The organism is Cupriavidus sp. GW823-FHT06D04, from assembly GCF_058795055.1.
In genome coordinates this window covers 55143-111043 of record NZ_JBXAHL010000025.1, presented here as the reverse complement: position 1 = coordinate 111043, position 55901 = coordinate 55143, and the positions used below count along the sequence as shown (strand labels likewise).

General features: G+C 66.9%; 54 protein-coding genes (1 of these 54 only partly in view). 26 read left to right on the top strand and 28 right to left on the bottom strand.

The features are described 5' to 3' along the window. The 4 genes in view from AC1Q7H_RS26230 to AC1Q7H_RS26215 are tightly spaced (at most 13 nt apart) and all read right to left on the bottom strand, a layout consistent with a single transcriptional unit that may run on beyond the window. On the bottom strand, positions 1–326 hold the 5' portion of the coding sequence (locus AC1Q7H_RS26230) for an N-carbamoylsarcosine amidohydrolase (protein WP_013955912.1). It extends 310 nt beyond the left edge of the window; only the first 326 of its 636 coding nucleotides appear in the window; the start codon lies at positions 324–326; the stop codon falls past the left edge of the window. Further along, positions 319–1398 carry a 2,5-dihydroxypyridine 5,6-dioxygenase NicX family protein gene (locus AC1Q7H_RS26225; protein ID WP_013955911.1) on the bottom strand — a complete coding sequence of 360 codons (1080 nt, stop codon included), beginning with the start codon at positions 1396–1398 and terminating at the stop codon, positions 319–321. The genes AC1Q7H_RS26230 and AC1Q7H_RS26225 overlap by 8 nt, the downstream gene beginning before the upstream one ends. Before the next feature lie 13 nt (positions 1399–1411). Then, positions 1412–2242: an alpha/beta fold hydrolase gene (locus AC1Q7H_RS26220; protein WP_153955044.1), complete on the bottom strand. Its 831-nt coding sequence runs from the start codon at positions 2240–2242 to the stop codon at positions 1412–1414. An 11-nt stretch (positions 2243–2253) separates the two neighbouring features. Further along, on the bottom strand, positions 2254–3006 hold the full coding sequence (locus AC1Q7H_RS26215) for a maleate cis-trans isomerase family protein (RefSeq protein ID WP_010812897.1): 753 nt from the start codon (positions 3004–3006) through the stop codon (positions 2254–2256). A gap of 347 nt (positions 3007–3353) precedes the next feature. Here AC1Q7H_RS26215 and AC1Q7H_RS26210 point away from each other — a divergent pair, with 347 nt between their 5' ends. The 6 genes from AC1Q7H_RS26210 to AC1Q7H_RS26185 all read left to right on the top strand — a co-directional run bounded on the left by AC1Q7H_RS26210 (position 3354) and on the right by AC1Q7H_RS26185 (position 11193). Further along, on the top strand, positions 3354–4514 hold the full coding sequence (locus tag AC1Q7H_RS26210; RefSeq protein WP_249678679.1) for an FAD-dependent monooxygenase: 1161 nt from the start codon (positions 3354–3356) through the stop codon (positions 4512–4514). An 86-nt stretch (positions 4515–4600) separates the two neighbouring features. Beyond that, the gene (locus AC1Q7H_RS26205; protein ID WP_013955907.1) at positions 4601–5098 is read left to right on the top strand and encodes a (2Fe-2S)-binding protein; all 498 of its coding nucleotides are present in this window, start codon (positions 4601–4603) and stop codon (positions 5096–5098) included. A 50-nt stretch (positions 5099–5148) separates the two neighbouring features. Further along, positions 5149–8022, top strand: a complete 2874-nt coding sequence (locus tag AC1Q7H_RS26200) for a c-type cytochrome (protein WP_492381903.1) — start codon at positions 5149–5151, stop codon at positions 8020–8022. 620 nt (positions 8023–8642) lie between these two features. Further along, positions 8643–10043, top strand: a complete 1401-nt coding sequence (locus tag AC1Q7H_RS26195; protein WP_013955905.1) for an MFS transporter — start codon at positions 8643–8645, stop codon at positions 10041–10043. A 200-nt stretch (positions 10044–10243) separates the two neighbouring features. Then, entirely contained in the window at positions 10244–10894 is a 651-nt protein-coding gene (gene upp / locus AC1Q7H_RS26190) for a uracil phosphoribosyltransferase (RefSeq protein ID WP_013955904.1), read from the top strand. A 134-nt stretch (positions 10895–11028) separates the two neighbouring features. Then, complete coding sequence (locus tag AC1Q7H_RS26185; RefSeq protein ID WP_013955903.1) at positions 11029–11193, top strand: DUF3149 domain-containing protein; 165 nt, start codon at positions 11029–11031, stop codon at positions 11191–11193. Positions 11194–11243: 50 nt separating this feature from the next. Here the strand turns inward: AC1Q7H_RS26185 and AC1Q7H_RS26180 are convergent, their stop codons facing one another. Continuing rightward, the gene (locus AC1Q7H_RS26180) at positions 11244–12770 is read right to left on the bottom strand and encodes a helicase HerA-like C-terminal domain-containing protein (protein ID WP_013955901.1); all 1527 of its coding nucleotides are present in this window, start codon (positions 12768–12770) and stop codon (positions 11244–11246) included. Between the two features lie 229 nt (positions 12771–12999). On the opposite strand from AC1Q7H_RS26180, the gene AC1Q7H_RS26175 reads away from it, so the two are divergent. The 8 genes from AC1Q7H_RS26175 to rng all read left to right on the top strand — a co-directional run bounded on the left by AC1Q7H_RS26175 (position 13000) and on the right by rng (position 20445). Next, positions 13000–13725 (top strand): YebC/PmpR family DNA-binding transcriptional regulator, encoded by a 726-nt coding sequence (locus AC1Q7H_RS26175; protein WP_013955900.1) that lies wholly within the window; start codon positions 13000–13002, stop codon positions 13723–13725. Positions 13726–13809: 84 nt separating this feature from the next. After that, positions 13810–15078 carry a phosphoribosylamine--glycine ligase gene (gene purD / locus AC1Q7H_RS26170; protein ID WP_010812906.1) on the top strand — a complete coding sequence of 423 codons (1269 nt, stop codon included), beginning with the start codon at positions 13810–13812 and terminating at the stop codon, positions 15076–15078. Between the two features lie 176 nt (positions 15079–15254). After that, positions 15255–16166, top strand: a complete 912-nt coding sequence (gene hemF / locus AC1Q7H_RS26165; protein ID WP_013955898.1) for an oxygen-dependent coproporphyrinogen oxidase — start codon at positions 15255–15257, stop codon at positions 16164–16166. Positions 16167–16176: 10 nt separating this feature from the next. Further along, on the top strand, positions 16177–16911 hold the full coding sequence (locus AC1Q7H_RS26160) for a nicotinate-nucleotide adenylyltransferase (protein ID WP_013955897.1): 735 nt from the start codon (positions 16177–16179) through the stop codon (positions 16909–16911). 61 nt (positions 16912–16972) lie between these two features. Next, positions 16973–17710, top strand: a complete 738-nt coding sequence (gene rsfS, locus AC1Q7H_RS26155) for a ribosome silencing factor (protein WP_013955896.1) — start codon at positions 16973–16975, stop codon at positions 17708–17710. 53 nt (positions 17711–17763) lie between these two features. Beyond that, entirely contained in the window at positions 17764–18243 is a 480-nt protein-coding gene (gene rlmH / locus AC1Q7H_RS26150) for a 23S rRNA (pseudouridine(1915)-N(3))-methyltransferase RlmH (protein ID WP_011614787.1), read from the top strand. 33 nt (positions 18244–18276) lie between these two features. Beyond that, on the top strand, positions 18277–18891 hold the full coding sequence (locus AC1Q7H_RS26145) for a Maf family protein (RefSeq protein WP_153955042.1): 615 nt from the start codon (positions 18277–18279) through the stop codon (positions 18889–18891). An 87-nt stretch (positions 18892–18978) separates the two neighbouring features. Continuing rightward, positions 18979–20445, top strand: a complete 1467-nt coding sequence (gene rng / locus AC1Q7H_RS26140; protein ID WP_013955894.1) for a ribonuclease G — start codon at positions 18979–18981, stop codon at positions 20443–20445. Between the two features lie 58 nt (positions 20446–20503). Here rng and AC1Q7H_RS26135 read toward each other — a convergent pair whose 3' ends face one another. Then, positions 20504–20812, bottom strand: a complete 309-nt coding sequence (locus AC1Q7H_RS26135) for a hypothetical protein (RefSeq protein WP_013955893.1) — start codon at positions 20810–20812, stop codon at positions 20504–20506. A 270-nt stretch (positions 20813–21082) separates the two neighbouring features. On the opposite strand from AC1Q7H_RS26135, the gene AC1Q7H_RS26130 reads away from it, so the two are divergent. Further along, positions 21083–21595: a hypothetical protein gene (locus tag AC1Q7H_RS26130; RefSeq protein WP_013955892.1), complete on the top strand. Its 513-nt coding sequence runs from the start codon at positions 21083–21085 to the stop codon at positions 21593–21595. Positions 21596–21607: 12 nt separating this feature from the next. Here AC1Q7H_RS26130 and AC1Q7H_RS26125 read toward each other — a convergent pair whose 3' ends face one another. Beyond that, on the bottom strand, positions 21608–22198 hold the full coding sequence (locus AC1Q7H_RS26125) for a peroxidase-related enzyme (RefSeq protein WP_013955891.1): 591 nt from the start codon (positions 22196–22198) through the stop codon (positions 21608–21610). A gap of 181 nt (positions 22199–22379) precedes the next feature. Between AC1Q7H_RS26125 and waaC the strand changes: the two genes are divergently transcribed. Then, a complete protein-coding gene (gene waaC / locus AC1Q7H_RS26120; protein WP_010812916.1) occupies positions 22380–23366 on the top strand; it encodes a lipopolysaccharide heptosyltransferase I in 987 nt (328 codons plus the stop codon). Positions 23367–23424: 58 nt separating this feature from the next. Here the strand turns inward: waaC and msbA are convergent, their stop codons facing one another. Next, positions 23425–25155, bottom strand: a complete 1731-nt coding sequence (gene msbA / locus AC1Q7H_RS26115; RefSeq protein WP_153955049.1) for a lipid A export permease/ATP-binding protein MsbA — start codon at positions 25153–25155, stop codon at positions 23425–23427. A 91-nt stretch (positions 25156–25246) separates the two neighbouring features. Beyond that, positions 25247–26020: a glycosyltransferase family 25 protein gene (locus tag AC1Q7H_RS26110; protein ID WP_492379422.1), complete on the bottom strand. Its 774-nt coding sequence runs from the start codon at positions 26018–26020 to the stop codon at positions 25247–25249. 299 nt (positions 26021–26319) lie between these two features. On the opposite strand from AC1Q7H_RS26110, the gene AC1Q7H_RS26105 reads away from it, so the two are divergent. Continuing rightward, positions 26320–27099, top strand: coding sequence for a glycosyltransferase family 2 protein (locus tag AC1Q7H_RS26105; RefSeq protein ID WP_211980828.1), 780 nt, complete (start codon positions 26320–26322; stop codon positions 27097–27099). A 37-nt stretch (positions 27100–27136) separates the two neighbouring features. Then, on the top strand, positions 27137–28210 hold the full coding sequence (locus AC1Q7H_RS26100) for a glycosyltransferase family 4 protein (protein ID WP_153955037.1): 1074 nt from the start codon (positions 27137–27139) through the stop codon (positions 28208–28210). 19 nt (positions 28211–28229) lie between these two features. Here the strand turns inward: AC1Q7H_RS26100 and dnaE are convergent, their stop codons facing one another. Beyond that, positions 28230–31742 (bottom strand): DNA polymerase III subunit alpha, encoded by a 3513-nt coding sequence (dnaE, locus tag AC1Q7H_RS26095; RefSeq protein ID WP_153955036.1) that lies wholly within the window; start codon positions 31740–31742, stop codon positions 28230–28232. Positions 31743–31950: 208 nt separating this feature from the next. On the opposite strand from dnaE, the gene AC1Q7H_RS26090 reads away from it, so the two are divergent. Beyond that, the gene (locus tag AC1Q7H_RS26090; protein WP_013955884.1) at positions 31951–32799 is read left to right on the top strand and encodes a sulfurtransferase; all 849 of its coding nucleotides are present in this window, start codon (positions 31951–31953) and stop codon (positions 32797–32799) included. A gap of 12 nt (positions 32800–32811) precedes the next feature. Here the strand turns inward: AC1Q7H_RS26090 and AC1Q7H_RS26085 are convergent, their stop codons facing one another. The 5 genes from AC1Q7H_RS26085 to rpsP form a co-directional block, all read right to left on the bottom strand. Then, complete coding sequence (locus AC1Q7H_RS26085; RefSeq protein WP_153955034.1) at positions 32812–33492, bottom strand: CoA pyrophosphatase; 681 nt, start codon at positions 33490–33492, stop codon at positions 32812–32814. 153 nt (positions 33493–33645) lie between these two features. After that, positions 33646–34038 (bottom strand): 50S ribosomal protein L19, encoded by a 393-nt coding sequence (gene rplS, locus AC1Q7H_RS26080; RefSeq protein ID WP_013955882.1) that lies wholly within the window; start codon positions 34036–34038, stop codon positions 33646–33648. Positions 34039–34113: 75 nt separating this feature from the next. Next, positions 34114–34896, bottom strand: coding sequence for a tRNA (guanosine(37)-N1)-methyltransferase TrmD (gene trmD / locus AC1Q7H_RS26075; protein WP_013955881.1), 783 nt, complete (start codon positions 34894–34896; stop codon positions 34114–34116). Positions 34897–34951: 55 nt separating this feature from the next. Next, the gene (rimM, locus tag AC1Q7H_RS26070) at positions 34952–35575 is read right to left on the bottom strand and encodes a ribosome maturation factor RimM (protein ID WP_051591612.1); all 624 of its coding nucleotides are present in this window, start codon (positions 35573–35575) and stop codon (positions 34952–34954) included. Positions 35576–35686: 111 nt separating this feature from the next. Then, on the bottom strand, positions 35687–35941 hold the full coding sequence (gene rpsP, locus AC1Q7H_RS26065) for a 30S ribosomal protein S16 (RefSeq protein WP_010812927.1): 255 nt from the start codon (positions 35939–35941) through the stop codon (positions 35687–35689). 176 nt (positions 35942–36117) lie between these two features. Between rpsP and AC1Q7H_RS26060 the strand changes: the two genes are divergently transcribed. The 5 genes from AC1Q7H_RS26060 to AC1Q7H_RS26040 all read left to right on the top strand — a co-directional run bounded on the left by AC1Q7H_RS26060 (position 36118) and on the right by AC1Q7H_RS26040 (position 39813). After that, positions 36118–37245 (top strand): PQQ-dependent sugar dehydrogenase, encoded by a 1128-nt coding sequence (locus AC1Q7H_RS26060; protein WP_013955879.1) that lies wholly within the window; start codon positions 36118–36120, stop codon positions 37243–37245. Between the two features lie 153 nt (positions 37246–37398). After that, the gene (locus tag AC1Q7H_RS26055) at positions 37399–37800 is read left to right on the top strand and encodes a hypothetical protein (RefSeq protein WP_013955877.1); all 402 of its coding nucleotides are present in this window, start codon (positions 37399–37401) and stop codon (positions 37798–37800) included. A 298-nt stretch (positions 37801–38098) separates the two neighbouring features. After that, complete coding sequence (locus AC1Q7H_RS26050) at positions 38099–38254, top strand: hypothetical protein (protein ID WP_013955876.1); 156 nt, start codon at positions 38099–38101, stop codon at positions 38252–38254. Positions 38255–38390: 136 nt separating this feature from the next. Continuing rightward, complete coding sequence (locus tag AC1Q7H_RS26045) at positions 38391–38882, top strand: NINE protein (protein ID WP_013955875.1); 492 nt, start codon at positions 38391–38393, stop codon at positions 38880–38882. A gap of 22 nt (positions 38883–38904) precedes the next feature. Then, a complete protein-coding gene (locus AC1Q7H_RS26040) occupies positions 38905–39813 on the top strand; it encodes a LysR family transcriptional regulator (protein WP_211980825.1) in 909 nt (302 codons plus the stop codon). A 296-nt stretch (positions 39814–40109) separates the two neighbouring features. Here AC1Q7H_RS26040 and AC1Q7H_RS26035 read toward each other — a convergent pair whose 3' ends face one another. Continuing rightward, positions 40110–41330, bottom strand: coding sequence for a PA0069 family radical SAM protein (locus AC1Q7H_RS26035; protein WP_492379430.1), 1221 nt, complete (start codon positions 41328–41330; stop codon positions 40110–40112). Positions 41331–41341: 11 nt separating this feature from the next. Beyond that, positions 41342–41845, bottom strand: coding sequence for an Lrp/AsnC ligand binding domain-containing protein (locus tag AC1Q7H_RS26030; protein ID WP_013955869.1), 504 nt, complete (start codon positions 41843–41845; stop codon positions 41342–41344). A gap of 108 nt (positions 41846–41953) precedes the next feature. Between AC1Q7H_RS26030 and AC1Q7H_RS26025 the strand changes: the two genes are divergently transcribed. Further along, positions 41954–43258: a D-amino acid dehydrogenase gene (locus AC1Q7H_RS26025; protein ID WP_153955032.1), complete on the top strand. Its 1305-nt coding sequence runs from the start codon at positions 41954–41956 to the stop codon at positions 43256–43258. Between the two features lie 78 nt (positions 43259–43336). Here AC1Q7H_RS26025 and AC1Q7H_RS26020 read toward each other — a convergent pair whose 3' ends face one another. The 8 genes from AC1Q7H_RS26020 to AC1Q7H_RS25985 form a co-directional block, all read right to left on the bottom strand. Then, positions 43337–45121 (bottom strand): acyl-CoA dehydrogenase, encoded by a 1785-nt coding sequence (locus AC1Q7H_RS26020; RefSeq protein ID WP_153955031.1) that lies wholly within the window; start codon positions 45119–45121, stop codon positions 43337–43339. 109 nt (positions 45122–45230) lie between these two features. Continuing rightward, positions 45231–46166, bottom strand: coding sequence for an electron transfer flavoprotein subunit alpha/FixB family protein (locus tag AC1Q7H_RS26015; RefSeq protein WP_013955866.1), 936 nt, complete (start codon positions 46164–46166; stop codon positions 45231–45233). An 18-nt stretch (positions 46167–46184) separates the two neighbouring features. Next, complete coding sequence (locus tag AC1Q7H_RS26010; RefSeq protein WP_013955865.1) at positions 46185–46934, bottom strand: electron transfer flavoprotein subunit beta/FixA family protein; 750 nt, start codon at positions 46932–46934, stop codon at positions 46185–46187. A 219-nt stretch (positions 46935–47153) separates the two neighbouring features. Next, positions 47154–47951, bottom strand: a complete 798-nt coding sequence (locus AC1Q7H_RS26005) for a MetQ/NlpA family ABC transporter substrate-binding protein (RefSeq protein ID WP_013955864.1) — start codon at positions 47949–47951, stop codon at positions 47154–47156. Positions 47952–47997: 46 nt separating this feature from the next. Continuing rightward, positions 47998–48651: a methionine ABC transporter permease gene (locus tag AC1Q7H_RS26000; RefSeq protein WP_010812940.1), complete on the bottom strand. Its 654-nt coding sequence runs from the start codon at positions 48649–48651 to the stop codon at positions 47998–48000. Continuing rightward, positions 48641–49675, bottom strand: a complete 1035-nt coding sequence (locus AC1Q7H_RS25995) for a methionine ABC transporter ATP-binding protein (RefSeq protein ID WP_114132306.1) — start codon at positions 49673–49675, stop codon at positions 48641–48643. The genes AC1Q7H_RS26000 and AC1Q7H_RS25995 overlap by 11 nt, the downstream gene beginning before the upstream one ends. Before the next feature lie 164 nt (positions 49676–49839). Beyond that, positions 49840–50643 (bottom strand): enoyl-CoA hydratase, encoded by an 804-nt coding sequence (locus AC1Q7H_RS25990; RefSeq protein WP_492379716.1) that lies wholly within the window; start codon positions 50641–50643, stop codon positions 49840–49842. Positions 50644–50655: 12 nt separating this feature from the next. After that, complete coding sequence (locus tag AC1Q7H_RS25985; protein ID WP_013955860.1) at positions 50656–51579, bottom strand: histone deacetylase family protein; 924 nt, start codon at positions 51577–51579, stop codon at positions 50656–50658. Positions 51580–51728: 149 nt separating this feature from the next. Between AC1Q7H_RS25985 and mltB the strand changes: the two genes are divergently transcribed. Beyond that, positions 51729–52835 carry a lytic murein transglycosylase B gene (gene mltB / locus AC1Q7H_RS25980; protein ID WP_013955859.1) on the top strand — a complete coding sequence of 369 codons (1107 nt, stop codon included), beginning with the start codon at positions 51729–51731 and terminating at the stop codon, positions 52833–52835. A gap of 69 nt (positions 52836–52904) precedes the next feature. Here the strand turns inward: mltB and cysM are convergent, their stop codons facing one another. The 3 genes from cysM to AC1Q7H_RS25965 form a co-directional block, all read right to left on the bottom strand. Continuing rightward, the gene (cysM, locus tag AC1Q7H_RS25975; protein WP_013955858.1) at positions 52905–53807 is read right to left on the bottom strand and encodes a cysteine synthase CysM; all 903 of its coding nucleotides are present in this window, start codon (positions 53805–53807) and stop codon (positions 52905–52907) included. Between the two features lie 135 nt (positions 53808–53942). Then, positions 53943–55244, bottom strand: coding sequence for a solute carrier family 23 protein (locus AC1Q7H_RS25970; RefSeq protein WP_211980822.1), 1302 nt, complete (start codon positions 55242–55244; stop codon positions 53943–53945). Between the two features lie 238 nt (positions 55245–55482). After that, positions 55483–55869: a ComEA family DNA-binding protein gene (locus tag AC1Q7H_RS25965; protein WP_080569532.1), complete on the bottom strand. Its 387-nt coding sequence runs from the start codon at positions 55867–55869 to the stop codon at positions 55483–55485. Positions 55870–55901: the final 32 nt, after the last annotated feature.

Genomic DNA, 55901 nt, shown 5'->3' with positions numbered 1-55901 from the left:
GCTGGCGCCAGCTCCGGCACGATCTTGCTGTTGTGGCCATCCTCCTTCAGCGTCAGCATGCCCGGCACCTTCAGCGTGAAGATATTGTGATCGCTGTCGTCGTCGGCAAACACGATGCGGCTGTGCGCCACCGGCCAGCCCTGCTCGCGCGCGGTGCGCAGCAGCGGCTGCGTGTTGCGGATCGCCTCGGGGATATTGCCGCCGCCAAACACCGCCGGATCGGCGAAGCCGTTGACGAAGTCGATGATCAGCAGGCCGTACGGCGCTCTCAGTTCCATGGCTGCGCCAAAGCCCTGGCGTTGGTAAGTCTGCACGGCGTCATCCATGGCGCGCGTCCTTGTAGAGAGAAGCGGCCGGCGCGTGGTGGCCGTCCATCACCTTGCCGCGCACCACCACGGGCTCGCCATCCAGACTGACGGTGCAGTGGCGCACCGGGATGTCGATATGGCAGGCGGTGGTGCGGCTGCCGCCGGCTTCGTTGTTGGGGCCGAACGAGCACAGGAAGTTGCCCTCGTAGGCGCGCGCGTCCATGCCGATGGTGGCCTCACGGTCATACATCGCCAGCGCCGACCAGCTGGCGCGCGGCTGCAGCCCCCAGCCGATATGGGACATGGCATAGGCTTCGGGGTCGTTGAACGAGGCCATGTAGTCGGCCAGCAACTCCGCGTCCACGCCGCCTTCGATGCGGCGCACGTAGCCGGCTTCGACCGTAATGCGGATCGGCGCCTGGAGATAGGACTTCATCGGCAGCAGGATGTCGCCGCGGTCCAGCACGATGGTGCCGTTGGTGCCGCCCTCGTCCGGCCAGGTCAGCACGAAGCCGCTCGGCCAGTGGTCCCAGCGGCCGGGCTCGTCGACAAAGCCGTACTCGCTGATCGCCGGGAACTCGCCCAGGCGGCAGCGCAGGTCCATGCCGGCGTCGGACACGATATGCATCTCGCGCGCCTTGCCCAGCCGCGCGGCCGCGGCCTTGACGCGGGCGCGGTCGGCTTCGGTCGGCACCAGCCGCGCCAGCACTTCGGGCGGCTCCACAGCCAGCAGGATCCTGGTGCCTTGCGCCAGGATCTCGTGCTGCTCGGGCGAGAACAGCAGCGTCATCAGGTCCAGCACCAGGTCGCTGGCCTTGAGTGCGGCAATGGCGGCCGGGTTGCCGGTCAGCGGCGTGGTCCCCAGATAGGCCAGCGCGTCGCGGCTGAGCGCCTTTTCGCCATTGACCGGCGGCAAGTCGAGCCGGTTGACGATGGCGCCCATCGATGCCGCCGCCACCATCGCGGTGCGCAGCGTCTGCGGATGCGTGGCGGCGCCGGTCAGCACGGTGACGGTCTGCCCCGGCTCAAGCTTCGACAGCGTCAGCACCTGCTTCCACGCCGCGGTCAGGTCGTAATCGCTTACGGGCATGTTCGCTCCTCGTTTAGTTCAGCGCCGCACCCAGGAAGTCGCCAAAGGCGCGGTAGAAGCCGGCCTCGTCGTCCCACGGGATCATGTGGCCGGCGTTGGCGACATGCGCAAGCAGCAGTGCGGGCAGCAGCTTGCGCATCTCTTGCACGTCTTCCTCGCGGATCACGTCGCCACGGCCCGCGGTCATCAGCAGGACCGGCACGGCGACGTGCGGCAGGTCGGCGTGGATATCGTCCTCATGAAAGCCATTGAAGCTGGCCAGGATCGCGCGCTCGTCGCAGGTATGCAGCCATTGCGCGCGCAGGCGCAACTGGTCCTCGGTCCAAGTCGGGCAGAAGCGGCGCATGCCTTCCACGTCGATGCCCTGCTGCGCCAGCCGGATCGAATCGATGTACCACGGCAGTTGCGACGGGTACGGGCGGCGGCCCGGCCCCGACACCGGCGGATCGACCAGCACCAGGTGCGTCAGGCCCGCCGGCTTGCTGCCCGCGGCGCGGATGCCGATGCGCGCGCCCATCGAATGGCCGACGATGGCGTAGCGCTGCAAGCCAAGCGCTTGCGCAAACGCGATCACATCGGCAGCCTGCGCATCGAGGCTGTAGTCCAACTCAGCGCCGGCCTGCGACAGGCCCCGGCCGCGCACGTCGAGCACATAGGTATCGAACTGCTGCCCGAATTGCTCGCCGACAAAGCCCCAGGTCACCGCCGGGCTGGTGATGCCCGGCACGATGATGACGGCATCGCGCTGCGCACGCGCACCGCCCTGCCCGCCATAGCGCAGGTAGTGCTGGCGGATGCCGTTGGCGTTCACGTTGGCGCCGTAGAGAAAGGTGCTGTCTGCCATGGCCGCCCCCTTCAGTACGCGCCCGACAGCAGCGCGCCGGCGCCCGGCACCACCGGCTCCAGCCCGAGCCGCTTCAGCAGCGCATAGGTGGTGGCGACGGCGGCGGTGACCACCGGCTTGCCGGTCATCGCCTCGACCTTGGCCACGGCTGGCAGCGACGGCATCTGCACGCACGCCGACAGCACGATGACATCGGCGTCGGCCGTATTCATCTGCGCGACGATCTCCGGCAGCCGTGCCGGGTCGTGGCGCCCCACCTCAAGGTTGTCGGGGATTTCCAGCGCGCGGTAGTCGACCACCTCATAGCCTTCATTGCGGATGTAGTCGACCACCAGCTCGGTCAGCGGCTTCATATAGGGCGCCACCACGGCGATGCGCTTCGCGCCCATCACCTTGAGCGCATCGACCAGCGCGCCGGCGCTGGTGATCACCGGCGCGTCGCCGCCGTTCTCGGCGGTATGCGCCTGCAGGCGCTGCTCGGACACCCGGTGGTAGCCGTGGCCCATGGCCATGATGGCCACCAGGCAGGCATAGCCGAGCACGTCGACGCGGGCGTCGCTCAGTTCCACCGCGCAGCGGTCGGATTCGGCATCCATGGCCGCCAGTTCCTCCTTGACCACCTTCTTCATCCGCATCCGGCTTGAGTGGAAGGTGAAGCGTTCCGGGCGCACCAGCTGGCGCGCTGCCAGCATCGCCGGGATCTCGGTTTCCATGGTGGTGTTGGAGCTCGGCACGATCTGGCCGATTCGGAAAACTTTCTGCACTGTCGACTCCGTCATCTGTTTGTCTGTCTACCCGCCTGCCTCGGCCTGGCGGCCCTGCATGCTGTGATTGATTGTAGTGTACACACTTTATCTAAGCAAACAGAATCTGCGCGCCCGCGAATTCACTCGTTCAGTGCATACTTAACTAATCAATCCCTGTATTTGCGCATCAATTCACCGATATAACGCGATGCGTGAGCGTCATCACATTTCAGTAAGGGTTTTCCATAGGTTCATAATTTTCTTCTTTTACTTTGATGTTTTGAGTGTGTACACTTGTTTTCAACGGTCGGCCGAGTGGCCGCCCCAGCCCCCATCGACCTTGTGTCATTGCCAGGAGAAAGAACGTGCAAGGCAAACCGCGAATCGCAGTTGTCGGCGCCGGACTCGGAGGAACGGCCGCGGCCGCCCTGCTGCAGCGAGCCGGCTTCCAAGTCAGGCTGTATGAACAGGCACCGGCGTTCTCGCGCCTGGGCGCGGGCATCCATGTGGGGCCCAACGTGATGAAGATCATGCGGCGCATCGGCATCGAGGACGCGCTCAACGACATGGGCTGCCACCCCGACTACTGGTACAGCCGCGACGGCCTGACCGGCGAGGTGATCGCGCAGATCCCGCTGGGCGACTACGCAGAGCGCCACTACGGTGCCAGCTACCTGACCGTGCACCGCGGCGACTTCCACAAGCTGCTGACCGACGCCGTGGCGCCCGACACGCTGTTCTTCAACAAGAAGCTGGAAAGCGTCACCGACCAGGGCGACGTGGTGCAGTTGCGCTTCACCGACGGCACGGTCGAAGAGGCCGACATCGTGATCGGCGCGGACGGTGTCAACTCGCGCATCCGCGAGACGCTGCTGGGCGCCGAGCCGCCCAAGTACACGGGCTACGTGGCACACCGCGCGGTGTTCCCGATCGCGCGCGTCAAGGGCTTCACGCATGAGCGCTGCACCAAGTGGTGGACCGACGACCGCCACATGATGGTCTACTTCGATACCAGCAAGCTCGACGAGATCTACTACGTCACCGGCGTGCCCGAGCCCGAGTGGGACATGAGCAAGAGCTGGGTGCCGAGCAGCATCGAGGAAATGCGCGCCGCGTTCGACGGCTGGCATGAGGGCGTGCAGTCGCTGATCGAAGGCACCGTTGAAGTGACCAAGTGGCCGCTGCTGGAGCGCGACCCGCTGCCGCTGTGGAGCCGGGGCCGCCTGGTGCTGCTCGGCGACGCCTGCCACCCGATGAAGCCGCACATGGCACAAGGCGCCGCGATGGCGATCGAGGATGCGGCCATGCTCACGCGCTGCTTCACCGAGACCGGCGTGGACGACTTCGCCTCGGCATTCGCGCTGTATGAAGCGAACCGCAACGAGCGCGCAAGCAAGGTCCAGCTGGTCTCGCACAACAACACCTGGCTGCGCGGCAACGAGAACCCCGACTGGTGTTTCGGCTACGATGTCTTCAACGTGCCGCTGGTGTCGGCCGGGACCGGGACGCTGTCCGCAGCGGCCTGACGCCTGACCAACCCTGCCCGCCGCAGCCCCTCATCGAAGGGGCGCGGCGCAGCGATGCGTGATGTTCAAACCGCCCCCAGCCCCCGATGAACACGCCCCGCCCCCTGACATTGCAAGTCAACCACGCCGAGCACACGCTGAGCGTGGCCCCTGACACGCCGCTGCTCTACATCCTGCGCAACGACCTGTGCTGCAACGGGCCCAAGTATGGCTGCGGTCTGGGCCAGTGCGGCGCCTGCACGGTGCTGGTGGACGGCATGCCCGCACGCGCCTGCGTGCTGCCGGTCAGGGCCGTGGTCGGGCACGCCGTCACCACGCTGGAGGGACTGGGCACCGACGCGCAGCCCGACCCTGTGCAGCAAGCATTTATCGATGAGCAGGCCGCGCAATGCGGCTATTGCCTGAATGGCATGATCATGACCGCCAAGGCGCTGCTCGCGCAGAACCCCGATCCCGACGAGGCCCAGATCCGCGAGGCGCTGCGCTTCAACCTGTGCCGCTGCGGCACCCACGTGGAAATCGTGCGCGCGGTGCAACGGGCCGCGGTGCTGCAACGGCAGGCGGCCGAGGGGTCGGCATCGTGAACGAAGGGCTCGTGCCACAGGCCACCCCTGCGACCGCGGTCGCGGGCAGCATGCCGCCGCCCGCCGCCGACTGCCTGGTTGCCCGGGTGCTGACACCGCCTGGCCTGCGCTGGATCGACGGCAAGCCGCTGACGGCGCGCCTGCTGGGCGCGGAGCGCGAGGCAGCGCTGGCGCTGCCGGGCGTGCGCGCGGTCGTCATCCGCAACAATTTCGCCGGCATGGCAACGGCTTCCGGCGCACAGGCCATCAACGCAACCCATGCGCTGCAGGCACGATGGTCCGCCCCGCCCCGCGCGGACGACGCGCCGGTAGCGCGCCTCACGCTGGCCCAGCGCGGCAATGCCGATGCGGTGCTGGCCGGCGCCGATGCGCGCCACACGCAGCACTACCAGTGGCCCCTGGCCGGCACCCACGCTGAGGCGTATTGCACGGCCGTCGCCGACTGGCGCGACAGCAAGCTGACCGTGTGGCTGCCAAGCACGCGCCCTGGCGCGCTGCGCGCCGAGCTTGCCGCGTTGCTGGGCATCGCGCCGCAACAGGTGGTGCTGGCCTGCTGGCAATCGCCCGACGACCGCGCGGACCCCGCGCTGCTCGCGCCGCACGCCGCCGCCGACGCGGCGCTGCTGGCCCACGCCGCCGGACTGCCCGTGATGCGTCGGCTGTGTGCGGCCGATGTAGGCCTTGCCGATGCCGTGCTCGATGTGCGCGTCGACACCGCGCTGGCCGGCACCGCCGTCGAAGCCTACGCCGCAACACTGGCGGGCACCACAGCCCCGGCCGTGCCGCTGGCGCTGTGGCTGACGCATACGGCATCGCCCGTGGCGGACAGCATCGCTGCCGGCCACGCAGGCGACACCGCCATGCCGCCCTATCGCATCCCGCATGTCGACCTGGTCTCGACAGGCAGCGCCGCCGCGTCCGATGCGGCGCCACTGGCGGCAGCCCGGGCCCAGGTGTTCGCCCGGGAATCCCATCTCGACGAGCTTGCCGCCGACTCCGGCACCGACCCGGTCGCGCTGCGGCTGGCGCATCTCGACGATGCGCGCGGCACAGCCCTGGTACGCCAAGTGTCCGAGCGTGCCGGCTGGACGTCGGCCGCGCCCCGCGCCAACACAGCGGCCGGCAACGTGCAGCGCGGCCGCGGCTTTGCCTATGCCAACACCGTCGATCACGAAGCCGGGCAGACCTGGTCGGCATGGGTGGCCGAGGTCGAGGTCGACGGCACCACCGGCGAGCTGGCGGTCACGCGCGTGACGGTGGGGCATGACAGTGAATCGCTGCCGCGCGCACAAGCCGCGCCGTCCGCGCGCTCGCTGGAGCAGGCCGTGGCCGATGCCGCCCTGCAGCTGACGTCGGCCACGCCCGCCTTCGACACCTGGCCGGCCGAAGCGCCACCTGCCAGCCAGACGCTGCCAGCCGTGCCGGGCAGCACCCTGCCGGAAATCCGCCTGGCCGGCACGCTCGCCACGCATGACGCGCTGGCTGCCAGCCCGACCGACTCCATGCCCGCCGCCGCGGCCGTGGCCAATGCCATCTACGACGCCACTGGCGTGCGCCTGCGCGCGCCGCCCTTCAGCGCCGATCGCATCCGCCTGGCGCTGGCCGAGGCCAGGCCCGGCAACCAGCGCAGCAAGCGCGGCTGGATCGCCGCTGCCGCCGCAGCCGCTGCCGGCGTGTGCGCCACGCTGCTGCCCTGGCGCGCGCCGATCGCACCGGTGGCGCCGCCCGAGGCCGGCTTCTATTCCGCCGCCACGCTCGAACGCGGCCGGCTGGTGGCCGCCGCGGGAGACTGTGCGGTCTGCCATACCGCGCCGGGCGGCGTGAAGAACGCTGGCGGCCTGCCGCTGGAGACGCCCTTCGGTACGGTCTACAGCACCAATATCACCCCGGACGTGCAGACCGGCATCGGCAACTGGTCCTTCGCCGCGTTCGAGCGCGCCATGCGCGAGGGCATCCACCGCGACGGACGGCGCCTGTATCCCGCGTTCCCATACACCGCATTCGCGAAGATCAGCGATGGCGACATGCAGGCGCTATACGGGTACCTGATGTCGGCAGGGCCGGTGAAATCCGAAGTCCCGCAGACGCAGCTTGCGTTCCCCTTCAACGTGCGCCCGCTGCTGGCCGGCTGGAACCTGCTGTTCCATCGCAACGAGCGCTTCACGCCGGACCCGTCGCGCTCCGCGCAATGGAATCGCGGCGCGTACCTGGCCGAAGGACTGGGCCACTGCAGCGCCTGCCATTCGCCGCGCAACGCGCTCGGTGCCGAGCAAGGCGGCCGCCAGTACCTGACCGGCGGCAGCGCCGAAGGCTGGGAAGCGCCACCGCTGAGCGCACTGTCGCACGCACCGCTGCCCTGGACCGAAGCAGCGCTGTTCACCTACCTGCGCGGCGGCTATGCGCCGCACCATGGCGCCGCGGCCGGACCGATGGCACCGGTGGTCGAAGAACTGGCGCAACTGCCTGAGTCCGACGTGCGCGCGATCGCGCACTACGTGGCCTCGTTCGGCACGTCACCGCCCTCGCCTACCGTACTGGCCGCACAGGCCGCGCAGATCGAGCAGCGCAGCGCGCAGGCCGCGCGCACCCTGGGCGGTCCCGGCGAACGCCTGTACCAAAGCGCATGTGCGGTCTGCCACCAGTCGGACCAGGGCATCGCCCAGTTCGGCGTCAAGCCTTCGCTGGCGCTCAATACGAACCTGCACAGCAAGCTGCCGGACAACGTGATCCAGGTGCTGCTGCAAGGCATGCCGGCACCGCCCAACAGCGAACTGGGTGCGATGCCGGCCTATGCCGACACCCTCGACGACCAGCAGATCGCGCAGCTGGCGCAGTACCTGCGCGCGCGCTTTGCGCCCGACAAACCCGCATGGCAGGACCTGGAGAACACCGTCGCGCGCCTGCGCGCGATGCCTGCCCACTAGGACCAACGCAGACGCCGCGGGGCCGGCTCGCCGCGCCTTCCGCATCCACGCTGACCGCACCTACGCCGTGCCTGGCAAGGCGCTTCGCCACCGGGCAGGGAGACGTGCATTCCCGCGCCGGCGCCACGCGCGGGAAAACCCCGAGGAGGGAAAACGCAATTCGGCCTTGCCCGCCAGTTTCATGTAGCTTACGCTGAACGATCATGTAGTGCGCACTACATGAGTGCCGCTAGGCCCGCAGCGGTGCCTCCCCGCACAAGGACGGCGCGCCGCAAGCGGCAGACGAGACAACAAAACTAAAAGATTGGCCCTTTACATCACCGGAAGCGCTGGCCCGGGGCTTGCATAGTTCCCCGCAGCGCCGACCGGGAGGCCGGGCCTGGACCAACCAAGGGTAGACAACAAGGAGTGACTATGTCGTATCAGGACCAAGCAGGTGTTGCGAGCGTGCTACCGGGTTAGTTCCAGCCTCGCCAATTGGAGTACTCACCACGTTTCGTTGCAATTTGGTGCGGTTGTCCCGGTGTGATCATCACGCATTAGTCAGTACCGTCTGGCCCTGCTTCGATAAACGTGTGCGTCCGAGTTCAAGAACCAGCCTATAAAGACAGGTAGACAACATGTCGTCATCAATTTCATCCATGGCAACCACGACCATCCCGGAAGTCACGCTAGGCTCGGCCCCACAGCCCAGCGCGCGGGGAGCATCGCCTCAAACCATCACGATCGAGCAAGGCATCCGCGCGGCCGGCGTCGGCCGGTTCCAGTATCGGCTCTTTGTCATCTTCGGCCTGGTCTGGCTGGCTGACGCGATGCAGGTGCTGTCGATCGGCTTCACCGCGCCGTCGATTGCGGCGACCTTCGGCATTCCCGTACCGACCGCTCTGCAGACCGGGACGATGTTCTTTGTCGGCATGCTGATCGGCGCATTCGTGTTCGGCCGATTGGCTGACAGGATCGGCCGCCGGCCCGTGCTGATGATGGCGGTGGTCATCGACGCCATCTGCGGTGTCGCTTCCGCTTTCGCACCGGACTTCCAGTGGCTGCTGCTGCTGCGCTTCCTGACCGGCATCGGCGTGGGCGGTACGCTGCCCGTGGACTACACCATGATGGCCGAGTTCCTGCCCTCGGACCGGCGCGGTCGCTGGCTGGTGCTGCTGGAGTCGTTCTGGGCCGTCGGCACGATCCTGCTCGCCATTCTTGCGCTGATCGCCGTGTCGCGAGGCGATGATGCCTGGCGGCTGATCTTCCTCGTCACGGGCATCCCCGCCCTGGTCGGCGTGGTCTTCCGGTTCTTTGTTCCCGAGTCTCCGCTCTACCTGAATAAATCGGGACGCTCGGCCGAGGCACGCGCGGTGCTGCAGCGTGTCGCCACCGCCAATCGCGTGTCCGTGGAAATCGGCAACCTGGAGCCGCAGCCGATGGAGCGCAAGTCGGTCTTTGCGCTGTTCGCGCGCGGATGCCGGCGCCGCACCATCTGCCTGCTTGCCGCCTGGGCGCTGATCTCGATCGCCTACTACGGCGTCTTCGTCTATCTGCCGGTCAAGCTGGCGGGCCAGGGCTTTGGCTTCATGCGTGGCCAGGTCTTCCTGATTGTGCTCGCGCTGGTGCAGCTTCCCGGGTTCGCGCTGGCCGCGCACGGCGTCGAGCGCTGGGGCCGCAAGCCGACGCTGATCGGCTTCCTGCTGCTCAGCGCGGCAGGTTGCATGCTCTATAGCCTGGGCCAGTCCACCGCGCTTATCGTCGGCTCGACCCTGCTGATGAGCTTCTCGCTCCTCGGTACCTGGGGCGCGCTCTACGCCTTCACGCCCGAGGTGTACCCGACCGACCTGCGCGCCAGCGGGATGGGCACTGCCGGCGCGATGGCGCGCTTTGGCGGCCTGTTTGCGCCTTCGATCATTGCACCGATCATGGCCAGCCAGTTCACCCTTGCCCTGGCGCTGCTTTCGTCATTTCTTGCCGTGGCGGCAATCGCCATCTACATGGTGGATATCGAGTCGAAGAATCGCGCGCTTGACTAGCGCAAGGCACCGCCGGCCGCTCCCGGCAGTTCAGGGAGCCCGCCGGCGGCTGGCGTGGGCGGGTCTCGAAAGCGAAGCCACGGGCAGGGCGGCCCGCTTCCATTACAATCCGGCTGCAACGGCGCGGCGCGCTGGTCCATCCGATCTCGCCGCCCGCTTCACCTGCTTGTCCCTACCCCGCCGAGCCCTCGCCGCCAGCCATGAAACAAGATCCGCGCTTTCCCAACCTGTTCATCCTCGACCACCCGCTGATCCAGCACAAGCTTTCGCACATGCGCGACAAGGAAACGTCGACGCGCACCTTCCGCGAACTGCTGCGCGAGATCACGCTGCTGATGGGCTACGAGATCACCCGCAACCTGCCCTTGACCACACGCCGCATCGAAACGCCGCTGGTAGAGCTGGAGGCGCCGGTGATCGCCGGCAAGAAGCTGACCATCGTGCCGGTGCTGCGCGCGGGCGTGGGCATGAGCGACGGCCTGGTCGAGCTGATCCCGTCGGCGCGCATCGGCCACATCGGCGTGTACCGCGACGAGCAGCACCGCCCGGTGGAATACCTGGTGCGTCTGCCTGACCTGGAAGACCGCAGCTTCATCCTGTGCGACCCGATGGTGGCCACGGGCTACTCCGCCGCGCACGCGGTGGAGGTGCTCAAGCGCCGCGGGGTCAAGGACGAGGCCATCACCTTCGTTGCGCTGGTGGCGGCCCCGGAGGGCGTGGAAGTGTTCCAGAAGGCGCATCCGGGGGTGAAGCTGTTCGTCGCCTCGCTGGACAGCCACCTGGACGGCGATGCCTATATCGTGCCGGGCCTGGGCGATGCGGGCGACCGCCTGTTCGGCACCAAGAACTGAGTGGTGCGGCGGCGGGCTGGCTTGCGCTTGACCGGCCTCAATAGTCCGCGCCACAGGGCTCCCTACACTGGCGGCAAGCGCCGGCGAGACCTCGCCGGCCGCCATCGCCAACGCCAACGCAAAGGGAGCCAAGCATGGAAGCCTTCAAGATCCTGTTCAGTACCAGCACCGGCCTGATGAGCCTGGGCGTGATCGTCTTCATCATCGGCATGGGGTGGTTCTTTGCGCGGATGTTCGCGCGCAAGATGCGCGAGGACGCGGCAGCGGCCAAGGCGCAGCAACAGGCGCAGCGCCACTAAGGAAAAGGGCCGCATCGCGCGGCCCTTTCCGTCATTCCGTCAGTCCGTCTTTACTTCTTCTTACCCAGCAGGCTGCCCAGCACACCGCGGATCAGTTCGCGGCCGACCTGCGACCCCACCGTGCGCGCTGCCGACTTGGCCATCGACTCCAGGATCGAATCGCCGCGGCCGGTCTTGCCGGTGCCCTTGGTCAGCGTGCCGAAGATCTCGCCGGCCGTACCGAGCCAGCCGCTGTCCTGCTCACCAGCGGGCTGCCCCGCCGGCGCGCCGCCAGCGCCCTTGCCGTTGCCATTGCCGGCCGTCGCCACGCTGCCGCGCAGCTTTTCATAGGCGGATTCGCGGTCCACGGTCTTCTCGTAGGTGCCCGCCACCAGCGAACTGGCGATCAGCTGCTTGCGCTCTTCCTCCGTCGCCGGGCCGATGCGGCTGCCCGGTGCCAGCACCCAGGCACGCTCGGTCACGCAGGGCGTGCCCTTGGCGTCCAGGAACGACACCAGCGCTTCGCCCACGCCCAGTTCGCTGATCGCGGTTTCCAGGTCCAGCCTGGGATTGGCGCGCATGGTGGTGGCAGCCACCTTGACCGCCTTCTGGTCGCGCGGGGTAAAGGCGCGCAGCGCATGCTGCACGCGGTTGCCCAGCTGGCCCAGCACGGTGTCGGGGATATCGATCGGGTTCTGCGTGACGAAGTACACGCCCACGCCCTTGGAGCGCACCAGCCGCACCACCTGCTCGATCTTGTCGAGCAGCGCCTTGGGCGCATCGTTGAACAGCAGGTGGGCCTCGTCGAAGAAGAACACCAGCTTGGGCTTGTCCAGGTCGCCGGCCTCGGGCAGCTTCTCGAACAGCTCGGACAGCATCCACAGCAGGAAAGTGGCGTACAGGCGCGGCGCGTTCATCAGCTTGTCGGCGGCCAGGATATTGACCACGCCCTGGCCCTTCTCGGTCTGGATGAAGTCTTCCAGGTTCAGCATCGGCTCGCCGAAGAAGACATCCCCGCCCTGCGATTCCAGCGCGATCAGCCCGCGCTGGATGGCGCCGATCGAGGCGGCCGAGATATTGCCGTACTCGGTGGTGAACTGGCCGGCGTTGTCGCCGACGTACTGCAGCATGGCGCGCAGGTCCTTGGCGTCGAGCAGCAACAGGCCGTTGGCGTCGGCAATGCGGAACACCAGGTTCAGCACGCCCTGCTGGGTGTCGTTCAGCTCCAGCATGCGCGACAGCAGCAGCGGGCCCATATGCGAGACCGTGGCGCGCACCGGATGGCCCTTCTCACCGAACACGTCCCACAGCGTGGTCGGGCACGCGCCCCATGCCGGCTCCGGCAGGTTCAGGTCGGCCAGGCGCTGCTTGAGCTTGTCGGACGGCTGGCCGGCCTGCGAGATGCCGGTCAGGTCACCTTTGACGTCCGCCATGAAGACCGGCACGCCCAGGCGCGAGAAGCCCTGAGCCAGCGTCTGCAGCGTGACGGTCTTGCCGGTGCCGGTGGCGCCGGTGATCAACCCGTGCCGGTTGCCCATCTGCGGCAGCAGCACCAGTTCATGTTCGGCGTTCTTGGCGATGAGGATGGGGTCGGCCATGATGTTCCTGGGTTCCGTAAGCGTCTGATAGCGTCTGATGGGATCTGGTGGATCCGGGGCGGCGCGGGCAGGCCCGCGTGATAAAATCCTGGGCTGATTATAGCCAGCCGCCAGGCATATCCGTCACCTGGCGCGCGCTGTCCGAGGGCTTTGCCACCCCGGTCACGGCGTGCATGGCGACCCCGCACAACATCACCGCAGATCACCGCATTCCGCTTCGGAGAGAATCATGGCCGGTCACTCGAAATGGGCCAATATCAAACACAAGAAGGCCGCCGCTGACGCCAAGCGCGGCAAGATCTGGACCCGCCTGATCAAGGAAATCACCGTTGCCGCCAAGCTCGGCGGCGGCGATGTCGACTCCAACCCGCGCCTGCGCCTGTCGATTGACAAGGCCATGGACGCGAACATGCCCAAGGACAACATCCAGCGCGCCATCCAGCGCGGCGTGGGCGGCATGGAAGGCGCCAACTACGAAGAAATCCGCTACGAGGGCTACGGCCTGGCCGGCGCGGCCATCATCGTCGACTGCCTGACCGACAACCGCACCCGCACCGTGGCCGAAGTGCGCCATGCGTTCTCCAAGCACGGCGGCAACATGGGCACCGAAGGTTCGGTGGCGTTCATGTTCACCCACTGCGGCCAGTTCCTGTATGCCCCCGGCACGCCGGAAGACAAGCTGATGGAAGCCGCGCTCGAAGCCGGCGCCGACGACGTCGTCACCAACGACGACGGCTCGATCGAAGTCACCTGCCCGCCCAACGACTTCTCGGCGGTCAAGGCCGCGCTGGAAGCCGCCGGCTTCAAGGCGGAAGTGGCCGACGTGGTGATGAAGCCGCAGAACGAAGTCAGCTTCAGCGGCGACGACGCGCTCAAGATGCAGAAACTGCTCGACGCCCTGGAAAACCTGGACGACGTGCAGGAAGTCTTCACCAACGCGGTAATCGAAGACTAAGCTGCAACAAGCCCCCATCGGCGGCGACCCGGACACAGCCCAGGCCGCCGCCTCTTAGTATGTGTTTCTTTTCTGGCAGTGATCATGAAAGTATTGGTTGTCGGCTCGGGTGGACGTGAACACGCGCTGGCCTGGAAATTGGCCCAGTCCCCCAAGGTGCAGGTGGTGTATGTCGCGCCGGGCAACGGCGGGACCGCGCTCGACAAGCGCCTGCAGAATGTTCCGCTGACCGACCCCGAGGTCATCGCCGCCTTTGCCGAGCGCGAGGGCGTGGCCTTCACCGTGGTCGGCCCCGAGGCCCCGCTGGCCGCCGGCATCGTCGATATCTTCCGCGCCAAGGGCCTGCGCATCTTCGGGCCCACCCAGGCTGCCGCGCAGCTGGAATCGTCCAAGGACTTCGCCAAGGCGTTCATGGAGCGCCACGGCATCCCGACCGCCGCCTACCAGACCTTCTCCGACGCCACCCAGGCGCACGCCTACATCGACGCCCAAGGCGCTCCGATCGTGATCAAGGCCGACGGCCTGGCCGCGGGCAAGGGCGTGGTGGTGGCGATGTCGCTGGAAGAAGCGCACACCGCGGTCGACATGATGCTGGCCGACAACAAGCTCGGCGACGCCGGCGCGCGCGTGGTGATCGAAGAGTTCCTGGACGGCGAGGAAGCCAGCTTTATCGTGCTGGTCGACGGCAAGAACGTGCTGGCGCTGGCCACCAGCCAAGACCACAAGCGCCTGCTGGACGCCGACGCCGGCCCCAACACCGGCGGCATGGGCGCGTATTCCCCCGCCCCGGTGGTCACGCCCGCGCTGCATGCGCGCGCGCTGCGCGAGATCATCCTGCCGACCGTGCGCGGCATGGAAAAGGACGGCATTCCGTACACGGGCTTCCTGTACGCCGGCCTGATGATCGACAAGGACGGCAACCTGAAGACGCTGGAATTCAACTGCCGCATGGGCGACCCCGAAACCCAGCCGATCCTGGCGCGCCTGAAGACCGACCTGGTCGATGTGATGGAGCACGCCGTCAACGGCAAGCTCGACAGCATCGAGCTGGACTGGGACCGCCGCACCGCGCTGGGCGTGGTGATGGCCGCCTACGGCTATCCCGACAGCCCGCGCAAGGGCGATGCCATCACCGGCATCCCGGCCGAGACCGACGACAGCGTGACCTTCCACGCTGGCACCACCCTCAAGGACGGCACCCTGCTGACCTCGGGCGGGCGCGTGCTGTGCGTGGTGGGCCTGGCCGACACCGTCAAGGCAGCGCAGCGCGCCGCCTATGCCGCGGTCGAGCAGATCCGCTTCGACGGCATGCAGTACCGGACCGACATCGGCTACCGCGCCATCAAGCGCTGATCCTTCCCGGCAAACGCCGTTCCGGCCGGCATGGCTGATCCGCCTTGCCGGCCAGCTTTGGACCCGCGCGCCCGGCCAGCGGCCCCAGCCGGTACAATCGTGACAACGTTGTGACGCACCCGGCAGCCGCCAGCGCTGCCGGACGCCGAGCCCGGTCCATCCGCTTTCCGCCAATCATGATCGATTCCCAGGCAGTCCGTGCCTATCTGCTCGGTCTGCAAGACCGCATCACCGATGCCATCGGTGCCATCGACGGCCAGCCGTTCCTGACCGACGCCTGGGAGAAACCGCCCACCGAACGCCTGCGCGGCAGCGGCCGCACCCGCATCCTGGAAGGCGGCGCGGTGATGGAGCGCGCCGGCGTGGGCTTCTCGCACGTGAGCGGCGACACCCTGCCGCCGTCGGCCACCGCCAACCGGCCGGAACTGGCCGGTCGCAGCTTCGAGGCCATGGGCGTGTCGCTGGTGTTCCACCCGCGCAATCCCTATGTGCCCACAGTCCATATGAACGTGCGCTGCTTCCTGGCGGTCAAGCCGGGGGCCGAGCCGGTATGGTGGTTCGGCGGCGGCATGGACCTGACGCCCTACTACGGCGACGCCGGCGACTGCGCGCACTTCCACCGCACCTGCCAGCAGGCGCTGGCCCCCTATGGCGATGACCTGTACCCGCGCTTCAAACAGTGGTGCGACGAGTATTTCTTCCTGCGCCACCGCAACGAGGCGCGCGGCGTGGGCGGGATCTTCTTCGACGACTTCTCCGCGCTGGGCTTCGAGCGCAGCTTCGCCATGATGCAATCGGTCGGCGACGCCTTCCTGGACGCCTACCTGCCGATCCTGCAGGCGCGCAAGGACACGCCCTACGGCGAGCGCGAGCGCGGCTTCCAGGCCTTCCGGCGCGGGCGCTACGTCGAATTCAACCTCGTGTTCGACCGCGGCACGCTGTTCGGCCTGCAGTCGGGCGGACGCGCCGAATCCATCCTGATGTCGATGCCGCCGCTGGTGACCTGGCGCTATGACTGGCAACCGGAACCGGGCAGCCCCGAAGCGGCGCTGTACACCGATTTCCTGCCAGCGCGCGACTGGGCCTGACGCCTGACCTATGGCCAATCCAGCGCAACACCGCAAGCCCGCCGCCGACGCGGGAGAACCGCCGCAACCGTCCGCCCGCCCCTATCGCCTGGGTATCCTTGGCGGCACTTTTGATCCCCCCCATGTCGGCCACCTTGCACTGGCGCGGCTGTGCATCGAACACCTTGGGCTGGATGAGCTGGTGTGGATTCCCACCGGCCAGTCGTGGCAAAAAGGCGACGACGTGACCCCTGCCGCCGACCGCCTGGCGATGACCGAACTGGCCGCCGCGGCGCTTGGCGACAGCGGCGCCAAAGTCCGCGTGAGCCGCATGGAAGTGGACCGCGCCGGCCCCAGCTACACCATCGACACGGTACGCCAGCTGCGCGCCGAATACGGCCCCGAAGCCTCGCTGTGCTGGTTGATGGGCGCCGACCAGCTGCTGCGCCTGCACACCTGGCACGGCTGGCAGGCCCTGTTCGAACATGTGCACCTGTGCACCGCCACGCGGCCGCGTTTTGAGCTGGCGGCACTGGAGGGTCCGGTGCTGGCGGCACTGGCCGAACGCCAGGCTGACACGCACCTGATACAATGCACGCCCTCCGGCCGGATGTGGATCGACCAGACGCTCGCCGTCGACCTGTCTTCCACCCACCTGCGCCAGCGGCTGGCAGCCGGCCAGCCGGCAGATGACCAACTGCCGCCCGGCGTGGCACACTACATTGCCAACCACGGGCTGTACCGCAACGCCCCGGCCAGGGCATGACCGGGGTTGCACCAATCCCGGCGCCCACCCCCAACCGATCTCAGCTGAACAAGAAGACACCATGGATATTCGTAAACTGCAACGCGCCATCGTCGACGGCCTCGAGGATGTCAAAGCGCAGGACATCAAGGTGTACGACACCAGCCACCTGACCGAACTGTTCGACCGGGTGGTGATTGCCAGCGGGACATCCAACCGCCAGACCAAGGCGCTGGCAGCGTCGGTGCGGGATACGGTGAAGGGAGCCGGCGGCCATATCGTGGCGGTCGAGGGCCTGGAAACCGGCGAATGGGTGCTGGTCGACTGCGGCGACGCCGTGGTCCACATCCTGCAGCCGCAGTTGCGCCTGTACTACAACCTGGAAGAGATCTGGGGCGACAAGCCGGTGCGCATGAAGCTGGCCACCGGCGGCCGCGGCCTGGCCAAGGCCAGCGAGCCGATGGACGAGGACGAGGACGAAGCCCCGGTGCGCACCGTGCGCCGCGCCAGCAACCTGCGCCCCGCGCTGGCCCGCCTGCCCGAAGGCATGAAGGAGCCGTCGCCGCCGATGGGCCATGAGGACACCGACGCGGACGCCATCGCCACCATCCGCAAGCCGGCCCGCAAGACCGCCACCAAGTCGGCAGCGACCAAGACCGCCGGCACCCGCGCCGCCGCGCCGCGCAAGACCGCTGCCGGCACCACCGCGCGCAAGACCGCGACCAAGACCGCGGTCAAGAAGGCCCCGAGCAAGACCGCTGCCAGCAAGACCGCAGCAGCCAAGCCGGCCGCGCGCAAGCGCACCACCCGCTCGGCCTGAGCCCCGGCGCGCGGCCGCCAGGCGGCCGCGCAGCATGACCCGTCCTCTGCCCCATGCAACTGGTGATCGTGGCCGTCGGCCACAAGATGCCCGGCTGGATCGAAACCGGCTTCAGCGAGTACGCTAAGCGCATGCCGCCCGAGCTGCGCATCGAACTGCGCGAGGTCAAGCCTGAAACCCGCTCATCCAGCAACAACGCCGCCACCGTGATGCAGCGCGAAGCCGCGCGCATCGAGGCGGTGCTGGGCTCGCTGTCGAAGCAGTGCCGCATCGTCGCGCTGGATGAGCGCGGGCGCGACTTCACCACCGTGCAACTGGCCGCGCAGCTGACCGACTGGCAGCGCGAGGGCGGCGACGTGGCCTTCCTGATCGGCGGCGCCGACGGGCTCGACCCGGCCCTGAAAGCCCGCGCCAGCACCCTGATCCGGCTGTCCAGCCTGACCCTGCCGCACGGCATGGTGCGCGTGCTGCTGGCCGAGCAGCTGTACCGCGCCTGGTCCGTCACGCAGAACCACCCCTATCATCGGGCCTGATCCCGGCTGTCGCCGGAAGGCCCCTCCGCCGCGATGCCCGACACCCTGCACGACTATCTTTACCTCGCCTCGCAGAGCCCGCGCCGCCGCGAGCTGCTGACCCAGCTCGGCGTGCGCTACGAACTGCTGCTGGCCGATGACGACGAGGATGCCGAAGCGCTCGAGGCGGTCCAGCCCGGCGAAACCCCCGACGACTACGTCCAGCGCGTCTGCGCGCTGAAGGCAGAAGCCGCGCTGCGCCGCCGCGAACGCCGCGCGCTGCCCGATGCGCCGGTGCTGACCTCGGACACCACGGTCTGCCTGGGCGGCCGCATCCTGGGCAAACCCGCCGACGGCGCCGATGCCGCGGCCATGCTGGGCGCGCTCTCGGGCAGCACCCACCGCGTCCTGACCGCCGTGACGATCGTGTCGACCACGGGCATGCGGCATGCGCTGTCGATCTCCGAAGTCACCTTCCGCCAGATGCAGCCCGCCGAGATCGAGCGCTACGTCGCCAGCGGCGAGCCGCTCGGCAAGGCCGGTGCCTACGGCATCCAGGGCCGGGCGGCGGAGTTCGTGGAGCGGATCGCGGGCAGCTATTCAGGTATCATGGGCTTACCTTTGTTTGAGACGGCGGCGTTACTTCGCCAGGCTCATCTGCAGTTCTGAGCCGCGCCCTCCGTGCCCAGACAAGACCCGGCCCCCGCGCCGGGCCACCCTATACAGCCGGACCACCGGCGACGCGTTTCACCCGCTATGACTGAAGACATCCTCGTCAACATCACGCCCCAAGAGACCCGCGTCGCCATCGTGCAGCAGGCCGCCGTGCAGGAACTGCATGTCGAACGCACGCTGACGCGCGGGCTGGTCGGCAATATCTACCTGGGCAAGGTGGTGCGCGTGCTGCCCGGCATGCAATCGGCCTTTATCGACATCGGCCTGGAGCGCGCCGCCTTCCTGCACGTGGCCGATATCTGGCATCCACGCGACGCCGACCGCAACAATTCCACCCCGCAGCTGGCCATCGAGAAGACCCTGTTCGAAGGCCAGGCGCTGATGGTGCAGGTGATCAAGGACCCGATCGGCACCAAGGGCGCGCGGCTGTCCACGCAAGTGAGCATCGCCGGGCGCACCCTGGTGTACCTGCCGCAGGACCCGCATATCGGCATCTCGCAGCGCATCGAGGGCGAAGTGGACCGCGAGGCGCTGCGCAGCCGCGTGCAGGGCCTGGTGCCCGCCGACGAGCGCGGCGGCTTTATCGTGCGCACCATCGCCGAGGAAGCGACCGACGAGGAACTCGGCAACGATATTGCCTACCTGCGCAAGATCTGGGGCACGATCCGCCAGAACGCCACCACCCTGCCCGCGCCCAGCCTGCTCTACCAGGACCTGAACCTGGCCCAGCGCGTGCTGCGCGACTTCATCAACGACGCCACCGGCGTGATCCAGATCGACTCGCGCGAGAACTACCAGATGCTGCTGGAGTTCGCCAAGGAATACACCCCGGCGGTACTGCCGCGGCTGTCGCACTACACCGGCGAGCGCCCGATCTTCGACCTGTTCAATATCGACGCGGAGATCGAGAAGGCGCTGTCGCGCCGGGTGGACCTGAAGTCGGGCGGCTACCTGATGATCGACCAGACCGAGGCGATGACGACCATCGACGTCAACACCGGCGGCTACGTGGGCGCGCGCAACTTCGACGACACCATCTTCAAGACCAACCTGGAGGCGGCCCACACCATCGCGCGGCAGCTGCGCCTGCGCAACCTCGGCGGCATCATCATCATCGACTTCATCGATATGGAGAACGCCGAGCACCGCGACGCGGTGCTGTCCGAGCTGAAGCGAGCGCTCGCACGCGACCGCACCCGCATCACGGTCAACAGCTTCTCGCAACTGGGCCTGGTCGAGATGACGCGCAAGCGCACGCGCGAGTCGCTGGCGCATGTGCTGTGCGAGCAATGCCCGGTCTGCCAGGGCAAGGGCCAGGTCAAGACGCCGCGCACGGCCTGCTATGACATCCTGCGCGAGATCATGCGCGAATCGCGCCAGTTCAACCCGCGCGAATTCCGCATCCTGGCCTCGCAGGAAGTGATCGACCTGTTCCTGGAAGAAGAAAGCCAGCATCTGGCGATGCTGGGCGACTTCATCGGCAAGCCGATCTCGCTGCAGGTGGAATCGACGTTCCACCAGGAGCAATACGACATCATCCTGATGTGAAGATGCCGGCGCAGGCATGGAAAGGCCCGCTCACTGGCGGGCCTTTCTGCATTCTGGCCTAGGGCCGGATCACGACTTGCGGACTCACCACGAAGGCGGGTTCGGGCTGGTAGTACACAGCCGGCGGCGGCTGGTACACGACCGGCCGGTCCTTGCACTTGCGCTCTTCCTTGTACTCGCCGTTGTCTTTCCACTTGCGCTTGATCTTGCAGTTGCCGACCCAGAACTCTTCCTTGTAGTCGCCGCCCTTGTAGCGGCGCGCGTAGTGGTGATCGTCGTCCCAGTCGTCGTCGGCATGCGCGGCGGCGGAGATGGTGCCAAGGAGCACGGGCAATACAACGAGGGCAACAAGGGCGCGGGGCTTCATTCTGGGGGCGGCGAGCGATGGTTGAGGAAGGCTAGCACGCCGCATCCCGCATCTATGTATCAAGCTGTTTACGAACGTAACCGCGTTGCAGCGCATTCGTCTGTCCGCTTGCGTCCGCCTCCTCACGGGCTCGGGGATGGTCCTACTCCAATTCCGTTTGCCATCCGCTATAACTAAGCTAGGGTAGTCAGCGGCATCCGCACGGATGCCGCGCCCGGCCTGCCGCCCCGATGCAAGGCGCGGCCCGGCCAAGCAAGCGAGGAGTCCGGCATGAACGCCACGAACCATGGGGCCTGTCTGCTGGCCCTTCTGTTGTCGGTGGCGTGCGCGCCATTGCCGATCACCAAGCGCGCGCCCCTACCGCCGCCCGAGGCGAAGGGCGAAGCGGTCGCCGCTGCGCCCAAGGAGCGCGCCACCCCTATCGCGAACAAGACCATCAACATTGCCGCCGCCTGCAAGCGCACCGAGGAAGATGGCTTCCGCGAAGACGCGCTGATGGACGTCAGGGCCAACGAGGTGCGCGCACTGAAATGGAAGTTGTGGGTATCGCGGCGCGGCAGTTGCGAATTCAACCTGGCCGAGTTCCGCCAGGTCCGCGAGAGCCCGCACATCGAACTGCAGGCCATCGACGGCAGCCAGTGCAAGCTGCTGGTGTGGCAGGACCCGCGCCGCGTGACGCTGGCGCATAACCGCTGCGAGAAGCACTGCACGCCCGGCATCTACGAGCAGGCGTGGCCGGTGCTGTTCGATCCCAAGAGCGGTGCCTGCGCCGAGGTGCGCTGAGCCCCTGCGGCGTTACTTCGCTTTCGGCACCCGGCCCATCAGGTAGAACTCGTCGTTCGGGCGCATGCTGATCGTGTTCGCCATCCGGTTCGACAGGCCGAAGAACGCCGTGATGGCGGCAATATCCCAGGCATCCTCCTCGGAAAAACCGTGCTCGCGCAGCGCAGCAAAGTCGGCATCGCCCACTTCATGCGACGCCTTGCACACCTTCATCGCAAAGTCGAGCATCGCGCGCTGGCGCGGCGGAATATCCGCCTTCAGGTAGTTCACCGCCACCTGGTCCGCCACCAGCGGCTTCTTCTCATAGATGCGCAGGATTGCCCCATGCGCCACCACGCAGTACAGGCACTGGTTGGCACCGGAGGTCGCCACCACGATCATCTCGCGCTCGCCCTTGGTCAGGCCGCCCTCCTTGAGCATCAGCGCGTCGTGGTAGGCGAAGAACGCGCGGAACTCGTCGGGACGGTGTGCCAGCGCCAGGAAGACGTTGGGGACGAAGCCGGCTTTTTCCTGGACTTCCAGGATGCGGGCGCGGATGTCGTCGGGAAGGTTGGTCAGCGCGGGGATGGGGTAGCGGCTGATGGGGAATGACGTGTCGGACATGGTGGTCTCCTGTTGGATATGCGTCATCGATCGTGAGCTTCTGATGCAGATACTAACGGATCGGCATGGGTGTAGCGGGCGCTATGTCGCCCATGCATCGCACGGACACTTGTCTCCTGGATAAGGCATACTACGCACCTTCCGAACCAGGCGGGGCACACTGCCCGCCCTACTGTTCCTGATGAAACGTATTCTCATCGTCAAGCTGACCTCCCTCGGCGACATGGTGTTCACCCAGCCGCTCGTCGCGGACCTGCAGCGGGCCTTTCCCGGCGTCAAGATCGACTGGATCGCCGACTCATATTGCGCCGACGTGCCGCGCTGGAATCCGAATATCGAGCGTGTGATTTCCGCGCCGCTGCGCGGCTTCAAGAAGTCGCGCAATTGGGCTGGCTTGCGTGCGATCTTCAGTGCGCTGCGTGAACTGCGCCGCGAGAAGTACGATGCGGTGCTGGACGTCCACGGGGTCTACAAGAGCGCCATCGTGACGTTCCTGGCACGCACGCGCAATCGCTATGGCTACCCCGTGGCAGAGTTGGGCGAGAGCGGCGCTCGCTTCGCCTACAACCATGTGTTCCAGCCATTTGTCGAAGAAGATTGCGCGCGGCAGCGGATGCGCCGCGCCGTCAGCCGCGCCCTGGGCTATGAGCTGACCAGGGACATGGACTACGGCCTGGAGATGCCCGCAGACACGCCGGCGCCGGCCGCCAAGGGTCCGTACGCGATGCTGTTCCATGCCACCTCTAGCGAAGAAAAGAAGTGGCCGGTCGCCGACTGGATAAGCGTGGGCAGCGCGATCTCGGCGCGCGGGCTGCGCGTGCTGGTGCCCTGGGGCAACGACGCGGAGCGCAAGGAAGCCGAAACCATCGCCGCCAGCGTGCCCAACGCCGAAGTGATGCCGCGCCTGAGCATCACCGGCGTGGCGCAGATGGTAGGCAAGGCATCGCTGGTGGTTGGCATGGACACCGGCTTCGTGCATATCGCCGATGCGCTGCGCCGCCCGACCGTGATCCTGTTCACGACCACGTCGCGCCACCTGTACGGCGTCGATGCGCCGGGCCGCGCGGTCTCGCTGGGCGGCGGCGGCGTGGTGCCGCGGCGCGATCAGGTGCTGGCTGCCATCGATGAAGTGCTGGGCGTGCAGCCGCCCGTCACCTCGCCAAACTGAGCACGCAGGAAACGACAAAGGCCGGCGCAAGCGCCGGCCTTTGTCGTTGGTACGTCCGTTACCGTTGCTGCGTCGCGAACTGGATCCGGTGCAGCCCGGCGTACAGGCCGTTGGCCGCCAGCAGCTGCGCGTGCGTGCCCTGCTCCGCCACGCGGCCGTGGTCCAGCACGGCGATGCGGTCGGCGTTCTCGATGGTGGACAACCGGTGCGCAATCACCAGCGTGGTCCGGCCCCTCATCAGTTCCTCCAGCGCCGCCTGCACCTGGCGCTCCGACTCCGAATCCAGTGCCGAAGTGGCCTCGTCCAGGATCAGGATCGGTGCGTCCTTGTACAGCGCCCGGGCAATCGCCAGCCGCTGGCGCTGGCCACCGGACAGCTTCATGCCGTTGTCGCCGATATTGGTGTTCAGGCCCTCCGGCAGCCCCTTGACCGTTTCCGTCAGGTAGGCGGCCGCCAGCGCGCGCTCAACGCGGGCCATGTCGATCTCGCTATCGGATTGCGCGCCATATGCCACATTGGCGGCGACGGTGTCGTTGAACAGCACCACGTCCTGGCTGACGAAGGCAATCTGGTTGCGCAGGTCCTTCAGCGACAACTCGGTCAGCGGCGCGCCATCCAGCAAGATGCGCCCGGCAGTGGGGTCGAAGAAGCGCGGCACCAGGTTGACCAGCGTGGTCTTGCCGCTGCCCGACGGGCCCACCAGCGCCACCACCTCGCCCGGACTGACGCGCAGGTCAATGCCCTCCAGCGCTGCGCGGGACGCTTCACCGTAGCGGAAGCCGACTTGCTCGAAGGCCAGCTCGCCACGGGCACGACCCAGCATCTTGCCACCGTCCTGCGGCTCGATCGGTTCATCGATCAGCCGGAAAATCATCTCGGCTGCGGTGATGCCGCGCGTCAGCGGCTGGTTGATGTCGGTCAGGTGCTTGAGCGGCGAGATCAGCAGCAGCATCGCCATCACAAAGCCGGTAAAACCGCCCACCGTGGTCTGGTTGGCCTGCGCCTGCACCATCGCAATGGTGATGATCACCGACAGCGCCAGCGCAGCCAGGAAGGCCGTGACCGGCTGGTTCAGCCCGCCGGCAACCGCCATGCGCATCGAGTAGTTCTTGAGCCGCTCGGCCACGGTGCGGAAGCGGCCCATCTCGTAGGCTTCGCCGCCATGCAGCTTGACCACCTTGTAGCCGCCCACGGCCTCTTCCACGACATAGGCAGCGTTGTTGGTAAAGGCCTGGTGATCGCGGTTGAGCTTGCGCAGCCGGCGGTTGATCTTCGACATCAGGTAGCCGATCACCGGCAGGATCACCGCCACGATCAGCGTCAGGCGCCAGTTGGTATAGAAGAGATAGATCAGCAGCGCGACAACCGTCAGCGAGTCCCGCACCAGCGTGATAAAGACGCTAGTCAGGATCTGCAGCACCTGGTTGACCTCGAAGATCACGGCATTGATCAGCGAAGCCGCCGTGTTGCGGTGGAAGAACGACGCCGGCGCCTGCAGCAGGCGCTCGAACATCTGCAGGCGCATCTTCAGCAGCACGCGGTTCGAGATCAGGTTCAACAGGTAGCCCGAGGCAAACTGCGCCACGCCGCGGATCAGGGCCACGCCGGTCAGGATCGCGGGGACATGCCACAGCGTGCCGGCGTAGTCGCCGCCGAAGCCCTTGTCGAGCAGGTCATTGACAACCTTGGGGATCACCCCTTCGCTGCCCGCGACCACGGCCATGGCGAGGATAGCGCCGATGAAGATACGTAACTCGGGGCGCAGGTAAGACCAGAGCCGGCTGGCCATGCTGGACGGCACGGCGGCACCTGGCGAAATGGGCGGTTTGGATGTGGTCACTGATATTTCTTGTGTGTGGAGGCGACGTGCCGGCCCGGCGCTAGCCCGGCCGCTTCTGCCGGGCTACCCGAAGGAAGGGCCTGACGATGAGCTGGAACAGGAAGCGCTGATAGACGTAGCGGCGCAGATAATAGCCGATGCTGCGCTGAGCCTTGTCGGTGGCGTCCAGGTCGGCGCGATGCGTTTCGAGCGACGAGGTCTCGGCCAGCTCGGTCAGGCCAATGCAATATGGCACCACCGCACTGACCGACACCAGACCCTGTTTTTCAAAGGCCGACCAATAGTCGGCCGCGCACCACAGCGGCTGCAGGCCGGCCAGCAGCCGCTGCGCTGCGGCGCGCGTCACCACGTAGCCGTGCGCGAGCCACCATTCGCCGTAGCGCCTGACCAGGCGTCGCTCGCCGCCAAGCCTGCGCACACCCCAGCGGGTGTACTTGTCGACATGGGACAGCAGCACCACCTCGGCCCGGTCCGGATCCAGGCGTGACTCGAGGTCGGCCAGCACGCTTGCGAGGTCGGGGCCGAGCGATGCATCGTCCTCCAGCACCAGCGCGAAGGCGGCGCCGTCGTCCAGCATCTTGCGGTACACGCCAAGGTGGCTCAATCCGCACCCCACCTCGCCCCGGCTCATGGGGCGGTAACGCGCGGCGGCGGCGGCGGCATCGTACTTGCTGGCCACTTCCTCCTCCGCCAGCACGCGGCCATCCACGGCCCGGAACACCTGGAACGGGATACCAAGGCCCGCCAGTTGGCCGGAAATGCGCTCCCGGCGCTCCCGCGCGGTGTCGAGATTGATGACGTAGGCGCCGATCATGCGGCCAGCGCCTGCGCGTCCGGTCTTGCCCGGATTGCAGCCGGCAAGAGAGAGGCCAATGCTGCACGCGCAGGCAGAAGGAAGACTTCTTCCATCCCGGCAGAACGGGACAATTGTGCTCGTATCATCAATTTGAGAATCAGGAAACGGCCCGCGAGCCGACTCGATCGCATCAGGGTGCGCGAAGGGCGCCATGCGCCAGTGCGGTAGAATACGCGGTCTCGATCCAGCGCCTGGCGCCGTGGGCGACTCCGGCGGCCCGTCGGTCTTGTCCGACCTGCGTGCCTCCCCTATGTTCCATGAGAGTCTCGGCCGTCATCATTACCAGGAATGAAGCTCACAATATCGGGCCATGCCTCGAAAGCGTGTCCTGGTGCGAAGAGGCGATTATAGTGGATTGGGCCAGCACGGATGACACGGTGGCGATTGCGCGTGCTGCCGGCGCCACTGTCATCCAGACCGACGACTGGCCTGGCTTCGGACCGCAGAAGAACCGTGCGGTTGACGCCGCCACGGGCGACTGGATCCTGAGCCTCGATGCCGATGAACGTGTCACCCCCGCCCTGCGCGACGAGATCCGGGGCCATCTGAAGCGGGCCGACGCCCACGCGCTTGCGCTGCCGCGCCTTTCAGCGTTCTGCGGCACCTTCGTGCGCCACGCAGGCTGGTATCCGGACTATGTGACCCGCGTCTTCCGCAAGGGCCGCGGCCGCTTCACGGATGACCTGGTCCACGAACACCTGAAGGTGGTCGACCCGGTCACTCATCTGCGCGAGCCATTGATCCATTACAGCTACCGCACACTGTCGGACGTGCTGCGCAAGATCGACAGCTACTCCAGCGCAGGCGCGCAGCAGGCCTACGCGCGGGGCAAGCGTAGTTCGGTGGCGTCCGCCGCGGGCCACGGCCTGTGGGCCTTCATCCGGACCTACCTGCTCAAGCGCGGCTTCCTGGACGGCAGCGCAGGCTTTGGCGTGGCGCTGATGAATGCGCAGGCAAGCTACTACAAGTACGCCAAGCTGGCGCAGTTGCAGGCCGAAACCGATCTCAAGGCAGCCGCCCCCGAGGTCACCCGTTGAGGCGGCCGGCCGCCCCTCCCCTTTATTCCATGCATCGATGAAAGTTGGCATCTCCTGCAATCGCTTCGGCGCAGGCGGCGGCCTGGAACGCTACGCGCTTGACATCAGCCGCGCGATGGCCGCCCGCGCCGGCACCGAGGTGTCGGTCTACGCGCGCCGCTTCGACACCGGCGTGGCGCAGGCGGCCGGCGTCACGCCGCATCGCATCCTGGTCTCGTGGCTGCCCGGCAAGCTGCGCGACCGCTATTTCTCGTGGCGCCTGCAAGCGCGCCTGCCAGCGGATGAAGTGCTGATCGGCTGCAACCGCGTGCGCGGCTCGGACATCGCCATTTGCGGCGGCACCCACCGCGGCTATCTCGGCGCGCGCGGCACGGCAGCGCGCCGCTCCGACCAGTGGCAGATCGACCTGGAGAGTGCGCAGTATGCTGGCGCGCATCGCGTGGTGGCGCATTCGGCGCTGATGCGCCGCGAGGTGATCGAGCTGTACGGGATGCCGCCGGACCGCGTGGAACTGATCTATCCGCCGGTCGACACGCAGCGCTTCACGCCGGTCGACGCCGACGCGCGCGCCGCGTTGCGCCGTGAGTTCGGTTTCGGTGACGATGAGGTCGTGTTCCTGTTCCCGTCTTCGGGCCATGCCCGCAAGGGTTTCGACCTGCTTGCCGACTATTTCTCTGAATCGGACCTGCCGATCACGCTTGCCGTGGCCGGCCGTCCGGTCGGGCGCACCATCCCGCGGGTACGGGAACTGGGCTACAGCAGCCGCATCGACGCGCTCTACCGCGCCGCGGACTTCACCATCCTGGCTTCGGGCTATGAACCGTTCGGACTGGTCGGCGTGGAATCGGTGCTGTGCGGCACACCTCTGGTCTTTGCCGACAATATTGCCTGCCTGGAGGTGATCCGGCCGCAGGCCGTGCATGCCTTCGCACGCGATCGCGCCGAGACGCTCGACCGCGCGATTCGCGCCGCGGTCGACGCGGCACGCAGCGGCCAGGGCCGGCTGGCGGACCCGATGGCGATGCTCAACTACGATCCGGGCATCGAGGCCCACGTCGACGCGCTGCTAACGCTGGCGGCCAGCGCGCGTGCCGCCCGGCAGGCGGCCTGAGACCGCCGCTGCCGTCGGTTTATTCGTAGAGGGTGCTGACGCTGTCCGGCGACAGCGCCAGCCGCAACGCGGTCAGCGCCTCGTCGGAGGGCACCACCTTCCAGTCCGCTCCGAGCATGGCCTCGCACGAAGCCGCCGCCGACTGGTAGTGGATGCGCACCGGCAAACCCTGCCCGCCGCTGGCGCGGGCCAGGTGCGGCATCAGCAGTTCGCGCAGCATCCCGGTCGAGGAATTGCCATTCATCGCCAGCCGCACCGCGCTGGCGAACTTGAGGCGCGCGGCCACCAGGTCCATCACCGATTCCGCCGTGAACCTCACCCCACCGGTAAACGTATCGTGCCGCGCATTCCCCGTGGCAATCAGCAGCTCGTCCTCGCGGAACATGTGCCGGTTGGCGTCGAACAGCTCGTTGAACACCGTCATCTCGACCAGCCCGGTGCCGTCGTCGAGCGTCACGATCAGCATCTTGCCGCGCTGGGTCATCTGCGTGCGGACGCCGGAGATCACGCCGGCGATGGTCTTGCCGCGCACATCGCGGCCGAAGCCGCCGCCGTTGCCCTGCACTTCCTTTTCCAGCGCTGCCAGCGTGCCCTTGTTGAAGCGGCGCACCTCGTCGCGATAGGCATCGAACAGATGGCCTGAGAAGTAGTAGCCAAGCGCCTGCTTTTCTTCCTGCAGCGTGCGCTTGGGACTCCAGCGGGGCTCGTCCAGCAGCTCGGGGCGGTGCGCTTCGCCGGCATCGCCCATCAGGTCGAACAGCGACACCTGGTTGGCGGACTCCGCCTTCTGCTCGGCGGCCTCCATCGCGATCGGCACCGAGGCCAGCAGCTGGGCGCGGTTGTCGTTCAGGCTGTCGAAGGCGCCGGCGCGGATCAGGGCCTCCATGGTGCGGCGGTTGACCTGGCGGCGGTCGACGCGCTCGCAGAAATCGAACAGATCGGTGAACGGGCGCTCTTCGCGCGCGCGCAGGATGTCTTCAATGGCGCCCTGGCCGCTGCCCTTGATGCCACCCAGGCCATAGCGGATGGTCTTGGAGTCGGTCGGCGCGAAGCGGTATTCGCTGGCGTTGACGTCGGGCGGCAGCACCGCGAGCTTGTTGAGCTTGCAGTCCTCGTAGAGGATCTTGACCTTGTCGGTGTCATCCATGGCCAGCGACATGTTGGCTGCCATGAATTCGGCCGGATGGTGGGCCTTGAGCCAGGCGGTGTAGTACGCCAGCAGTGCGTACGCGGCCGCGTGCGACTTGTTGAAGCCGTAGCCCGCGAACTTCTCCATCAAGTCGAAGATATCGTCGGCCTGCTGCGCGGAGAGACCATTCTTGTCGGCACCTTCGCGGAACATCACGCGGTGCTGCGCCATTTCCTCGGGCTTCTTCTTGCCCATGGCGCGGCGCAGCAGGTCGGCGCCGCCGAGCGAGTAGCCGCCGATGATCTGCGCCATCTGCATCACCTGCTCCTGGTAGACCATGATGCCGTAGGTCTCTTTCAGGACGGGTTCGACGCGCGGATCGGGATACTCCACCTTCTCGCGGCCGTGCTTGCGCGCGCAGAAGCTGGGGATCAGGTCCATCGGGCCCGGGCGGTACAGTGCCACCAGCGCGATGATGTCCTCAAAGCGGTCAGGCTTGGCGTCCTTGAGCATGCCCTGCATGCCGCGGCTTTCCAGCTGGAACACGGCGACGGTGTTGGCAGTCTTCAGGATATCGAAGGCGGGACTGTCGTCGAGCGGGATATGGCTGCAGTTCCAGTCGGCCTTGCTCGGATCGAGGCGGCGGATATAGCGCTCGGCCCAGTCCAGGATGGTCAGCGTGGTCAGGCCCAGAAAGTCGAACTTCACCAAGCCGGCGGCCTCGACGTCGTCCTTGTCGTACTGGCTGACCACGCCGCTCATGCCGTCGTTCTGCGCGCCCTGCGTGTACAGCGGGCAGAAGTCGGTCAGCCTGCCGGGCGCGATCAGCACGCCGCCGGCGTGCATGCCGACGTTACGCGTCATGCCTTCCACGCGCTGCGCCAGTTCCAGCAACTGGCGCACTTCTTCCTCGTTATTCTCGCGCTCGGTCAGCAGTGGCTCTTCCTTCTTGGCCTCCTCGATGGTGACCAGCTTGCCCGGCTTGAACGGGATCAGCTTGGCGATGCCGTCGACAAAGCCGTAGCCGAGGTCGAGCACGCGGCCCACGTCGCGCACCGCGGCCTTGGCCGCCATGGTGCCGAAGGTGGCGATCTGCGATACCGCGTCCTTGCCGTACTTCTCCTTCACGTAGGTGATCACGCGATCGCGGCCGTGCTGGCAGAAGTCGATGTCGAAGTCAGGCATCGACACCCGTTCTGGGTTCAGGAATCGCTCGAACAGCAGCGCGTACTTGAGCGGATCCAGGTCGGTGATGCCGAGCGCATACGCGACCAGCGAACCGGCGCCCGAACCGCGGCCCGGACCCACCGGCACGCCGTTGTTCTTGGCCCAGTTGATAAAGTCCGCCACGATCAGGAAGTAGCCGGGGAAGCCCATCTTGATGATGGTGCCGGTCTCGAACTCCAGCCGTGCGTAGTATTCCGGGCGCTTCGATTCGCGCACCGCCTCGTCGGGGAACAGCACTGCCAGGCGCTTCTCCAGCCCGTCCTTGGCCATGAAGACCAGGTAGTCGTCCAGCGACATGCCGTCGGGCGTCGGGAACAGCGGCAGGCGCGGCTTGCCCAGCTCCAGCGTCAGGTTGCAGCGGCGCGCGATCTCGACCGCGTTCTCCAGTGCCGAGGGGATGTCCGCGAACAGCGCGCACATCTCGTCCTGGGTCTTGAAGTACTGGTCGGTGGTAAAGCGCCGGGTGCGGCGCGGATTGGCCAGCAGCTCGCCCTCGGCGATGCACACGCGCGCCTCGTGCGCGGTGTAGTCGTCCGGCGTCATGAACTGCACCGGATGCGTGGCCACCACCGGCAGTTGCAGTTCAGCCGCAAGCTGCACGGCCTGCTGCACGTAGGCATCGGTGCCGGCATTGCCGGCACGCTGCAGTTCGATGTAGAAACGCTGCGCGAATACCGTGGACCAATGCTGTGCCGCGCGGCGCGCACCGTCGGCATTGCCGTTGGCCAGCGCCATGCCGATATCGCCACCCATTGCGCCCGACAGGGCGATCAGGCCAGTGGCCAGCGGCAGGTCGTCCTCGCCGGGTTCCAGGAACCAGGCCGGATCGATCTCGGCGCGCCCGCGGTGCTGGTTGCCCAGCCACGCGCGCGACAGCAGCATGCACAGGTTCAGGTAGCCGCGGCGGTCCTGCACCAGCAGCAGCAGGCGCGACGGCTTGTCGCGGTCCTCGGCGTTGGTGAGCCAGACGTCGGCACCGACCACGGGCTTCACGCCGCCGCCGCGCGCCTCCTTGTAGTAACGGATCAGCCCGAAGGCGTTGGCAAGGTCCGTCAGGGCGAGAGCGCCCATGCCATCGGCGGCGGCGGCCTTGACGGCGTCTTCCAGGCGGACGATGCCGTCCACGATGGAATATTCGGAATGCAGGCGGAGGTGTACGAAGCGGGGTGCGGACATGGGCGACATTGTACCGGCTCAGTCCGCTGGCATGCCTCCGATATTGCGTGCAGGCGGCCTCGCGCGAGGGCCCGGCATAGCTGATCGGCGTGCTTGGGAATGCGCGGCGCCGGCGCCCGCACGCGTTATAATTTCGCCTTTCCAATCAGGTAGTTATCGCAAGCCGTCGGCGCCCCTCCCGGACGCGGCCGTGCAGGCGCAGTCTCTCATGCAGATCGTCAATATTTCCGCTTACAAATTCGTCTCGCTGGACGACATCGAGACCCTGCGCCCGGCCATGCGCGAGCGCTGCGAAGCGGCCGGCCTGAAAGGCACGATCCTGCTCGCGCCCGAGGGCATCAACATGTTCCTGGCGGGCCCGCGCGCTGCCATCGACGGCTTCATGGCCTGGCTGCATGCCGATGCGCGCTTTGCCGATATCGTGCCCAAGGAAAGCCTGTCGGAAAACCAGCCCTTCAAGCGCATGCTGGTGCGCGCCAAGAAGGAAATCATCACCATGAAGATGCCGCTGATCCGCCCCGAGGAAGGCCGCGCGCCGTCAGTGCGGCCGGCCGACCTGAAGCGCTGGCTGGACCAGGGGCACGACGACGAAGGCCGTCCGGTGGTGATGCTGGACACGCGCAATGATTTCGAAGTCGCGGTTGGCACGTTCGAAGACGCCGTCGAATACGACATCGCCAAGTTCAGCGAATTTCCCGAGGCAGTGGCGGCCCACAAGGGTGAGCTGGAAGGCAAGACCGTGGTGTCGTTCTGCACCGGCGGCATCCGCTGCGAGAAGGCGGCGATCCATATGCAGGAAGCCGGCATCGAGCGCGTGTACCAGCTCGAGGGCGGCATCCTGAAGTACTTCGAGGAGGTCGGCGGCAGCCACTATCGCGGCGACTGCTTCGTCTTTGACTACCGCACCGCGCTGAACCCCAACCTGGAGCCTGCCGGCCCCAAGCAATGCTTTGCCTGCCGCGCGGTGGTCACGCCGCAGGAGCAGCAAAGCCCGCACTACGTGGTCGGCAAGAGCTGCCCCCACTGCATCGGCAGCAAGGACCAGGCCGCAGCGTAAGAACCCGGCAGCTCAGGCCGCCAGCAGGTGGTAAAGATTGCGCAGCATGCCCGCGGTGGCGCCCCAGATAAAGCGGTGGCCGCCTGTCTCGCGCGGATAGGGCATGGCGTAGAACACCCGTTCGCCATCGACCCAGCGGAACAGGCGCCGTTCATGGTGGGACGGGTCCATCAGGAACGCGAGCGGCACTTCGAAGACATCGGCGACTTCCGAGGCATCGGGGCGCAGCGTGAAACCGTCACGCACCAGCCCTACCACGGGGCTCACGTGGAAACCGGTGCCGGTGATGTAGTCCGGCAGCGCACCCAGCACTTCCACATAGTCGCGCGCCAGGCCCACCTCTTCTTCCGTCTCGCGCAGCGCCGTGTCGATTCGGTTGACATCCCATGACTCCTGCCTCCCGCCCGGGAAGCTGATCTGCCCGGCATGCGCGCTCAGGTTGGCATTGCGCTGCGTCAGCAGCACCGTCAGGCCGTAATGGCGCTCCACCAGCGGCACTAACACGGCGGCGTCGCGCAGCCCGCGGCTGCGGTCATAGACACGCGATTCATCGGTCAGCTCCGGCGCCCAGGCCGGCGGCACCTGGAAGCGGTGCCGGATAAAGTCCACCTGCAACCGCGGCGCGCTCAGGGCGCTGTTGCGCAGGTCGGTGTCGATGACGGGAAGGGATTCGGGATCGAAAGCAGGACGCATAACATTGCAAGTATGACAGAAGCGCGCATTCTGGCGTCGCAGCAAAAATGCCCGCCGCTTCCAACGTTTGCGCCGCGCCAATGCAAAAAGGGCACCCTGGGGTGCCCTTCCTGAGGAAACGCTGGCCGGGCTGCCCCGGCCGGCATGCCCAGCTTACTGCGCAGCCTTGGCAGCGACAGCAGCCTTCGACACCAGCTTTTCCTTGATACGTGCGGACTTGCCCGAACGCTGGCGCAGGTAGTACAGCTTCGCACGACGCACGTCGCCGCGACGCTTCACTTCGATGCCGGCAATCAGCGGCGAGTACAGCTGGAACGTACGTTCCACGCCTTCACCCGACGAGATCTTGCGCACGATGAAGGACGAATTCAGGCCGCGGTTGCGCTTGGCAATCACGACGCCTTCGTAGGCCTGCACGCGCTTGCGGGTACCTTCCACCACGTTCACGTTGACGATCACGGTGTCGCCAGGTGCGAATGCGGGGATGGTCTTGTTCGCGGTCAGACGCGCGATCTCTTCCTTCTCGATCTGCTCGATGATGTTCATCGTTTTTTCTCCGTAACCATCGTGCCGGCGTTGTATGCCCCAGGCATTGCCCGGGCCCCGGCAGAGGATGGGGTTTTACCTGGCGGGGGTCTCCCCCCGCCCTTCCTTCGCCGCCCATTCCGACAAGAATTTCTCGTCGGCGCGGGTCAGCAAACCTTGTTCGCGAGCGGCCTCGATCAGGTCGGGGCGCTTGCTCGCGGTATTGGCCAGCGCCTGCTGGCGCCGCCATTTCTCGATCTCGGCGTGATGCCCCCCGAGCAGGATCTCGGGAACCCGCACGCCTTCATATTCTTCCGGCCGCGTGTAGTGCGGACAATCCAGCAGGCCATTGACGAAACTGTCCTGCACGGCGGACTGCGCATCGCCCAGCACGCCGGGCAAGTGCCGCACCACGGCGTCGATCAGCGCCATCGCCGGCAGCTCGCCGCCCGACAGCACAAAGTCGCCGAGGCTGATTTCCTCGTCCACGCGGCGGTCGATCAGCCGCTGGTCGATGGCCTCATACCTGCCGCACAGCAAGACCAGGCCCGGCCGTTCGGCCAGCTCCATCACCCTGGCATGCGACAGCGTCTTGCCCTGCGGCGACATCAGCACCACATGCGGCTTCGGCACGCCGGCCTGCGCCTGCGCCGCCACCGCGGCATCGATCGCATCATCCAGCGGCTTGGCCAGCATCACCATGCCGGGACCGCCGCCGTAAGGACGATCATCGATGGTGCGGTAGTTGTCGACCGTGAAATCACGCGGATTCCAGGTGCGCAAGCCATAGCGCTGCTGCTTGGCCGCCCGGCTGGTGATACCCCAGTCGGTCAGCGCGCGAAACATGTCGGGAAACAGCGTGATCACATCGAACTGCATCCGCTCTCTCCCAATCCCAATCCTGCGCCAATCCCGCACCATCGCGGGCACAGGCTCAGTAGTCGAGCCCCCAGTCCACCACGATGCGCCTGCCCGCGGTATCCACCGAGCGCAGGAACGCATCGACAAACGGAATCAGCCGTTCACCGGCCTTGCCGTCAGGGAGCACGCAGGCCACCTGCAGGATCTGGTGGGCACCGTTGTCGATCAGCCCGGACACCTCGCCCAGCAACTCGCCTTGCTCGTTGCTGACGGTGCAGCCGATCAGGTCGACCCAGTAGAACTCATCTTCTTCCGGCGCGGGAAAATCCGCACGCCGGATCCACACGCGACGGCCCTTGAGCGCTTCCGCAAGATTGCGGTCGGCCACGCCGGACGCTTGCGCCACGACGGTGCCGCTGTGCTCGCGCGACTGCGCGATCTTTACGCAGACGGGCTGGGCACGCGACGCATCGGCCGCCACCAGCCCCGCCTGCGGCGGTGCCAGCAGCCACCAGCGGCGGGCATGCAGCAGGGCCGAAGCATCATCGGCATGCGGCAAGACCTTGATCCAGCCGCGGATGCCGTAGGCAGCGCCAATATAGCCGACCTCTACAAGGTCTTCCGGCAGGGGGTCGGCATACAGGAGCGCCGCGGGCAGTTTGCAAGCCTTTTGTGGCTCGCCCTGGGGCTGAACCAGCGGTCGGTTCAGCGGCCGGACGGCGCCCTGCTTTCGTTCAGTCACGTGTGCAATAAGAACACGCCCCGCCGGCCGTAAAAGCGGTTCGACGGGGCGCGCTGCAGGCGACTATCAGGCAGCAGCCTTGGCGGCGCCTTGCTTGACCAGGCGGGCAACGGTCGGCGACAGCTGGGCGCCAACGCCTTGCCAGTAAGCCAGGCGGTCTTGCGCCAGGCGCAGGCCTTCTTCACCTTCCGTAGCCAGCGGGTTGTAGAAACCAACGCGCTCAATGAAACGACCATCGCGACGGTTGCGCGAGTCGGTGGCGACGATGTTGAAGAACGGGCGCTTCTTGCTGCCGCCGCGAGCCAGACGGATAACGACCATGGAATGATTCCTCAGAAAACGGGGTGTTCGAAACGGGGTGTTCGAGGACGTTCGAACACGAAACGCAAGAGTATAGCCCAGTTACCGAGGCCAAACAAACACTTAGGTGAACTTAGGCGATTGACGCGCGCCTGCCGTGCAGGCATCGTGGCAAAAACCGCGACAGGAGGCCCGACATGCGCCCGGCTCTGCACTTCATGGCACGCACCGTGCAGCCCGCGGCCCTGCTCGCCATTGTACTGCTGGCAGGCACCGGGTCCGCGCCGGCCGCCCTGCCGCTGGACCAGGTCCGGCTGCCGCCTGGTTTCCGCATCGAGGTGCTGACGCAGGACGTGCCAGGCGCGCGCGCCATGGCGATGTCGCCGTCGGGCACGCTCTTCGTCGGCTCGCGCGGCGAAGGCAAGGTCTACGCGGTGACCGACGCGCTGGGGGCCCGGCCGCGCGTGCGCACGGTCGCCACCGGGCTGCGCATGCCGGCCGGCGTGGCCTTGCACGACGGCAGCCTGTACGCGTCCTCGGTGTCGAAGATCGTGCGGATCGACCATATCGAGGCCAGCCTCGACAAGCCGCCGGCACCAACGGTGGTGAGCGACCGCTTCCCCACGGACGGGCACCATGGCTGGAAATTCATCGCCTTCGGTCCCGACGGCTATCTCTACGTGCCGGTCGGCGCGCCATGCAACATCTGCGCGCCCGACGAGAACCGCTACGCCAACATCATGAAGATGAAGCCCGACGGCAGCGACCTGCAGGTGGTGGCACGCGGCGTGCGCAACACCGTCGGCTTCGACTGGCACCCGGCCACGCGCGAACTGTGGTTCACCGACAACGGCCGCGACCGCATGGGCGACGATCTGCCCGACGACGAACTCAACCGCGCCACCGCTGCCGGCCAGCATTTCGGCTACCCGTACTGCCATGCCGGCAAGGTTGCCGATCCCGAATATGGCAGCCAGCGCTCCTGCGCCGAGTTCGTGCCGCCGGTGGCCCTGCTGGGTGCGCACGTGGCGGCCCTGGGCATGCGCTTCTATACCGGCACGCAATTCCCGGCGCCCTACCGCAACAACGTCTTCATTGCCGAGCACGGCAGCTGGGACCGCAGCGAGCCGTCCGGCTACCGCGTGGTCCGGGTGGTGCTCGACGATGCCGGCAAGGCGGTGCACCAGGAGGTGTTCGCGCAGGGCTGGCTGCGCGGTGGCAGGCCGTGGGGCCGCCCGGTCGACGTCCTGGTTGCACCGGACGGTTCGCTGCTGGTCAGCGACGACCTTGCCGGGGCCATTTACCGCATCCGCTACCGGCCCTGAACCCCGCTGAAAACCCCACGGAAAGGGGGCCCGGGTGGCCGAAACAATCCGTTACACCGGTAACGGGATTGGCATAGGCGCCCCGATGGCCCATGCGTACCATGAACCCATCTTCCAACAGCAACACAGCGCGTCAGGAACCTGGGAATCCGCATGCTCACCCGCTCTCTCCTGCGCGACCTGGTGGCTGGCATCCTGGTGGCCTCGGGCCTGGTCGGCGCGGTTGCCGCCAGCCATGCCCAGGTCGCGTTCTGGCAACAAGTACGGCCCGATGGCCGCTCCGCTCGGATGCAGCCGCAGCCCCGCGACGGCTGGCAGATGGCCAGCGTGCGCGCCGAGAGCCGCGAGCACGTGCAAGCCCAGATCGACCGCATGGAAGCACGCGCCCGTGCCGACGACCGCCTGAGCGGGCGCCGCGCCGCGCTGGCTGGTGCCCGCGACGATAACCGCGGCCGGGGCCAGGAACGCGACAACCCCAATGAAGCCCGCAACGACTCCCGGCCAGGCAACGTCGGCCCCGGCTGGCAGGCACGTGGCCGCGACAATGGCCGATAAAGGTCGCTGCTGACGGCTGTCGGCGCAACCCCGCCCATTGCCGCACGGCCCAACGGTCTTTCGGCTGTTCACGGAACTCCTCCCCCGCTCCCCCTGTCTCTATTTAAGTGTGTGCCCCGCTTTCCGGGTGCCACGCACAGGCTGCCGCCCGGCGCTGTCCGGGGCTCACAGCGTGCCGTCCAGTGCAGACGGCAATCGAACTGACCTGCCTCTGCCCGACACCTCCTGCCGGACCCGATCAAAACGGCCCGGGCGCAGCCTCCAGAAAGACAATAACAATAATTCTGTGAGGTTTATCATGTCATCCCTTCTTAGCGACCTGGCCGAACACGCCGGCCAGTTATCGCTGTCAATCCTGTTCATGGGCATCCTGACCCTGGTCCTCTACGGCGAAACCCATATCAGCGAGCACGCGGTGGCCTTCCTGGACGGCCTGCAGTCAGGCTGGCATTAGCGCCGTCCTGCGCGTCTTCTGACGCACTTCCCTTTCTTGCGCTGACTGCCGGCGTACAATGTGGGCCGGCCGGTACCCGTGTGCCGCCGTTCCTGTGCCGGTGCATTGCCGGCCCGCAACCGCCGGATATCCGACCATGCCAGCAGCCACGCCAGCCCGCCATGCCTCCACGCTCGCCTCGCCGCCCGCGCGCGGCAAATCGAAGCTGCTGACCGTGGCGCTGGCGTTCCTGTTCGGCAGCCTGGGCGCGCATCGCTTCTACCTGGGCGGCCTGCGCGACCCGTATGGCTGGACGCACCTGCTGGCGCTGCTGGCGGGCGCGATCGGCGTGGCCTCGATGGCGGCCGGCGCGGGCACCCCGGTGCTGAACTGGACCTTCGCCGTCGCCGGCGGAGCCTCCGTCATCAGCGCCTTCCTGGCGGCCATCGTCTACGGGCTGCGCCCGGACGACAAATGGGACGCACGCTTCAACCAGCTCGGCAAACCTACGCGCTCCGGCTGGCCGGTGGTGATTCTGGTGATCCTGTCGCTGCTGATCGGCACCGGCCTGCTGATGGCCGGGCTGGCGATCAGCTTCCAGACCTTCTTCGAATCGCAGGTCGAGGCCGCCCGCGCGTTGTCGCAATAACGGCCGCGGCGGCATTGGCGCCGTGCATTTCGACCTGCTCGACATTGCCGTCTTCGTCCGCGCCGCGGCGCTGGGCAACCTGTCGGCCGCCGCGCGCGACCTGGGCTTGTCCACCTCTACCGCCAGCGCCCGCCTGGGCCGCCTGGAACAGTCCCTGGGCAGCCGCCTGTTGCATCGCACCACACGCCGGCTGGCACTCACCGCCGACGGCGAACGCTTCCTGCCGCATGCGGAGCAGTTGCTTGCCACCGCGGATCTGGCCAGCGAATCGGTCGGCACCGGCGCCGAGCACCCGCGCGGGCAGTTGCGCGTGACCGCGCCGGCGTCCTTCGGGCGCCAGCATGTCTCGCCGGCGCTGCCGGAATTCCTTGCCGCTTATCCCGACATCACGCTTGACTTGCGCCTGACCGACCAGGTGATCGGACTGGTCGATGCCAGCATCGACGTGGCGCTGCGCATGGGCGTGCTGCCCGATTCCACGCTGGTGGCACGCGCGCTCGCACCCAGCCACCGCGTGATCTGCGCCTCACCCGCCTACCTGCAGCGCCATGGCGTGCCGCGCCACCCGGACGACCTGCGCCAGCACAACTGCCTGGTGCTGGCCGACCAGTCGGCGTGGCGCTTCAATACGCCGCTGGGCGAGACCGTGGTGAACGTGCGCGGCAACCTGCGCGTGGATAACGGCGAAGTGCTGCGCGACGCGGTGGTGGCCGGCGTCGGCATCTCGCTCAAGTCGACCTGGGATGTGGGCCCGCTGTTGCGCAGCGGCGCGCTGGCGACAGTGCTGGACGAATATCCAGTGGTGCCGGCAGTGTCGATCTGGGCAGTGTTTCCCAGCCGGCACCTGGTACCGCCCAAGACACGCGCCTTCGTGGACTTCTTCGCCGAGCGCTTCGGCAACCCGCCCTATTGGGACCGGCCCGATACCTAGAGCGCACTGCGCGCTTGCGCACGATCAAGGCCGGCGCAAACGGCGGCTCTCCTTTCCGCCAATTCGCCCATACTGGTAGAGCCGACCGATCCCGGCGGTGTCACGCGCGGCGGGGCCACACCCTGGCGCAAAGGAGCAAGCATCGACATGCCAACCTATGAGGAAGGACGCCTGGCGGCGATCGCTGTCAGGCTGGCGCTGTCCTCGGGACTGCCGCCATCGAGCGCGAAGGCCGCGCTGGAACTCGCCAGCAGCATGATCGGCGACCAACTGGCCACCGAGCGCGCTCAGAAGACTCAGAACAGCGAACCCTGCGGATCGTCCTTGCCGCGGGGCCCCCTGACCGGCGGGCGGAAACGCGACGTATCCAGCTCAAACCGGTTGTAACGAAACCCTAGCCGTTCGGCGGCCTTGTAGAAACGCTGGCGCAGCAAGTCCGCCCACACGCCCGTACCGCGCATGCGCGAGGCAAAGCTGGCATCGTAGGCTTTGCCCTCGCGCATGTCGCGCACGCGGTTCATCACCCGTTCCGCGCGGTCGGGAAAATGTGCCAGCAGCCATTCCTCGAACAGCGGCCGCACTTCCCAGGGCAGCCGCAGCACGATGTAGTTTGCATAGACGGCGCCCGCTTCGTGCGCCGCTTCCAATACACGCTCCAGGTCGGGTTCCGTGATGAACGGGATCACCGGGGCGATGCTCACACCCACCGGGATGCCGGCGTCGGTCAGCGTGCGGATGGTGCGCAGCCGGCGTGACGGCGTGGCCGCGCGCGGTTCCAGCGTGCGCGCGATGCCGGCATCCAGCGTGGTGATGGTGACCGCCGCCACCGCTAGCCGCTTCGCCGCCATCGGCGCGAGCAGGTCGATATCGCGCTCGATCAGCGACGACTTGGTAATCAGCGCCACCGGGTGGTCACACTCGCTCATAACCTCAAGCAGGCCGCGCGTGATGCGCTGTTCGCGCTCGATCGGCTGGTAGGCGTCGGTGTTGACGCCCAGCGCGATGGTCTCGCAGCGGTACGACGGCCGTGCCAGCGCCTCGCGCAGCCGCTCGGCGGCATTGGTTTTGGCATAAAGCTGCGTTTCAAAGTCCAGCCCCGGCGACAGGTCCAGGTAGGCGTGCGTCGGCCGGGCGAAGCAGTAGATGCAGCCGTGCTCGCAACCGCGGTAGGGGTTGAGCGAGACATCGAACGGGATGTCGGGGGATGCATTGCGCGTCAGGACAGAACGGGCGCGCTCGATATGGACTTCCGTGCGCAGCGGCGGCAGCGGGGCGGCTTCCGGCGACGGGGCGACCTCGATGGTATGCGGTGCCTCTTCCGGTGCACTGCCCCAGCCATCGTCGAACGCTTCGCGCAGGTCGCGCTCGAAACGTCCCTGCAGGTTGCTCACGGCGCCCCGGCCCTTGCGCGCCACGGGCGGCCGCGGGCCTGCCTGCGGCGCGAGTGCATCCGGGTCGGCATCGGGCCGCGTCGGGCGGCCGCTGGCGGGCTTGGGTTTTTGCGGAGGGCGCTCCATGCTGGCCTTGGTCACACTGCCTGGCTCTTCTCCTCGACGGAAATCGCCAGTGTCTCCTTGATCTCTTCCATCACCACATAGCTCTTCGACTGCGCTGCGCCGGGCAGCTGCAGCAGGATATCGCCCAGCAGCCGGCGGTATTCGCCGATCTCGCGGATGCGCGCCTTGATCAGGTAGTCGAAATCGCCCGAGACCAGGTGGCATTCCAGCACTTCCGGGATGCGCAGCACCTCGCGCCGGAACTGCTCGAACATATTGCCCGACTTGTTGCCCAGCGAGATCTCGACGAACACCAGTAGCGCGCTGCCCAGCAGTGCCGGGTTCAGCCGTGCGTAGTAGCCCATGATGACACCATCGCGCTCCAGGCGCTTAACGCGCTCGATGCAGGGCGTGATGGTCAGCCCGACCGCTTCGGCGAGGTCCTTCATCGACATCCTGCCGTCGCTTTGCAGCGCCATCAGGATCTTGCGGTCGAGCCGGTCGAGGGTGCGCATGGGCTGGCGACTCGTTCTCATGAGTTTTTCCTGTTTTCCGAAGAAATTCGATAACAATGACTGGATTGGATTCAATAGTATAGAGATAAATCCTCTATCAACTTGTCATTGCAGTTGGAGCTTCCGGACATGCGCGTTCTCGTACTCGGCAGTGGTGTTATCGGCGTCACCAGTGCGTGGTACCTGGCCAAGGCCGGTCACGAAGTGACCGTCGTCGACCGCGAGGCGGGTCCCGCGCTCGGCACCAGCTTTGCCAACGCGGGGCAGATCTCGCCCGGCTATGCGTCGCCATGGGCCGCGCCCGGCGTGCCGCTCAAGGCGATCAAGTGGATGTTCCAGGAACACGCGCCGCTCAGCATCCGTCCGGACGGCACCCTGTTCCAGCTGCAATGGATGTGGCAGATGCTGCTGAACTGCAGCGCCGGGCGCTACGCCGTCAACAAGGAACGCATGGTGCGGCTGGCCGAGTACAGCCGCGACTGCATCCGCGCGCTGCGCGCGGAAACCGGCATCGCTTACGAAGGCCGCCAGCAAGGCACGCTGCAGGTGTTCCGCACCGAAGAGCAGCTGCAAGGCGCGGCCAAGGACATCGCCGTGCTGGAAGAAGCCGGGGTGCCCTACCAGTTGCTTTCGCGCGAGGAACTCGCCGCGAGCGAACCGGCGCTGGCCGCCGTCCGCCACAAGCTGGCCGGCGGCCTGCGCCTCCCCAACGATGAAACCGGCGACTGCGCGCTGTTTACGCAACGGCTCGCAGGCATGGCCGAGATGCTGGGCGTGAAATTCCTGTACAACCGCTCGATCGACAGCCTGATGACCCAGGGCGATGCCGTCACCGGCGCCGTGGTCAACGGCGAGCCGATGGCCGCCGACCTGGTGGTGGTGGCGCTGGGCAGCTGGTCGACGCAGCTGGTCAAGCCGTTCCTGTCGGGCATGTCCAACCTGCCGGTGTACCCGCTCAAGGGCTTCTCGATCACGGTGCCGCTGAACGATCCGTCGCGCAGCCCGGTGTCCACCGTGCTGGACGAAACCTACAAGGTCGCCATCACCCGCTTCGAAGACCGCATCCGCGTGGGCGGCATGGCCCAGATCGTCGGCTATGACCGCAGCCTCGATCCGGCCAAGCGCCGCACGCTCGAACACGTGGTGACCGACCTGTTCCCGGGCGCCGGTGATGTCAGCCGCGCCACCTTCTGGACCGGCCTGCGCCCGATGACCCCAGACGGCACGCCCATCGTCGGCCCGACCCAGGTGCGCGGCCTGTGGCTGAACACCGGCCACGGCACGCTGGGCTGGACCATGGCCTGCGGCTCGGGCAAGCTGCTGTCGGACCTGGTCTCGGGCAAGTCGCCCGCGATCCGCGCCGACGACCTGTCGGTGGGCCGCTACCTGAAGCCCGCGCGCCAGCACCTGGCGCCGCGCCCGGCTGCCGCCTGATCCAGGTACCGTCCCGACCAGCAAAAAGGGCGACCCTTCGGGGTCGCCCTTTTCACATCTGCGCGCAGCGCTTGCCGGTCAGAACTGCTCGGCGGTCAGCGCATTGACCGGCGCCCCGCCGCTGACGACGGCATCACGCAATGCCGACGCCTGCGACAGGATGTGCTCGGCGAAGAAATGCGCGGTCGCGATCTTGGCATCGTGGAAGGCAGGATCCTCGGCGCGCTTGGCATCGGCAGCCAGCATCGCGCGGCCGAACTGCCAGCCGGAGAACACGATGCCGCACAGCTTCAGGTAAGGCACGCTGCCGGCAAAGACGGCGTTCGGGTCGGACTTGGCATTGGCCACGACAAACGCCACTACATCTTCCAGCGCCGCGCGGCCCTTGGCCAGTTGCGCCTGCATCGCCGTGAACGCAGTGCAGCCATGCTTGCCCAGCGCAGCCTCGGTCTCGGCGATCTGCGCGCAGATCGCGCGTGCCACGGCGCCGCCGTCGCGCACGGTCTTGCGGCCGATCAGGTCGTTGGCCTGGATTGCGGTAGTGCCTTCGTAGATCGGCAGGATGCGCGCATCGCGGTAGTGCTGCGCCGCGCCGGTTTCCTCGATAAAGCCCATGCCGCCGTGCACCTGCACGCCCAGGCTGGTGACATCGATCGACAGCTCGGTGCTCCACCCCTTCACCACCGGCACCAGGAACTCGTAGAAGGCCTGGTTCTGCCTGCGCACGGCCTCGTCGGGATGCTGGTGCGCCGCGTCGCTGGCGGCCGCGGCCACATAGGCCACGGCGCGTGCGCCTTCGGTCAGCGCGCGCATGGTCATCAGCATGCGCTTGACGTCCGGGTGGTGGATGATGGTCACTGCCTCGCGCGCCGAACCATCGACCGGGCGGCTCTGCACGCGTTCGCGCGCAAAGGCCACCGCCTGCTGGTAGGCGCGTTCGGACACGGCGATGCCCTGCATGCCGACCGAGAAGCGTGCCGAGTTCATCATGATGAACATGTACTCAAGGCCGCGGTTCTCTTCGCCGACCAGCGTGCCGATGGCGCCGCCATGGTCGCCGAACTGCAGCACGGCCGTGGGGCTGGCCTTGATGCCCAGCTTGTGCTCGATCGATACGCAATGCACGTCGTTGCGCTCACCGGTGCTGCCGTCGACGTTGACCATGAACTTCGGCACGATGAACAGCGAGATGCCCTTGACGCCCTCGGGCGCGGTGGGCGTGCGGGCCAGCACGAGATGGACGATGTTCTTCGCCATGTCGTGCTCGCCGTAGGTGATGAAGATCTTGGTGCCGAACACCTTGTAGGTGCCGTCGCCCTGCGGCTCGGCACGGGTGCGCACCGCGGCCAGGTCCGAGCCGGCCTGCGGCTCGGTCAGGTTCATGGTGCCGGTCCACTCGCCCGAGATCAGCTTCGGCAAGAAGGTCGCCTTCTGCTCATCCGTGCCGGCCGTCAGCAGCGCCTCGATGGCACCATCGGTCAGCAGCGGGCACAGCGCGAACGACAGGTTCGCGCTGTTCAGCATCTCGTTGCAGGCGGTGGCGATCAGCTTGGGCAGGCCCTGGCCGCCAAACTCCTGCGGATGCAGCACGCCCTGCCAGCCGCCCTCGCCGAACTGGCGGAACGCGTCCTTGAAGCCGGGTGTGGTGGAGACCACGCCGTCCTTCCAGCTGCTCGGGTCCAGGTCGCCGGCGCGGTTCAGCGGCGCGACCACCTGCTCGTTGAACTTGGCGGCCTCGTCCAGCACGGCCTCGGCCGTTTCCGGCGTGGCTTCTTCGAAGCCCGGCAGTTTGCTGACGGCCTCAAGCCCGGCCAGCTCGTTCATGACGAACAGCATGTCCTTGATCGGCGCACGGTAAGTCATCGATGTCTCCCAACATGTATGAAAAAGCCGTTCGCGGGTCACCCCCGGAACGGCTCGTTACTTGCTACCTGCGGCTACCCGTGCCGGCCGCCGGGCGGCCGGCGAGGCATCAGCCCAGTGCTGCCACCAGCTCCGGCACCACGGTGTTCAGGTCGCCCACCAGGCCGTAGTCAGCCACGGAGAAGATCGGCGCTTCGGCATCCTTGTTGATCGCGACGATCACCTTGGAGTCCTTCATGCCGGCCAGGTGCTGGATCGCGCCGGAGATACCGACGGCGATGTACAGCTGCGGCGCGACGATCTTGCCGGTCTGGCCGACCTGGTAGTCGTTCGGCACGAAGCCGGCGTCCACGGCAGCGCGCGAGGCACCCAGCGCGGCGCCCAGCTTGTCGGCCAGCGGCGTCAGCACCTTGGTGTAGTTCTCACCCGAACCTACGCCACGGCCACCCGAGACGATGATCTTGGCGGCGGTCAGTTCCGGACGGTCGCTCTTGGCCACTTCGCGCGAAACAAACTGCGAAACGCCTGCGTCGGCCACGGCCGGCAGGGTTTCAACGGCGGCCGAGCCACCTTCGGCGGCAGCGGCGTCAAAGGCGGTGCCGCGCACGGTGATGACCTTGATCTTGTCTTCCGACTTGACCGTGGCAATGGCGTTGCCGGCGTAGATCGGGCGCTCGAACGTGTCCGGGGCGTCGACCTTGGAGATTTCCGAGATCTGGGCCACGTCCAGCTTGGCAGCCACGCGCGGCAGGATGTTCTTGCCGTACGGGGTGGCCGGAGCCAGGATGTGCGAGTAGTCGTTGGCGATGGCCAGCGCCTGCTCGGCCACGTTCTCGGCCAGGCCGTCACCGAAGTACGGTGCGTCGGCCAGCAGGACCTTGGTCACGCCGGCGATCTTGGCGGCGGCGTCAGCCGCGGCCTTGGCGTTGGAACCAGCCACCAGCACGTGCACGTCGCCGCCGCACTGGGCAGCGGCGGTCACGGTGTTCAGCGTGGCGGCCTTGATGGATTGATTGTCGTGTTCAGCAATGACGAGTGCAGTCATGTTATTTCTCCCCCGCGCTCAGATAACCTTGGCTTCGTTCTTCAGCTTCTGCACCAGCGTCGCGACGTCCGGCACCATCACACCCGCGCTGCGCTTGGCAGGCTCGACCACCTTCAGGGTCGACAGGCGCGGCTTGACGTCGACGCCGAGGTCTTCCGGCTTGACGATATCGAGCTGCTTCTTCTTGGCCTTCATGATGTTGGGCAGCGTGACGTAGCGCGGCTCGTTCAGGCGCAGGTCGGTCGTGACCACGGCCGGCAGCTTGAGCGACAGCGTTTCCAGGCCGCCATCGACTTCACGCGTCACCGAGGCCTTGCCGTCGGCAACCACCACCTTGGAGGCGAACGTGGCTTGCGGCAGGCCAGCCAGCGCGGCCACCATCTGGCCGGTCTGGTTGGAGTCGTCGTCGATGGCCTGCTTGCCCAGGATCACCAGTTGCGGCTGTTCCTTGTCGATCAGCGCCTTCAGCAGCTTGGCCACGGCCAGCGGTTGCAGGTCTTCGTTCGATTCCACCAGGATGCCGCGGTCGGCACCGATGGCCATCGCGGTGCGCAGGGTTTCCTGGCACTGCGTGACACCGCACGAGACGGCGATCACTTCGGTGGCAACGCCCGCTTCCTTCAGGCGCACGGCCTCTTCCACGGCGATTTCGTCGAAGGGGTTCATGCTCATCTTCACATTGGCCAGATCGACGCCACTGCCGTCCGCCTTGACGCGGACCTTGACGTTGTAATCCACCACCCGCTTGACTGCGACGAGTACTTTCATGCGCTCACTCCACTGATAGCTGATAGTCAGAAATTTTGTTCGCTCGTCATTATAACCACCGGGTTGGCGGCTCTCCTGTTTTTCGAACGATCGTACTATTTTATCGGCAAAATGATGCCGGGCATAGCCCGGCAGATCCCAGCCGTCCAGCGATTGTGCCGCAAACTGGGGCTTGCGGGCATCGTCTGATTGGATGAAAACCTCAAAGTGACGTCGGGCTTACCAAGCGGTAATGACCGAGTCCTTGAAGGTCGATGTGACGTATTGCTTGATTTCCGGCGAGTGATAGGCCTTCACCAGCTTGGCCACCCAGGGCTTGTTCTTGTCGGCCTCGCGGATCGCGATCAGGTTGGCGTACGGACCCTTCGGGCCTTCGATGGCGATGGCGTCCTTGACGGGCGACAGGCCGGCCGATTCCGCGTAGTTGCCGTTGATGGCGGCGGCATCCAGGTCATCCAGCGAGCGCGGCAGCTGCGCGGCGTCCAGCTCGACGATGCGGATCTTCTTCGGGTTCTCGACGATGTCCAGCGGCGTGGCCTTCAGGCCGGCGTTGGGCTTGAGCTTGATCACGCCCTTGCTCTGCAGCAGCAACAGGCCGCGCCCGCCGTTGGTGGGATCGTTGGGCACGCCCACGCGCGCACCCTGCTTGAGCTGGTCGAGCGACTTGATCTTCTTGGAGTACACGCCCATCGGGAACGTCACCGTATAGGCGATATGCGTGAACTTGTAGCCGCGGTCCTTGATCTGGGCTTCCAGGTACGGCAGGTGCTGGTAGCTGTTGGCGTCCAGGTCGCCGGCAGCCAGCGCGGCGTTGGGCTGGATGTAGTCGCTGAACTCGACCACCTGGATGTTCAAGCCGTCCTTGGCGGCGACCTTCTTCACCTGTTCCATGATCTGGGCGTGCGGGCCGCCGGTCACGCCGATCTTGATCGGCTTTTCCTGGGCGACGGCGCCGGTGGCCAGCGTTGCGCCGATCGCGGCGCCGAGAATCCATTGCAGCAGGTTGCGACGTTGCATGATATGCGTTCCTGTTTCAGAAAATAATTGTCTTGGCGTTGACGGATTAGCGGTGGCTGATACGGCGGACAAGCCAGTCGCCGAAGCTCTGCACGGCCTGCACGAACACGATCAGGATCACCACCACCGCCACCATGACCTCGGTGATATAGCGCTGGTAGCCGTAGCGGATGCCCAGGTCGCCCAGGCCGCCGCCGCCGATCGCGCCCGCCATGGCCGAATAGCCGACCAGGCTGACAAAGGTGATGGTCAGGCCGGCGACGATGCCGGGCATGGCCTCGGGCAGCAGCACCTTCCACACGATCTGGCGGGTGGTGGCGCCCATCGACTGGGCGGCCTCGACCAGGCCCTTGTCGACCTCGCGCAGCGCGCTTTCCACCAGGCGCGCGATAAACGGGATCGCCGCGATGGTCAGCGGCACGATTGCCGCGGTGGTGCCGATCGACGAGCCGACGATAAAGCGCGTGAACGGGATCACCACCACCAGCAGGATGATGAACGGGATCGAGCGCACCGCGTTGACCACCACGCCGATGCTGCGGTTGAACAACGGGTGCGACAGCACGCCGCCGCGGTTGGTCAGGTGCAGTAGCACGCCCAGCGGCACGCCCAGCAGCGAGCCGACCACGCCCGAGATCGCCACCATCAGCAGGGTCTCGTTGAACGAGGTCAGGAACAGGTCAAACATTTCAGACCACATGCTCGAACTCCTCCACCACGACGCCTTGCGCCTGCAGGTATTCCATCGCCGCCTTCACGTCGGCCAGTTCGCCCGTGGCCATGATCGCCAGCGAGCCGAAGGCCTGGCCCTGGATCTCGTCGATATGGCCGTGCAAGATATTGAAGTCCAGCCCGTAGCGGCGGATTGCCTGGGCCAGCACCGGCTGGTCCACGCCCTCGCCGGTGAAGGCCAGGCGGTAGACGTGGTCGCGCCCGTTGCCCAGCCGGCTCTCCACGCGCTTGAGCACGCTGGCCGGCAGCTCCTGCGAGATGACGTCGCCGATCATGGCGCGCGTGACGTCGTGCTGCGGGCGCAGGAATACGTCGATCACGCGCCCGGTCTCCACCACCTGGCCGGCTTCAAGCACGGCCACGCGGTCGCAGACCTGCTTGATGACTTCCATCTGGTGCGTGATCATCACGATGGTCAGGCCCAGGTCGCGGTTGATCTGCTTGAGCAGTTCCAGGATGGAGCGGGTGGTTTCCGGGTCCAGCGCGGAAGTGGCCTCGTCCGACAGCAGCACCTTGGGCTTGCTGGCAAGAGCGCGTGCAATGCCCACGCGCTGCTTCTGCCCGCCGCTGATCTGCGCCGGATAGCGGTCCTTCAGCGCCGACAGGCCCACCAGGTCCAGCAGCGGCAGCACCGTCGCGGCGATCTCGGCCTTGGGCTTGCCGGCCAGTTCCAGCGGCAGCGCCACGTTCTCATACACCGTGCGCGACGACAGCAGGTTGAAGTGCTGGAAGATCATGCCGATCTCGCGGCGTGCCAGGCGCAGCGCGCCCGTGTCCAGCGCTGTCAGTTCCTGGCCCGCGACGATCACGCGGCCGCTCGAGGGCCGGTTCAGCAGATTGATGGCGCGTACCAGCGTGCTCTTGCCGGCGCCGCTGCGGCCGATAATGCCGAAGACTTCGCCCGCCGCTATCGACAGGCTGACGTCCCGCAATGCATGCACGTCGCCAGACGCGCCCGGGAAGCGCTGCGACAGTCCTTGCAGTTCGATCATGGAAAGGTGACCAAAAGAAAACGGCAACAGGCGAGGGATCTCCAGCGCTGTTGCCGCTCGTTATTTTTCTGAAGCGCGTATTTTAGGCGATTCGCTTCATACCATAAACGACTTTTTGCCGATGTCTTTATACGTTCCCGGCATATAAGAAGCGAGAAAGTCGATTATGAGCCACGCCAGGACGGCGAACGCTTGTCAATGAAGGCCTGCACCCCCTCCAGCGCCGACTCGTCCATCATGTTGCAAGCCATGGTCTGGCCGGCGAGCTGGTAGGCGGCCTCGATGCCCATTTCCAGCTGGCGGTAGAACAGGCCCTTGCCCGCGGCCACCGCGGCGGCCGGCTTGGCGCAGATGCTGGCGGCCAGGCGCGCCACCTCTTGGTCCAGCTGCCCAGCGGGCACCACCCGGTTCACCAGCCCGCGCTCACGGGCGGTTTCGGCGTCGATCATGTCACCGGTCAGCAGCATCTCCATTGCCTGCTTGCGGTGCAGGTTGCGCGACAACGCCACCCCGGGCGTCGAGCAGAACAGGCCCAGGTTGACGCCGGATACCGCAAAGCGCGCATCGTCGGCGGCCACCGCAAGGTCGCACATGGCCACCAGCTGGCAGCCCGCCGCCGTGGCGATGCCCTGCACGCGCGCAAGCACCGGCTGCGGCATCTTCTGGATCACCATCATCATGCGGGTGCAGCGGTCGAACAGGCGCCGGTAGTAGTCGTGCGACGGCGAGGCCCGCATCTCGCGCAGGTCGTGCCCGGCGCAGAAGGCCCTGCCGGCGCCGGCCAGCACCACCACGCGCACGGTGTGGTCCGACGCCAGCCGGCCGAGGGCCTCGGTCAGCGCGTCGAGCAGCCCTTCTGACAGCGCATTGAACGCCTGCGGCCGATTCATGGTCAGTCGCACCACGCCCGCGGTGTCGCGCACTTCGGTCAGCAGCGGCGCGTCCACGCGCGCATCGTTCTCGGCCATGGCCATGCTCTCCTATCGTTCCAGCAGCACCTTCAGGTGCGCCAGCACGCTGCGGCCCAGCGCGCTCAGGTTGTAGCCCCCCTCCAGGCAGCTGACGATGCGGCCCTGCGCATGGACGCGCGCAAGGTCCACCAGCTGGCCGGTAATCCAGGCGTAGTCCTGCTCCACCAGGCCCATCTGGCCCAGGTCGTCCTCGCGGTGCGCATCAAAGCCGGCGGAGATAAACAGCATCTGCGGGCGGAATTCATTGAGCCGCGGCAGCCAGATGGTCTCGACCACTTCACGCACGGCCACGCCGTTGGTATAGGCCGGCAGCGGGATGTTGACCATATTGGGCGCGAGATGCTCGGTGCCGCTGTACGGATAGAACGGGTGCTGGAAGATGCTGCACATCATCACCTGCTCGTCGCCGCGGAACGCCGCTTCGGTGCCGTTGCCGTGGTGCACGTCGAAATCGATGATGGCCACGCGCTCCAGGCCGTGCGCCCGCAGCGCGTGGCGCGCGGCAATGGCGACGTTGTTGTAGAAGCAGAAGCCCATGGCGCGGTCAGGCTCGGCGTGGTGGCCGGGCGGGCGCACGCAGCAGAACGCGTTCTCGAACTCGCCCGCGATCACCGCATCGGTGGCCGCCACCGCCGCGCCCGCGGCCAGCGTGGCGGCGGCAAGCGTGTGCGAGTTCATCGAGGTATCCGGATCGATCGCGTGATAGCCGCTGGCCGGGCTGGCGCGTTCGAGCGAATCGACATAGTCGGGACGGTGCACGCGCTCCAGCTGCTCGCGCGTGGCGGGCGGGGCTTCGCGGCGCTCCAGCAGCCCGTCCAGGCCGTGCGAAATCAGGTGATCCTCGATCGCCTGCAGGCGTTCCGGGCACTCAGGATGGAAATGCCCCATCTCGTGCCGCTGGAACTCGGGGTGCGTGTAATAGCCTGTCGGCATCTCTTATCGTCGCAATGTTGTCTCCAATCGCTACGTTAGCACACGCCAGCCCATGCCACCCAGCGGCGCTGGCGCGCCATGCCGTGACGGCTTGCCCGTAGTTGCCGCAGTGGCATCCGCTATACTCGGTGCGACTTGCAAAGGACATCATGACCGACACCCAGCGCTCACTGCGACGCCCCCTGCTGGGCGCCGCGCTTTCCGCTGCCGCACTCGGACTCTGCGGCCTCTCCCCCAGCCTGCTCGCCGCGGGCAAGCGCCGCGTCAGCATGCGCGAGGAAGAGATCGAACCCGGCCGCTACCGCGACAATCCGCAGACCCGCGCGTTTATCGACGAGATGGTGGCCCGCCACCGCCTTGACCGCGGGATGCTGCAGGAGTGGTTTAGCCAAGCGGTCTATTCGGCCACCGTGGTGCGGCTGATCATGCCGCCCGCCACCACCGGCCGCAAAAGCTGGCGCACCTACCGCTCGCGCTTTATCGAGCCGATCCGCATCAACGCGGGCGTGCGCTTCTGGCAGGACAACCGCGACACGCTGCGCCGTGCCGAAGCCGAGTTCGGCGTACCGGCCTCGGTCATCGTCGGCATCATCGGCGTGGAAACCATCTACGGCCGCGACATGGGCACCTTCCGCGTGCTCGACTCGCTGTCCACGCTCGCCTTCGACTACCCGGACACGCCCAACCGCGAAGCCCGCAGCACGCTGTTCCGCAACCAGCTGGCCGACTACCTGCTGTGGTGCCGCGACACCCGCACCGACGTGTACTCGGTGCTGGGCTCCTTCGCGGGCGCGATCGGCATCCCGCAGTTCATGCCGACCAGCCTGCGCGAATACGCCATCGACTACGACAACAACGGTCGCATCGACCTGCGCAACAGCCCTACCGATGCCATCGGCAGTGTCGCGCGCTTCCTGCAGCTGCACGGCTGGGAGCCGGGCCGCCCGGTGGTGTGGCGCATTGCCGGCGACGCCGGCAGCCTGGGTGTCGCCACGGCGGCGGCCGACGGCGAGCCATGGCCCACGCGCACGCTCAACCAGCTGACCCGCGCCGGCTTGCGCGTGGACGAGCCGATCGACCCCGTGCGCGAAGGCGAGACCGGCGTGCTGGTGGTGGACCTGCCAACCCCCGACCAGCCGACCGAATACCTGCTCGGCCTGCGCAACTTCTACGTGCTGACACGCTACAACCGCAGCTTCTTCTATGCGCTGGCGGTGTACCAGCTGGGCGAGGCGGTCAAGGCGGCGATGGGTTGACGCCAGCTGCCCGCCAAAGCAAAAAGGCCTCGCAATTTGCGAGGCCTTTCTTGTTGGGACCGGTTCAGGTCACGCCGGGAACACGCCGGTCGACAGGTAGCGGTCGCCGCGGTCGCACACCACGAAGACGATGGTGGCGTTCTCCACTTCCTCGGCAATGCGCAGCGCAACACAGAGCGCGCCGGCCGCCGAAATGCCGCAGAAGATGCCCTCTTCGGATGCCATGCGCCGCGCCATGTGCTCGGCGTCGCCCTGGCTCACCGGCTCGGTGCGGTCGATGTAGCTGGCATCGTAGATCTTGGGCAGATACGCCTCGGGCCACTTGCGGATGCCCGGGATGCGCGAGCCGTCGGCCGGCTGCGCGCCGATGACCTGGATCTCCGGGTTCTGTTCCTTCAGGTAGCGCGACACGCCGGTAATGGTGCCGGTGGTGCCCATCGCCGAAACGAAGTGGGTGATGCGGCCGTCGGTATCGCGCCAGATCTCCGGCCCGGTGCCCTCGTAGTGGGCCTGCGGGTTGTCCGGGTTGGCGAACTGGTCGAGGATCACGCCCTTGCCGTCGCGCTCCATCGAATCCGCCAGGTCGCGGGCGTACTCCATGCCGCCCTTGACCGGGGTCAGGATGATCTCGGCACCGTAGGCCGCCATGCTCTGGCGGCGCTCGAGGCTCAGGTCCTCGGGCATGATCAGCACCATCTTGTAGCCGCGGATGGCGGCTGCCATGGCCAGCGCGATGCCGGTATTGCCGGAAGTCGCCTCGATCAGGGTGTCGCCCGGCTTGATGCGCCCGCGCGCCTCGGCCCGGGCGATCATCGACACCGCGGGGCGGTCCTTGACCGAACCGGCCGGGTTGTTGCCTTCGAGCTTGCCGAGGATCACATTGCCGCGCGCGTCGTTGGCGGCACCGGGGATGCGCTGCAGTCTGACCAGCGGCGTGTTGCCGATGGTGTCTTCAATTGTCTTGTAGGCCATGGGGCGAGGGGTCGCGAAAGGGGGTCGCAAACGGGGGATTCCAATTCGCCGGCCATTGTAATCCAGACACCTATCCCTCGCCGGCAGGCGGGATTTACGCTGCCTCCCGCCCGCCTGCGCCCATCCTGCCGTGGCTCAGCCTTCTTCGTGGTTGCCTTCGCCCAGCAGGTGGTACAGCAGGATGCAGCCGAAGGTGGCAGTACCGATGCCGCCCAGCGTCATGCCGCCCAGCTTCAACGTCAGGTCGCCGGCGGCCACCGTCAGCGTGGCGCCAACCGTGATCAGGTTGCGCGAGCTGGAGAAGTCCACCTTGTTCTGCACCCAGATCCGGCCCGCTGTCGCTGCGATCAGGCCGAACACGACGATGGTCAGCCCGCCGATCACCGGACCCGGGATGGTCAGGATCAGCGCACCGAACTTGGGCGAGAAGCCCAGCAGGATAGCCACCGCGGCCGCCACCACGAAGATCAGCGTCGAGTAGATCTTGGTGACCGCCATCACGCCCATGTTCTCGGCATAAGTGGTCACGCCGGTGCCGCCGCCGCTGGCCGACAGCATGGTCGCGATGCCGTCGCCGATAAAGGCACGGCCGATATACGGGTCCAGGTTGCGCCCGGTCATCACGCCGATGGCCTTGATATGGCCCAGGTTCTCCGCCACCAGCACAATCGCCACCGGCGCGATCAGCAGCATGGCGCTGAACTCGAAGGTCGGTGCGGTGAACGCCGGCAGCCCGAACCAGCTGGCCGCTGCCACGCTCGAGAAGTCGATCGGCTTGCCCAGCCCCATCACGTTGGTGCCCAGGTAGTAGGCGAGGTAGCCGGCCAGGCCGCCGATCAGCACCGGCAGACGCCCGATCATGCCGGGCGCGCGCACCGCCACCAGCCCCACGGCCACCACCGTCAGCAGGCCCACCCAGGTATCGAGGGCCGCGCCGCTGACCGCCTTGACCGCCACCGGGGCCAGGTTCAGCCCGATCGCCGCGACGATCGCCCCGGTCACCACCGGCGGCATCAGCTTTTCGACCCAGGCGTAGCCCACCGCCTGCACGATCAGGCCGATCACCGTGTACAACGCGCCGGCGGCGATGATGCCGCCCAGCGCCACCGGGATATTGAGGTTGGGGCCGCTGCCCGCGTAGCCGGTGGCAGCGATCACCACGGCGATGAAGGCGAAGCTGGAGCCAAGGTAGCTCGGCACCCGCCCGCGCACGCACAGGAAGAAGATCAGCGTGCCGATGCCGGAAAACAGGATGGCGATATTCGGGTTGAAACCCATCAGGATCGGTGCAATGGCGGTCGAGCCGAACATCGCCACCACGTGCTGGATGCCGGCCAGCAGCGTCTGTCCGGCGGGCAGCCGCTCATCCGGCCCGATCACGCCTTCGGTCTTGAGCCGCCATTGCGGCAGGAATCCCGCGTCCTCGCCATTCGCCATATTGTTCTGCTCCCTGTGGTCCGGGCTGGCCGCCTGGTCGGCAGCCGCCGCGTTTGATGCCTGGTTGTCTGGTAGATGCGTGCCTGTCGGCAGCCGCGCGCGGCAGATCCTGCCGGCGCGGCGTCCGCATGATACTCCGCCGCCACGGGGCGTGCGAAGCGGCAAGGGTCTAGCACAACCCATACCAGCAAGGAGAGCGTCCGGCCGCTGCGCGGCCGGACGCCGGACCGTGACCCTGTCAGCGCGCTGGCTTGGCGGCGCCAGCGGGCGCTGCCTTGGCTGTCTTGGCCGGGGTGGCGGCCGCAGGCGGCGCCGCTGCTGCGGTTCCCTTCGTGCCGATGGCAAGGCCAGCGTCCTGCAGCTTCGCCACGGACTTCGGCCCGATGCCACTGACGCGCTCGGCCAGGTCCGCGGCGTCCTTGTAGGGCCCACGCTTGTTGCGTTCGTCGATGATGTTGCGGGCGGTGGCTGGTCCCACGCCCTTGACCGAGGTCAGGGCCGCCTCGTCCGCCGTATTGACATCGATGGCGGCATGCGCGGCACCGCCCGCGAACAGGCAGATGGTTGCAGCGAGGGAAACCAGGGAAAAACGCCGGGCAAGTTGCCGGACCCAATGCTTGAAAATGAAGGCTCTCCTTTCCTGTGGATGGTCTGAGG

Coding starts and splice junctions, on each gene's coding strand:
- AC1Q7H_RS26030 (WP_013955869.1), bottom strand. CDS start 41,845: ATGAGAACGAGTCGCCAGCCCATGCGCACCCTCGACCGGCTCGACCGC.
- AC1Q7H_RS26195 (WP_013955905.1), top strand. CDS start 8,643: ATGTCGTCATCAATTTCATCCATGGCAACCACGACCATCCCGGAAGTC.
- rng (WP_013955894.1), top strand. CDS start 18,979: ATGACTGAAGACATCCTCGTCAACATCACGCCCCAAGAGACCCGCGTC.
- AC1Q7H_RS25970 (WP_211980822.1), bottom strand. CDS start 55,244: ATGGCGAATGGCGAGGACGCGGGATTCCTGCCGCAATGGCGGCTCAAG.
- AC1Q7H_RS26010 (WP_013955865.1), bottom strand. CDS start 46,934: ATGAAAGTACTCGTCGCAGTCAAGCGGGTGGTGGATTACAACGTCAAG.
- AC1Q7H_RS26090 (WP_013955884.1), top strand. CDS start 31,951: ATGCAGATCGTCAATATTTCCGCTTACAAATTCGTCTCGCTGGACGAC.
- AC1Q7H_RS26110 (WP_492379422.1), bottom strand. CDS start 26,020: ATGATCGGCGCCTACGTCATCAATCTCGACACCGCGCGGGAGCGCCGG.
- AC1Q7H_RS26130 (WP_013955892.1), top strand. CDS start 21,083: ATGAACGCCACGAACCATGGGGCCTGTCTGCTGGCCCTTCTGTTGTCG.
- AC1Q7H_RS26205 (WP_013955907.1), top strand. CDS start 4,601: ATGAACACGCCCCGCCCCCTGACATTGCAAGTCAACCACGCCGAGCAC.
- AC1Q7H_RS25985 (WP_013955860.1), bottom strand. CDS start 51,579: ATGCCGACAGGCTATTACACGCACCCCGAGTTCCAGCGGCACGAGATG.
- AC1Q7H_RS26020 (WP_153955031.1), bottom strand. CDS start 45,121: ATGACTTACCGTGCGCCGATCAAGGACATGCTGTTCGTCATGAACGAG.
- AC1Q7H_RS26180 (WP_013955901.1), bottom strand. CDS start 12,770: ATGGCCGACCCCATCCTCATCGCCAAGAACGCCGAACATGAACTGGTG.
- AC1Q7H_RS26005 (WP_013955864.1), bottom strand. CDS start 47,951: ATGCAACGTCGCAACCTGCTGCAATGGATTCTCGGCGCCGCGATCGGC.
- AC1Q7H_RS26055 (WP_013955877.1), top strand. CDS start 37,399: ATGCTCACCCGCTCTCTCCTGCGCGACCTGGTGGCTGGCATCCTGGTG.
- AC1Q7H_RS26160 (WP_013955897.1), top strand. CDS start 16,177: ATGGCCAATCCAGCGCAACACCGCAAGCCCGCCGCCGACGCGGGAGAA.
- rplS (WP_013955882.1), bottom strand. CDS start 34,038: ATGAACATCATCGAGCAGATCGAGAAGGAAGAGATCGCGCGTCTGACC.
- AC1Q7H_RS25995 (WP_114132306.1), bottom strand. CDS start 49,675: ATGATCGAACTGCAAGGACTGTCGCAGCGCTTCCCGGGCGCGTCTGGC.
- purD (WP_010812906.1), top strand. CDS start 13,810: ATGAAAGTATTGGTTGTCGGCTCGGGTGGACGTGAACACGCGCTGGCC.
- dnaE (WP_153955036.1), bottom strand. CDS start 31,742: ATGTCCGCACCCCGCTTCGTACACCTCCGCCTGCATTCCGAATATTCC.
- AC1Q7H_RS25990 (WP_492379716.1), bottom strand. CDS start 50,643: ATGGCCGAGAACGATGCGCGCGTGGACGCGCCGCTGCTGACCGAAGTG.
- AC1Q7H_RS26145 (WP_153955042.1), top strand. CDS start 18,277: ATGCCCGACACCCTGCACGACTATCTTTACCTCGCCTCGCAGAGCCCG.
- AC1Q7H_RS26045 (WP_013955875.1), top strand. CDS start 38,391: ATGCCAGCAGCCACGCCAGCCCGCCATGCCTCCACGCTCGCCTCGCCG.
- waaC (WP_010812916.1), top strand. CDS start 22,380: ATGAAACGTATTCTCATCGTCAAGCTGACCTCCCTCGGCGACATGGTG.
- hemF (WP_013955898.1), top strand. CDS start 15,255: ATGATCGATTCCCAGGCAGTCCGTGCCTATCTGCTCGGTCTGCAAGAC.
- AC1Q7H_RS26175 (WP_013955900.1), top strand. CDS start 13,000: ATGGCCGGTCACTCGAAATGGGCCAATATCAAACACAAGAAGGCCGCC.
- rpsP (WP_010812927.1), bottom strand. CDS start 35,941: ATGGTCGTTATCCGTCTGGCTCGCGGCGGCAGCAAGAAGCGCCCGTTC.
- msbA (WP_153955049.1), bottom strand. CDS start 25,155: ATGGCCAGCCGGCTCTGGTCTTACCTGCGCCCCGAGTTACGTATCTTC.
- AC1Q7H_RS26015 (WP_013955866.1), bottom strand. CDS start 46,166: ATGACTGCACTCGTCATTGCTGAACACGACAATCAATCCATCAAGGCC.
- AC1Q7H_RS26000 (WP_010812940.1), bottom strand. CDS start 48,651: ATGTGGTCTGAAATGTTTGACCTGTTCCTGACCTCGTTCAACGAGACC.
- AC1Q7H_RS26135 (WP_013955893.1), bottom strand. CDS start 20,812: ATGAAGCCCCGCGCCCTTGTTGCCCTCGTTGTATTGCCCGTGCTCCTT.
- AC1Q7H_RS26185 (WP_013955903.1), top strand. CDS start 11,029: ATGGAAGCCTTCAAGATCCTGTTCAGTACCAGCACCGGCCTGATGAGC.
- AC1Q7H_RS26225 (WP_013955911.1), bottom strand. CDS start 1,398: ATGCCCGTAAGCGATTACGACCTGACCGCGGCGTGGAAGCAGGTGCTG.
- AC1Q7H_RS26100 (WP_153955037.1), top strand. CDS start 27,137: ATGAAAGTTGGCATCTCCTGCAATCGCTTCGGCGCAGGCGGCGGCCTG.
- rlmH (WP_011614787.1), top strand. CDS start 17,764: ATGCAACTGGTGATCGTGGCCGTCGGCCACAAGATGCCCGGCTGGATC.
- AC1Q7H_RS26220 (WP_153955044.1), bottom strand. CDS start 2,242: ATGGCAGACAGCACCTTTCTCTACGGCGCCAACGTGAACGCCAACGGC.
- rsfS (WP_013955896.1), top strand. CDS start 16,973: ATGGATATTCGTAAACTGCAACGCGCCATCGTCGACGGCCTCGAGGAT.
- upp (WP_013955904.1), top strand. CDS start 10,244: ATGAAACAAGATCCGCGCTTTCCCAACCTGTTCATCCTCGACCACCCG.
- AC1Q7H_RS26035 (WP_492379430.1), bottom strand. CDS start 41,330: ATGGAGCGCCCTCCGCAAAAACCCAAGCCCGCCAGCGGCCGCCCGACG.
- AC1Q7H_RS26125 (WP_013955891.1), bottom strand. CDS start 22,198: ATGTCCGACACGTCATTCCCCATCAGCCGCTACCCCATCCCCGCGCTG.
- AC1Q7H_RS26085 (WP_153955034.1), bottom strand. CDS start 33,492: ATGCGTCCTGCTTTCGATCCCGAATCCCTTCCCGTCATCGACACCGAC.
- mltB (WP_013955859.1), top strand. CDS start 51,729: ATGACCGACACCCAGCGCTCACTGCGACGCCCCCTGCTGGGCGCCGCG.
- AC1Q7H_RS26060 (WP_013955879.1), top strand. CDS start 36,118: ATGCGCCCGGCTCTGCACTTCATGGCACGCACCGTGCAGCCCGCGGCC.
- AC1Q7H_RS26025 (WP_153955032.1), top strand. CDS start 41,954: ATGCGCGTTCTCGTACTCGGCAGTGGTGTTATCGGCGTCACCAGTGCG.
- trmD (WP_013955881.1), bottom strand. CDS start 34,896: ATGCAGTTCGATGTGATCACGCTGTTTCCCGACATGTTTCGCGCGCTG.
- AC1Q7H_RS26200 (WP_492381903.1), top strand. CDS start 5,149: ATGCCGCCGCCCGCCGCCGACTGCCTGGTTGCCCGGGTGCTGACACCG.
- AC1Q7H_RS26105 (WP_211980828.1), top strand. CDS start 26,320: ATGAGAGTCTCGGCCGTCATCATTACCAGGAATGAAGCTCACAATATC.
- cysM (WP_013955858.1), bottom strand. CDS start 53,807: ATGGCCTACAAGACAATTGAAGACACCATCGGCAACACGCCGCTGGTC.
- AC1Q7H_RS26050 (WP_013955876.1), top strand. CDS start 38,099: ATGTCATCCCTTCTTAGCGACCTGGCCGAACACGCCGGCCAGTTATCG.